The organism is Burkholderia sp. YIM B11467, assembly GCF_052952715.1.
The window spans coordinates 167,640-216,398 of the sequence record NZ_JBQVSQ010000003.1 but is presented as its reverse complement, the minus strand read 5'-3'; the positions used below and the strand labels follow the sequence as shown (position 1 = coordinate 216,398).

At 66.5% G+C, this 48,759-nt stretch carries 44 protein-coding genes and 1 other RNA gene (1 of these 45 cut by a window edge); 30 read left to right on the top strand and 15 right to left on the bottom strand.

Annotated features, from left to right (window positions below; translation table 11 throughout):
- Positions 1–47 precede the first annotated feature (47 nt).
- From ACTRWB_RS12975 to ACTRWB_RS12965, 3 genes are all read right to left on the bottom strand, one after another.
- Entirely contained in the window at positions 48–560 is a 513-nt protein-coding gene (locus tag ACTRWB_RS12975; protein WP_343494964.1) for a disulfide bond formation protein B, read from the bottom strand.
- 138 nt (positions 561–698) lie between these two features.
- Complete coding sequence (locus tag ACTRWB_RS12970; protein ID WP_193097864.1) at positions 699–2,075, bottom strand: amidase; 1,377 nt, start codon at positions 2,073–2,075, stop codon at positions 699–701.
- Between the two features lie 7 nt (positions 2,076–2,082).
- The gene (locus ACTRWB_RS12965) at positions 2,083–2,763 is read right to left on the bottom strand and encodes a GntR family transcriptional regulator (RefSeq protein ID WP_446902133.1); all 681 of its coding nucleotides are present in this window, start codon (positions 2,761–2,763) and stop codon (positions 2,083–2,085) included.
- Between the two features lie 280 nt (positions 2,764–3,043).
- On the opposite strand from ACTRWB_RS12965, the gene ACTRWB_RS12960 reads away from it, so the two are divergent.
- Entirely contained in the window at positions 3,044–4,219 is a 1,176-nt protein-coding gene (locus tag ACTRWB_RS12960; RefSeq protein WP_048249651.1) for a gamma-glutamyl-gamma-aminobutyrate hydrolase family protein, read from the top strand.
- A 115-nt stretch (positions 4,220–4,334) separates the two neighbouring features.
- On the top strand, positions 4,335–5,030 hold the full coding sequence (locus ACTRWB_RS12955; protein WP_412022266.1) for a DUF2968 domain-containing protein: 696 nt from the start codon (positions 4,335–4,337) through the stop codon (positions 5,028–5,030).
- A 75-nt stretch (positions 5,031–5,105) separates the two neighbouring features.
- Here ACTRWB_RS12955 and ACTRWB_RS12950 read toward each other — a convergent pair whose 3' ends face one another.
- Positions 5,106–6,119 carry a hypothetical protein gene (locus ACTRWB_RS12950; RefSeq protein ID WP_446902132.1) on the bottom strand — a complete coding sequence of 338 codons (1,014 nt, stop codon included), beginning with the start codon at positions 6,117–6,119 and terminating at the stop codon, positions 5,106–5,108.
- A 285-nt stretch (positions 6,120–6,404) separates the two neighbouring features.
- Between ACTRWB_RS12950 and tcuC the strand changes: the two genes are divergently transcribed.
- Entirely contained in the window at positions 6,405–7,700 is a 1,296-nt protein-coding gene (gene tcuC / locus ACTRWB_RS12945; protein WP_048249731.1) for an MFS transporter, read from the top strand.
- Positions 7,701–7,783: 83 nt separating this feature from the next.
- Here tcuC and ACTRWB_RS12940 read toward each other — a convergent pair whose 3' ends face one another.
- Positions 7,784–9,622 carry a tetratricopeptide repeat protein gene (locus tag ACTRWB_RS12940; RefSeq protein WP_446902131.1) on the bottom strand — a complete coding sequence of 613 codons (1,839 nt, stop codon included), beginning with the start codon at positions 9,620–9,622 and terminating at the stop codon, positions 7,784–7,786.
- 130 nt (positions 9,623–9,752) lie between these two features.
- On the opposite strand from ACTRWB_RS12940, the gene ACTRWB_RS12935 reads away from it, so the two are divergent.
- Entirely contained in the window at positions 9,753–11,399 is a 1,647-nt protein-coding gene (locus ACTRWB_RS12935; protein ID WP_446902130.1) for an FAD-dependent monooxygenase, read from the top strand.
- A gap of 8 nt (positions 11,400–11,407) precedes the next feature.
- Here ACTRWB_RS12935 and ACTRWB_RS12930 read toward each other — a convergent pair whose 3' ends face one another.
- Genes ACTRWB_RS12930 through ACTRWB_RS12915 form a run of 4 tightly spaced genes read right to left on the bottom strand, consistent with a single transcriptional unit; the run spans position 11,408 to position 16,710 of the window.
- Positions 11,408–11,659 carry a formate dehydrogenase subunit delta gene (locus tag ACTRWB_RS12930; protein ID WP_048249644.1) on the bottom strand — a complete coding sequence of 84 codons (252 nt, stop codon included), beginning with the start codon at positions 11,657–11,659 and terminating at the stop codon, positions 11,408–11,410.
- Positions 11,660–11,666: 7 nt separating this feature from the next.
- Positions 11,667–14,618 carry a formate dehydrogenase subunit alpha gene (fdhF, locus tag ACTRWB_RS12925; protein ID WP_446902129.1) on the bottom strand — a complete coding sequence of 984 codons (2,952 nt, stop codon included), beginning with the start codon at positions 14,616–14,618 and terminating at the stop codon, positions 11,667–11,669.
- 17 nt (positions 14,619–14,635) lie between these two features.
- Positions 14,636–16,213, bottom strand: a complete 1,578-nt coding sequence (locus ACTRWB_RS12920) for a formate dehydrogenase beta subunit (RefSeq protein ID WP_446902128.1) — start codon at positions 16,211–16,213, stop codon at positions 14,636–14,638.
- Positions 16,210–16,710, bottom strand: a complete 501-nt coding sequence (locus tag ACTRWB_RS12915) for an NAD(P)H-dependent oxidoreductase subunit E (RefSeq protein WP_446902127.1) — start codon at positions 16,708–16,710, stop codon at positions 16,210–16,212. The genes ACTRWB_RS12920 and ACTRWB_RS12915 overlap by 4 nt, the downstream gene beginning before the upstream one ends.
- 131 nt (positions 16,711–16,841) lie before the next feature.
- Between ACTRWB_RS12915 and ACTRWB_RS12910 the strand changes: the two genes are divergently transcribed.
- The 3 genes from ACTRWB_RS12910 to ACTRWB_RS12900 all read left to right on the top strand — a co-directional run bounded on the left by ACTRWB_RS12910 (position 16,842) and on the right by ACTRWB_RS12900 (position 19,044).
- Positions 16,842–17,948 carry a substrate-binding domain-containing protein gene (locus ACTRWB_RS12910; RefSeq protein ID WP_446902126.1) on the top strand — a complete coding sequence of 369 codons (1,107 nt, stop codon included), beginning with the start codon at positions 16,842–16,844 and terminating at the stop codon, positions 17,946–17,948.
- Positions 17,949–18,049: 101 nt separating this feature from the next.
- Positions 18,050–18,319, top strand: coding sequence for a hypothetical protein (locus ACTRWB_RS12905; RefSeq protein ID WP_193099450.1), 270 nt, complete (start codon positions 18,050–18,052; stop codon positions 18,317–18,319).
- Positions 18,320–18,690: 371 nt separating this feature from the next.
- A complete protein-coding gene (locus tag ACTRWB_RS12900) occupies positions 18,691–19,044 on the top strand; it encodes a DUF4148 domain-containing protein (protein ID WP_446902125.1) in 354 nt (117 codons plus the stop codon).
- Positions 19,045–19,316: 272 nt separating this feature from the next.
- Here the strand turns inward: ACTRWB_RS12900 and ssrA are convergent.
- The 4 genes from ssrA to ompA all read right to left on the bottom strand — a co-directional run bounded on the left by ssrA (position 19,317) and on the right by ompA (position 21,958).
- Positions 19,317–19,686, bottom strand: a transfer-messenger RNA (tmRNA) gene (gene ssrA / locus ACTRWB_RS12895).
- A gap of 17 nt (positions 19,687–19,703) precedes the next feature.
- Positions 19,704–20,420, bottom strand: coding sequence for a phosphoglycolate phosphatase (gene gph / locus ACTRWB_RS12890; protein ID WP_446902124.1), 717 nt, complete (start codon positions 20,418–20,420; stop codon positions 19,704–19,706).
- Positions 20,421–20,433: 13 nt separating this feature from the next.
- A complete protein-coding gene (gene ubiG / locus ACTRWB_RS12885) occupies positions 20,434–21,132 on the bottom strand; it encodes a bifunctional 2-polyprenyl-6-hydroxyphenol methylase/3-demethylubiquinol 3-O-methyltransferase UbiG (protein ID WP_006486844.1) in 699 nt (232 codons plus the stop codon).
- A 154-nt stretch (positions 21,133–21,286) separates the two neighbouring features.
- Complete coding sequence (ompA, locus tag ACTRWB_RS12880; RefSeq protein ID WP_412022258.1) at positions 21,287–21,958, bottom strand: outer membrane protein OmpA; 672 nt, start codon at positions 21,956–21,958, stop codon at positions 21,287–21,289.
- Positions 21,959–22,492: 534 nt separating this feature from the next.
- Here ompA and gyrA point away from each other — a divergent pair.
- From gyrA to cysM, 16 genes are all read left to right on the top strand, one after another.
- Entirely contained in the window at positions 22,493–25,096 is a 2,604-nt protein-coding gene (gene gyrA / locus ACTRWB_RS12875) for a DNA gyrase subunit A (protein ID WP_129514003.1), read from the top strand.
- Between the two features lie 83 nt (positions 25,097–25,179).
- Positions 25,180–25,779 (top strand): DUF2059 domain-containing protein, encoded by a 600-nt coding sequence (locus ACTRWB_RS12870; RefSeq protein WP_048249730.1) that lies wholly within the window; start codon positions 25,180–25,182, stop codon positions 25,777–25,779.
- A gap of 156 nt (positions 25,780–25,935) precedes the next feature.
- On the top strand, positions 25,936–27,018 hold the full coding sequence (gene serC, locus ACTRWB_RS12865; RefSeq protein ID WP_048249631.1) for a 3-phosphoserine/phosphohydroxythreonine transaminase: 1,083 nt from the start codon (positions 25,936–25,938) through the stop codon (positions 27,016–27,018).
- A gap of 33 nt (positions 27,019–27,051) precedes the next feature.
- On the top strand, positions 27,052–28,134 hold the full coding sequence (gene pheA, locus ACTRWB_RS12860; RefSeq protein WP_446902123.1) for a prephenate dehydratase: 1,083 nt from the start codon (positions 27,052–27,054) through the stop codon (positions 28,132–28,134).
- A gap of 186 nt (positions 28,135–28,320) precedes the next feature.
- Positions 28,321–29,247 (top strand): prephenate dehydrogenase, encoded by a 927-nt coding sequence (locus ACTRWB_RS12855; protein WP_446902122.1) that lies wholly within the window; start codon positions 28,321–28,323, stop codon positions 29,245–29,247.
- 13 nt (positions 29,248–29,260) lie between these two features.
- Positions 29,261–30,565, top strand: coding sequence for a 3-phosphoshikimate 1-carboxyvinyltransferase (aroA, locus tag ACTRWB_RS12850; RefSeq protein WP_446902121.1), 1,305 nt, complete (start codon positions 29,261–29,263; stop codon positions 30,563–30,565).
- A gap of 13 nt (positions 30,566–30,578) precedes the next feature.
- A complete protein-coding gene (gene cmk, locus ACTRWB_RS12845) occupies positions 30,579–31,265 on the top strand; it encodes a (d)CMP kinase (protein ID WP_446902120.1) in 687 nt (228 codons plus the stop codon).
- A 142-nt stretch (positions 31,266–31,407) separates the two neighbouring features.
- Positions 31,408–33,120 carry a 30S ribosomal protein S1 gene (gene rpsA / locus ACTRWB_RS12840; RefSeq protein WP_048249727.1) on the top strand — a complete coding sequence of 571 codons (1,713 nt, stop codon included), beginning with the start codon at positions 31,408–31,410 and terminating at the stop codon, positions 33,118–33,120.
- Positions 33,121–33,142: 22 nt separating this feature from the next.
- Positions 33,143–33,466: an integration host factor subunit beta gene (locus tag ACTRWB_RS12835; RefSeq protein ID WP_006486894.1), complete on the top strand. Its 324-nt coding sequence runs from the start codon at positions 33,143–33,145 to the stop codon at positions 33,464–33,466.
- A gap of 210 nt (positions 33,467–33,676) precedes the next feature.
- Positions 33,677–33,970 carry a lipopolysaccharide assembly protein LapA domain-containing protein gene (locus ACTRWB_RS12830; protein WP_048249627.1) on the top strand — a complete coding sequence of 98 codons (294 nt, stop codon included), beginning with the start codon at positions 33,677–33,679 and terminating at the stop codon, positions 33,968–33,970.
- A gap of 53 nt (positions 33,971–34,023) precedes the next feature.
- Positions 34,024–35,196 carry a lipopolysaccharide assembly protein LapB gene (gene lapB, locus ACTRWB_RS12825; RefSeq protein WP_193097877.1) on the top strand — a complete coding sequence of 391 codons (1,173 nt, stop codon included), beginning with the start codon at positions 34,024–34,026 and terminating at the stop codon, positions 35,194–35,196.
- Positions 35,197–35,286: 90 nt separating this feature from the next.
- On the top strand, positions 35,287–36,687 hold the full coding sequence (locus ACTRWB_RS12820) for a UDP-glucose dehydrogenase family protein (RefSeq protein WP_193097878.1): 1,401 nt from the start codon (positions 35,287–35,289) through the stop codon (positions 36,685–36,687).
- 7 nt (positions 36,688–36,694) lie between these two features.
- A complete protein-coding gene (rfaE1, locus tag ACTRWB_RS12815; protein ID WP_051363294.1) occupies positions 36,695–37,645 on the top strand; it encodes a D-glycero-beta-D-manno-heptose-7-phosphate kinase in 951 nt (316 codons plus the stop codon).
- 63 nt (positions 37,646–37,708) lie between these two features.
- Positions 37,709–38,701: an ADP-glyceromanno-heptose 6-epimerase gene (gene rfaD, locus ACTRWB_RS12810; protein WP_193097879.1), complete on the top strand. Its 993-nt coding sequence runs from the start codon at positions 37,709–37,711 to the stop codon at positions 38,699–38,701.
- Positions 38,702–38,775: 74 nt separating this feature from the next.
- The gene (locus ACTRWB_RS12805; protein WP_446902119.1) at positions 38,776–39,120 is read left to right on the top strand and encodes a ComEA family DNA-binding protein; all 345 of its coding nucleotides are present in this window, start codon (positions 38,776–38,778) and stop codon (positions 39,118–39,120) included.
- Between the two features lie 214 nt (positions 39,121–39,334).
- A complete protein-coding gene (gene cysM, locus ACTRWB_RS12800) occupies positions 39,335–40,237 on the top strand; it encodes a cysteine synthase CysM (protein WP_048249622.1) in 903 nt (300 codons plus the stop codon).
- Positions 40,238–40,313: 76 nt separating this feature from the next.
- Here the strand turns inward: cysM and mltB are convergent, their stop codons facing one another.
- Positions 40,314–41,531, bottom strand: a complete 1,218-nt coding sequence (gene mltB, locus ACTRWB_RS12795) for a lytic murein transglycosylase B (RefSeq protein WP_446902118.1) — start codon at positions 41,529–41,531, stop codon at positions 40,314–40,316.
- 168 nt (positions 41,532–41,699) lie between these two features.
- Here mltB and ACTRWB_RS12790 point away from each other — a divergent pair, with 168 nt between their 5' ends.
- Positions 41,700–42,623: a histone deacetylase family protein gene (locus ACTRWB_RS12790; protein ID WP_011351344.1), complete on the top strand. Its 924-nt coding sequence runs from the start codon at positions 41,700–41,702 to the stop codon at positions 42,621–42,623.
- A 23-nt stretch (positions 42,624–42,646) separates the two neighbouring features.
- Here the strand turns inward: ACTRWB_RS12790 and ACTRWB_RS12785 are convergent, their stop codons facing one another.
- Complete coding sequence (locus ACTRWB_RS12785) at positions 42,647–43,567, bottom strand: alpha/beta hydrolase (RefSeq protein ID WP_446902117.1); 921 nt, start codon at positions 43,565–43,567, stop codon at positions 42,647–42,649.
- 218 nt (positions 43,568–43,785) lie between these two features.
- Between ACTRWB_RS12785 and ACTRWB_RS12780 the strand changes: the two genes are divergently transcribed.
- From ACTRWB_RS12780 to ACTRWB_RS12755, 6 genes are all read left to right on the top strand, one after another.
- Positions 43,786–44,820: a methionine ABC transporter ATP-binding protein gene (locus ACTRWB_RS12780; RefSeq protein WP_048249619.1), complete on the top strand. Its 1,035-nt coding sequence runs from the start codon at positions 43,786–43,788 to the stop codon at positions 44,818–44,820.
- Positions 44,810–45,463 carry a methionine ABC transporter permease gene (locus ACTRWB_RS12775; protein WP_006486982.1) on the top strand — a complete coding sequence of 218 codons (654 nt, stop codon included), beginning with the start codon at positions 44,810–44,812 and terminating at the stop codon, positions 45,461–45,463. Before ACTRWB_RS12780 ends, ACTRWB_RS12775 begins: the two co-directional genes overlap by 11 nt.
- A 29-nt stretch (positions 45,464–45,492) precedes the next feature.
- Positions 45,493–46,287, top strand: coding sequence for a MetQ/NlpA family ABC transporter substrate-binding protein (locus ACTRWB_RS12770; protein ID WP_419686616.1), 795 nt, complete (start codon positions 45,493–45,495; stop codon positions 46,285–46,287).
- Positions 46,288–46,515: 228 nt separating this feature from the next.
- On the top strand, positions 46,516–47,265 hold the full coding sequence (locus ACTRWB_RS12765) for an electron transfer flavoprotein subunit beta/FixA family protein (RefSeq protein ID WP_446902116.1): 750 nt from the start codon (positions 46,516–46,518) through the stop codon (positions 47,263–47,265).
- A gap of 16 nt (positions 47,266–47,281) precedes the next feature.
- On the top strand, positions 47,282–48,217 hold the full coding sequence (locus ACTRWB_RS12760; RefSeq protein WP_175999408.1) for an electron transfer flavoprotein subunit alpha/FixB family protein: 936 nt from the start codon (positions 47,282–47,284) through the stop codon (positions 48,215–48,217).
- Positions 48,218–48,316: 99 nt separating this feature from the next.
- Positions 48,317–48,759, top strand: the 5' end (the start) of a protein-coding gene (locus tag ACTRWB_RS12755; protein WP_446902115.1) for an acyl-CoA dehydrogenase. 1,348 nt of this gene lie beyond the right edge of the window; 443 of the gene's 1,791 nt are visible here — the first part of the coding sequence; its start codon is at positions 48,317–48,319; its stop codon lies beyond the right edge, outside the window.

Below are 48,759 nucleotides of genomic sequence, written 5' to 3'. Positions count from 1 at the left end.
GGTCGATCGGGCCGCGCACGCCTGAGGCCGCGATAGCGGCGGGCCGGTCAGGCCGCGAGCTTGCGGCGATGGCGCCAGAGGCTCGCGACGACGGCAAGCAGGATCACGGCGAAGCCGATCAGCGCCCAGCCGGGCAGCAGGATGCCGAAGATCGGCGGGTAGACGGTCTCGCACAGCCCGGCGACCTTGAACATGCCGGGGAACCACTGCGCGGGCGGCAGGCTGTCGACGATCGGCTGCAGCGTGTCGAAGCCGCAGCTGAAGCCCGGATTCATCTGGATCGACAGGTGCCGCGCGGCTGTGCCGACGCCGCCGGCCGCGGCGACCGCGATCAGCAGCTCGAGCACCCAGATGACGCGCCAGTTGCGTATCCCGGCGGCCAGGAACGCGAAGATCCCGATCGCGGCGAAGAAATAACGCTGGATGATGCACAGCGGGCACGGATCTTCGTTCTTCACGTACTGCAGGTACAGCGCACCGGCCAGCAGGGCGATGCACACCCATCCGAGCAGCATCAGCAGGCGGCGTTCGCGGCGTAGCGCAAGCGTGTAGTCGTTCATGTCGGCGGGGTTCCTCGTGGGTCGGTCCGGAAAACAATCGCGCGATTTTAGCGCGAACGGTCTGGCACGAAACTGACAGCGCGCGTGCGGCACCCTGCCGCACCGCGCGGACTGCCCGCCGGCGCTCGGTCTGCGCGGTCAGCGGATCGTGTTCAGCACCGCCTCGACCGCCTGGCCGATCGCGAGCAGCGCGTCGTCGCGATGCGGCGCCGCCGCGAGCATCAGGCCGACCGGCGCCGCGTCGCGCGGATGGCACGGCAGCGACAGCGCGCATGCATCGAGGAAGTTGAACGCGCTCGGGTTGCGCAGGATCAGCGCATTGGTGCGCGTGAACGCGGCGTCGTCCGCTTCGAGTTCGGCGATGCGCGGCGGCACGACCGGCACCGTCGGCGCGACGAGCGCATCGAAGCGCGACCAGACCGTGTGCGCGGCTTCGTCGAGCATCGCGGCGCGCGCGGCGAGCAGGTCGAGATAGTCGGCTGCGCTAGCGGGTTCGCCCTTCAGGATCCGCGTGAGCACGCGCGGGTCGTACTGGTCGCGATGCTGCGCGAGCAGTGGGCGATGCCACGCGTACGCCTCGATCGGCGAGAAGCCGAAGCGGTTGATGTCCGGCAGCCGGTCGAGCGCGGGGAAACGCACTTCCGTGACGATCGCGCCGGCGGCTTCGAGATGCTTCAGTGCGGTGTCGAGCGCGGCCGCGACGTCGGCATCGACGCCGTCCGTCACGTGGTTCGTCAGCACGCCGAGCCGCACGCCTTCGAGCGGCCGTGCGGCCGGCACGTGCGGTTCGAGGCCCGCGAGCATCCGGTCGACCAGCGCGCAGCAGGCGACCGTCAGGCCGATCGGGCCGAACGAGTCGAGCGTGGTCGACAGCGGCACGCCGCCTTGCGTCGGGATCCGGCTCGCGGTCGGTTTGAAGCCCGTCAGTCCGCACAGCGCGGCCGGAATGCGGATCGAGCCACCCGTGTCGGTGCCGAGCGCGACGGCGGCCATCCCGTCGGCAACCGACGCGGCCGCGCCGGACGACGAGCCGCCGGAAATCCGCGCATCGCCCGGCACGTCGCGGTGGTACGGCGAGCGCGGATTGCCATAGTGCGGATTCAGCCCGAGCCCCGAGAACGCGAACTCGCTCATGTTCGTGCGGCCGACCAGCACCGCGCCCGCGCGCTTGAGCCGCGCAACGGCGACCGCATCGGTGCGCGCGGCCGGCGCGCCGTCGAGCACGCGCGAACCCGCGCGTGTCACCTGGCCCGCGACGTCGAACAGATCCTTGACCGACACGGGAATGCCCGCGAGCGGCGACAGCACGGTGCCCGCGGCGCGCAGCCGGTCGTGTGCGTCGGCGGCCGCGCGCGCGTTGTCGGCATCGACCTGGGTGAAGACGGCGGCGCCCTGGCCGGACGGATCGGCGATCCGGTCGAGCGCGGTGTCGACGAGCGCGCGGCTCGTGGTCCGGCCGGCGGCGAGGTCGGCGGCGAGCCGGGCGAGCGGGGGGAAGGGCGTGAACGTGGTCATGGGTGGCTCAGGGGCGAAGATGTTGAAGAAGCGTGGAGCGGAACGAATCGATATGGCCTTCGACGGCCGCGCGCGCGCCGGCGGCGTCGCGCGCGGCGAGCCGTTCGAACAGCTCGCGATGCTCGTGCTGGACGTCGGCGAGATGGTGCGGTTCGGACAGCGTGACGAACCAGAAGCGCAGCGAGCGCTCGTGCAGCGCGCGGAGGATCTCGGCAAGGACCGCATTGCGCGCGGCCGCGGCAATCGCCTGATGAAACGCACGGTCGAGCTCCATCATGCCCTCGACGTCGTGCGTATCGACGCAGGCCTGTCCGTCGTCGAGCAGCGTGGCCATGCGCGCGAGATCGTCGGGCGTCGCATGGCGTGCGGCGAGTTCGGCGCAGTGCGCTTCGTTGATGCGCCGCACGTCGATCACCGCGACGATGTCGTCGAGCGACAGCGGCTGCACCATCAATCCCTTGCGCGGCATCACGGACAACAGCCCTTCGAGCACGAGCCGATGGACGGCCTGGTGCACCGGCGTGCGGCCGATTCCCGTGCGCGCGACGAGGTCGGCTTCGTTGAGCGCGGCGCCCGGCTTCAGGCGCATCGTGATGATGTCGCGCTGGATCAGCGCATAGGCGCGGTCGGCGAGACTCGCCGCCGGCGCGGCGGGCCGGTCACGGATGACGTCGGTCAGCGCATTCATGCGGGTTGCGGCGCGGCGGCCGGATGGGGCGCGATCATGGCGCGGGCGATCGGGAAGCGTGGACGATGGCTGGATATTATTGTGATATATCACTGGTGTCCAGTGCGGGCGATGGGACATTGGTGTCGTCCGCACGCGAACCGGGACGCTCCCCGGTGCGGTTTGCCACTGGCTTGCAACAATATCGACAGGATGTTGCAGGTTTACCGCGCGATCGTGCACTGAAGCATAATGAATCCTCGTCTATCCATACGCGTGAGCGACGTACCAGACCATCGTCATGAGCGAAAACACGCCTTCCCCGGCCGGTCTGCCCGGCAACTCTTCCGTTTCTTCCGATTCCCTCCGTTCCGATCCGGCGAAAGCGCCCGATGCGCCGGCAGCACAGGCCGCCGCGCAGAACGTTGCTGTAGACGGCGCATCGCCGGTCACGGCCGCGTCCGAGCCGGGCGCCCCGGGTTCGACGAACGCTGCCGGCGCCGTGCCGCCGAAGCCGGGTGCGCCGCCGCCCGGCTTCGGCGCGCCGCCCGATTTCGATACGCCGCGGCCGCCGCCCGCGAGCGCGCAGAATGCGCCGCCGGCGTACCTGAAGCAGAGCGACACGCCGTGGTCGGTGTTCGGCCGGATCGTGGCCGCGCGTGCGCGCCGGTGGTTCGACCGCGCGGGCCAGCGCATCACGCAGCGCACGCTGCGCATCGGCGTGTCGGCGCGGATCTTCCATCCGGAACCGGGCGCGAAGGGGCTGCGAGGCAAGACGCTGCAGTATCTCGAGGAATCGATCGCACACTGGGTGATGTCGCGCGACGTGCTCGTGTTCATGATTCCGACCGTCGGCCACCAGGGCATGATTCACCCGAGCAACATCCGCCTGCGCGACTACGCGAAGCATCTCGACGGCCTGCTGCTGCAAGGCGGCGCCGACGTGTCGCCGCAAACCTACGCGGCGTCGGACGCGCGCCCCGAATGGCCGGGCGATCGTGTGCGCGACATGTACGAACTCGAGCTGCTGCACGAGTTCGTCGAGTCCGGCAAACCCGTCCTCGGCGTGTGTCGCGGTTGCCAGCTGATCAACGTCGCGTTCGGCGGCTCGCTGTATCAGGACATCGCGACCGACGTGCCGACCGCGAACGTGCACGTGAGCGAGCATTACGACCAGCATCGTCACGCGATCCGCTTCCCCGATTCGTCGACGCTCGCGAACATGTTTCCCGGGCGCAGCGAAGCGATCGTCAACTCGATCCACCATCAGGCGATCCGCGATCTCGGCCGCGATCTGAACATCGAGGCCGTGTCGGCCGGCGACGGGATCATCGAGGGCATCCGCCATCGCCGTTCGCCGTTCGTCGTCGGTGTGCAATGGCACCCCGAGTTCCATCGTGCGGGCGGCTCGGAGCTGCTCGACTGCACGCCGCTGCTCGATGCGTTCCTGCGCGCGGCACGCGAAACCCGCCTGTAGAAAGCCGGATTTTTTACATCGCACGACGGCCGGCCGCATCCCGATAAATTCGAGATGCGGCCTTTTGGTTTTGAACGATAATCGCGAGTCCCGATTCGTTCGCCGGAGTCTGACGTTGGCTTTCCGAAACTTTTCCCCTGCACGATGCGCAACGTGGATCGTTGCACTGGCCGCCTGCACGCAAGCAGGTGCGGCCTGGTCCGCCGACGCGACCGCGCCGGTCGCCGGTACGCGTCCGGCGGTGACGAGCCTGAGCGGCGATGCGTCGCGAGCGGCGGCCGCAGCGACCCCGGACGCCACCGTGCAAGGCAATGTCGCCGAGTTGACGCAGATGCTGCACGACGGCCGGATCGTCGAGATGCGCACGACGTACAACGGCAGCTACGGTGCGAGCCTGATGTTCGATCCGCGCGAGATGACGTACTACGTCGCGCTGTTCCAGGACAAGAATTTGTGGCGCGTGATCCGGTCGCAGGAGAAGAACCGCGCGGAGATGGTGTACGCGAACTTCGTCCAGCAAACCGTGCAGCTCGCCGATATCGAAATCCGCCGTACCGAGCTGCAGGCGCAGAAGGCGTTTCTCGAACGCGTGATCGCGCTGCAGGCGAATCGTGCGCAGCAGTTGCAGGCCGACCTGAGCGTCGCGCGCAGCCAGCAGGCCGAAGTCGCGCAGCGGCAACGGTCGGCCCAGGAGCAGACGCAGGCGCTGCAGGTCGAGAAGCGGGCCGCGCAGCTGCAGTTGCGCGATCTGCAGGAGCAGGTGCGGCAACTCGAGAAGCAGACCGAAACGGGGCTGCCCGCGCACAAGTAACGATTCGTCAGACGGACGCACCGACGAACGAAACCCGGCGAAGCGAACTTCGCCGGGTTTTTTATTGGACGGCCGTCAGCGCGCGAACGCGTCCGGCGCGTCGGTCATGCGGCGGTGGGACAGTTGCGACGTCCAGTCGAAACCGGCGGCGGGCGCGTGCGCCGCGCGGGCAGGCTGGGCGGCGCCCAGCGCGCTTGCCATTGCGATCAGCGTGAGCGGATCGTCGAGCAGGTCTGTTGTGTGTGGTGGCGGGGCGAGCCGATCGCGTGTGCGGGTGTGGGCTGCGGTGCTCTGGATCGGCGGACGTGCGGCCAGGTGCGACACGGTCGCGGTCCGGGCCGGTGCTGACGTCGGGCGCTCGCCGTTTGTCCGATGCGGCAACGCAGCCGCGGTGCGCTGCGCGTCGGACGTTGGCTTTGGATAAAGCGCCGGCGGACGAGGCGCGGCACGGTGCGTGGCCGACGGTGCCTCGGCTATTTTCGCGACCGGGGGCGCTACCGTGCGCTGCGGCGTTGCATTCGTCGACGGACCCGGATGAACCGCGGCGACCCGCACGGTGCCGGTCGATGACGTGGCGTGATCCGGCGCAACGGCGGCCGTATGAATCGCGTTCGCAGGCCCGACACCCGTGGGCGATTCATACGCGGCAATCAGCCAGCCGATGATGCCGAGCGCGCCGATACTCCAGCAGATTGCGTACATCGCACGCCGGTCGCGAGCGCCGTCGGCGTTACGTCGGGAGCGCGGGCCGGCCGACGCGGTTTCCCGCGCAACCGTCGACCCGGCTGAAATCGGCGCGGCCGTCACCACCGGCAGCGGCTGCCAGCGGCATGCGCGGTGCGGCCTGTCGACGTCGATGCAGGATGTCGTCAGTGTCGCGAGGCAGTGCTTGTCGGGCCGCGCACCGGGCGCGCCGCGAAAGGTCCATTCGCGGCCGAACGACGGTACGCGGTCGAGCGGGGCGGCGCGAGGGCGGGCGAGCGCGCCTTCGACGGGGACGAGGGGCGATGGGGTCATGAGGGCGGTATGTCGTGCGACACGGGTGACCGTGCCGGGGCGGCGCGGCAATGTCGTCGCAAATCGTGACATTGTGGTCAGCCGGCGCGGGCCGGTCGATCAGATCAATCTGATTTTTGCTTGCGTTTTCGGCCGACTCGTACGAGTCGAATGCCGCGACGGCAACCGCGGGGGCGGCACAAGGCAAATGTCGGCTTCGCGTGGCATCATTCGCGAACCATGCCGGTGCGCGCGTCGTTGTGCGGCGTGCCGCCGGCGGGCAGCGATGCCCGTGCGCACCGGTCAGGCCCGGCGCGCAAGGGCATCGTCGGATCCATGCGGCGCGGATTCGCGCCATCCGAGCTGAGCGAGAAAAACATGTCCACAGCGTCACACGCCATCGCGCAGGAATCGAAATTCCGCACCGTGTTCCGGGTCGTCAGCGGCAACTTCCTGGAAATGTACGACTTCATGGTCTACGGGTATTACGCGTCGGCCATCGCGAAAACCTACTTCCCGAGCGGCAACGCATTCGCGTCGCTGATGCTGTCGCTGTCGGTGTTCGGCGCGGGCTTCCTGATGCGACCGGTCGGCGCGATCGTGCTCGGCGCGTACATCGACCATCACGGCCGCCGCAAGGGGCTGATCCTGACGCTCGGGCTGATGGCGCTCGGCACGCTCACGGTGGCCGCGGTGCCCGGTTACGCGACGATCGGCGTACTTGCGCCGGCGCTCGTGCTGCTCGGCCGGCTGCTGCAGGGTTTTTCGGCGGGCGTCGAACTCGGCGGCGTGTCGGTCTACCTGTCGGAGATCGCGACGAAGGGCCACAAGGGGTTCTATACATCGTGGCAGTCGGGCAGCCAGCAGGTGGCCGTGGTGTTCGCCGCGTTCGTCGGCGTGCTGCTGAACCGCGCGCTGCCGGCCGAGGAGATGACCGCGTGGGGCTGGCGCATTCCGTTCCTGATCGGCTGTCTGATCGTGCCGTTCCTGTTCCTGATTCGCCGTTCGCTGAAGGAGACCGACGAGTTCCTCGCGAAGCGTCATCGTCCGACGATGGGCGAGATCATGCGCTCGATGCTCGACAACTGGGGCATCGTGGTCGCCGGCATGGGAATGGTGATCATGACGACGGTGTCGTTCTACTTGATCACCGCCTATACGCCGACCTTCGGCAAGGAAGTGCTGCACCTGTCGTCGCTCGACGCGCTCGTCGTGACCGTCTGCGTGGGGATTTCCAACCTCGTGTGGCTGCCGCTGTCCGGCGCGTTGTCCGACCGCATCGGCCGCCGCCCGGTATTGATCACATTCACGGTGCTCACGCTCCTGACGGCTTACCCGGTCGTGCTGTGGCTCGTCGGCGATCCGTCGTTCCTGCGGCTGCTCGCGGTCGAGCTGTGGCTGTCGTTCCTGTACGGGTCGTACAACGGCGCGATGGTCGTGGCGCTGACCGAGGTGATGCCGTCCGACGTGCGCACGGCAGGCTTCTCGCTCGCGTACAGCCTGGCAACGACGATCGGCGGCTTCACGCCGGCGATCTCGACGCTGCTGATTCACGAGACGGGCAACAAGGCCGCGCCGGGGCTGTGGCTGAGCGTCGCCGCGATTTGCGGGCTGATCGCGACGCTCGTGCTGTATCGCACGCCCGAGGCGCGCAATCAGTACAAGGCGGCCTGACGGGCACCCGCACATCGCGCGGCGCCGGCCGCATGCATCACATTAAAAAGGGAGCGCGCCGCGCTCCCTTTTTTCGTCTGCGTTCAGGCTTCGCGCAGTGCGCCGGCGACCGCGGCCGCCACGTCGAGCCATTGTCCCGGCGCGGGCTGGCGGGCGATTTTCGCGTGCGGATACCACGGGCAGTCGTCGCCGGTGAACCAGCGCCAGTCGGGCGCGAATGGCAGCATGACCCACAGCGGCTTGCCGAGCGCGCCTGCAAGGTGCGCGACCGCCGTATCGATCGTGACGACGCCGTCGAGCCGCTCGATCAGCGCGGCCGTGTCGGCAAAGTCGTTCAGCCGTCCGTCGAGGCGATGCACGCGCGGATGCGCGTCGATGCGCGCGCGTTCGTCGTCGTCGAGCGCGGGCTGCAGCACGATCCAGTCGATGTCCGGCAGCGCGAGCAGCGGCGCGAGCGCGTCGAACGGCATCGAGCGGTTTTCCTGCGCCTGCCGGCGCCCCGACCACGCGAGGCCGAACTTGCGCTTCGATTGCCCGCCGAGCGAGCCGCGAAAGCGCCGGCGGGCGCCTTCGGGGGCGTCGAGGTAACGCGAGCCGCCGACGATGTCGTCCGGTTGAAGCCCGAGCAGGAACGGCAGGCTCATCAGCGTGCAGGCGACATCCGCGTCAGGCGGCTTCGCGGCACCCTGTGCGACGAGCGTCACGCGCCAGCGCGACGCGACCGGCGCCAGCAGCGGGACGAGTTCCGGCTGGACTTCGAGCACGACGCGCGCGCAGCGTGCGCGGGCAAGCGGCACGAAGCGGACGAACTGCAGCGTGTCGCCGAAGCCTTGTTCCGCGCGGATCAGCAGCGTGCGCGACGCGATCGGCTCGCCTTGCCAGCGCGGCACCGTGCCGAGCGGTGTCGCGCCGGGCGTCTCGTGGCGCGCCTCGTACGCGGGCAGGCCGCGCGTGAAGTCGCCGAGCGTCAGCAGCGTGACCGCGCGGTGCAGCCGTGCGAGCGTGAGATCGGGCGCGACGCGCAATGCCTGGTCGAATGCGCGCAGCGCCATCTCGTGCGCGCAGAGCGCGTGATGCGCGTTGCCGAGGTTCAGCCAGGCCAGGCTGAACGACGGATCGAGGCCGACGGCACGCTCGTAGTAGGGCAGCGCGTCGCGGTGGCGCGCCTGCGCGCACAGTGCGTTCGCGAGCCCGAACAGCGCGAGCGGAAACGGCGGATGCAGCGCGAGCGCGGCTTCGAACGCGGCGGCCGCTTCGACGTGCCGGCCGACCGCATCGAACGTGTTGCCGAGATTGAAATGCGCGGCAACGAAGCGCGGTTGCGCGGCGATCGCGGCCTGGAAGTGCGCGATCGCGTCGTCGGCGCGGCCCATCGCGCTCAATGCCATCGCGAGGTTGTTGTGCGCGCCTGCATGCCCGGGCCGCAGTTCGAGCGCGCGACGAAAAGCGGCGAGCGCGTCGTCGTGGCGGCCGAGCGCATTCAGCGCGTTGCCGAGATTGTTGTGGATCGATGCGTCATCGGGCGTGAGCCTGAGTGCGCGGCCGAATGCATCGATCGCATCGTCGTGGCGCTGCAGCGCCGCATACGCGTTGCCGAGGTTGTAGTGCGCGAGCGGAAATTCGGGCGCGAGCGTGAGCGCGTTGCGAAAGCGGTCGATTGCTTCGTCGAGCCGGCCGAGCGCTTTCAGCGCGTTGCCGAGGTTGAGCTGCAGTGCGGCATCGCCCGGACGCAGCGCGACGGCGCGGCCGACGAGATCGGCCGCCTCGGCGTGCTGGCCCTGCTGGTGCCGAAGCACGCCGAACAGGTGCAGCGCGTCGGCGTCGGCGGGGTTGACGTCGAGCGCGGCGCGATAGCCGTGCTCGGCGTCGACAAGCCGGCCCGCGCGGTGTGCGGCGTATGCTCGGTCGAATGCGGATTCCATGACGCGAAAGCTGGCGGAAAACGCGTATTTTCCCACACAGCGCACCGGTGCCGCGTATCGGCCGGTCGGCATATGGCCCCGTCACGCGGAGCGGCGTAGACTTGCAGGGTCGTGTGTCATCGAGGTTCTCATGACTGACACCCTGCCTGATATCCCGCCCGTGCTGATCGTCGGCGCGGGGCCGACCGGTCTTGCCGCGGCGATGAGCCTCGCGCGGGCCCGTGTGCCGGTGCGCATCATCGATCGGCTCGCGGCGCTTGCGCCGTATTCGCGCGCGATCGGCATCCAGGCACGCACGCTCGAACTGCTGGAGCAGCATCGCGCGGTCGAACCGTTTCTCGCGCTCGGCCATCGCGCGCATGCGGCCACGCTGCATGCCGACGGCCGCGTGATCGCGCGGCTCGATTTCGATCCGCTGCAAACGCGTTATCCGTATCTGCTGTTTCTCGACCAGAGCGTCACCGAGCGCCTGCTCGCCGAGCACCTGGCCCAACTCGGTGTGACGGTCGAGCGCGGCACGACGCTGACCGCCTGCGCCGTCGGCGGCACATCGCTCGACGTGTCGCTCCGTGGCGCCGACGGTCGCGACGAGTCGTTCGCGCCGTCGTACCTGATCGCCGCCGACGGTGCGCACAGCACGGTCAGGCATCTGCTCGGCGTGGGCTTTGCCGGGCAAGCGTTCGAACAGACCTTCCTGCTCGCCGATTTCGCGGCGATACCCGACTGGCCGGACGAAGAGATCCACCTGTTCACCACGCCCGAAGGTATTGCGGGCCTGTTTCCGATGGGCGGCGGCCGTTATCGGCTCGTGGCCGACCGGCCGCCCGGCAGCGACGCGTCGCCCGATGCGCCGGCTCCGTCGCTCGCGGAGTGCGACGCGATCGTGCGTGCCCGTGCCGGCGCGTCGATCTCGCCGAGCGATCTCGTGTGGTCGTCCTATTTTCATCTGCACAGCAGGATGGTCGATCGGCTGCGGCACGGCCGCGTGTTCTTCGCGGGCGACGCCGCACACGTCCACAGCCCGGCCGGCGCGCAGGGCATGAACACCGGCATTCAGGAAGCGTTCAATCTCGGCTGGAAGCTCGCGCGCGTGCTCGGCGCGGGTACGTCCGAGCGGCTGCTCGACACGTATCACGCGGAGCGCCATCCGATCGAGCGCGACGTATTGCGGCAGACCAGTCTTGTCACGCAGATCGTCGAAGCCGATCGCGGCGCGATGAAGCTGCTGCGCGACCATGTCGTGCCGCTGCTGGCATCATTCGGGCCGATGCGCGACGCGGTGCGGCGCTCGGTCAGCGAGCTCGGCGTGCAGTACCGGAAGAGTCCGCTTACCTTGGAGCGCGTGCTCGACGGCGGCCCGCGTGCCGGCGAGCGGGCACCCGACGCGCTCGTGCACGTGATCGACGGCCCGCTCGGTCAGGCGCCCGGAACGGCGCGGTTATACGACCTGCACGATCCGGCGAGCTTCACGCTGCTGCTGCTCGAGGAGCCGGTGAGTGCCGATACCGGTGAGGCACCGCCGATGGCGGCCGATGCGCAGGCGCTCGTGCAGGGGCTCGAGCGGATCATGCCGGATGCGGTGCGCGCGTGGCGCGTCACCGATGCCGAAGGCGACGGCACGGCGGGGCTTGCGCAGGTGTACGGCCGCTCGCGGCCGTCGTTCTACTTGTTGCGACCTGACGGCTACGTCGCCGCGCGCGGGCGGACGGCGATCGACGCGAACGCGCTGTTGCACCACTGCGAAAACTGGTTCGCGGGCATGTCGCCGCCCGCGTAGCGGCGCGGTCAGGCGCTCGCCGCGACGGGCACGAGCGATGCGCGGTGCGCGGCGATCGCGTCGCGTACGATCGGCGCCGCGCGTTGTGCGGCTTCGTTCGACGGATCGTCGAGTGCGGCGAGAAACGCGCGGCGCATCCGCGGCTCCCAGAAGCGCCGGATATGTTCGGCGATGCCGGTCAGCGCTTCGTCGCGATCGGGCATCGATTCGAAGAATGCGCCGATCTGGTTGGCCATGTCGATCAGGTGTCCGTTGTCCATCGCATCCTCACTTGCCGGTCGTCACGGCGGCGGGCGCCGCCGCGCGGCGCTCGAGCAGGTCGACCTGTTCCGCGCTGAAGCGCGCGTATGCACGCTGCCAGTCGGACGGCTGGGCAACCGGCATCACCTGCACGGCCGTCACCTTGTATTCGGGGCAGTTCGTCGCCCAGTCGGAGCTGTCCGTCGTGATCACGTTCGCGCCCGATTCGGGGAAATGGAACGTGGTGTACACGACGCCCGGCTGCATGCGTTCCGTCACGAGCGCGCGCAGCACCGTGTGCCCGGCACGCGACTCGATGCCGACCCAGTCGCCGGCGCGGATCCCGCGATCCTGCGCGTCGTGCGGATGGATCTCGAGGCGGTCCTCTTCGTGCCACCGGACGTTTTCGGTCCGGCGCGTCTGCGCGCCGACGTTGTATTGCGACAGGATGCGGCCCGTCGTCAGGATCAGCGGATAGCGCTGCGTGACCTTTTCCGGCGTCGGAATGAACTTGGTGATCACGAACCGGCCCTTGCCGCGCACGAACGCGTCCGTATGCATGGTCGGCGTGCCTTCCGGCGCGTGCTCGTTGCACGGCCACTGGATGCTGCCGAGTGCGTCGAGCTTTGCGTACGACACGCCCGAGAAGGTCGGCGTGAGCCGCGCGATCTCGTCCATGATTTCCGACGGATGCGTGTAGTGCATGTCGTAGCCGAGCGCCTGCGACAGCAGCAGCGTCACTTCCCAGTCCGCGTAGCCCGCGAGCGGCGGCATCACCTTGCGCACGCGCGAGATGCGGCGCTCCGCGTTCGTGAACGTGCCGTCCTTCTCGAGGAAGGTCGAGCCGGGCAGGAGCACGTGCGCATATTTCGCGGTTTCGTTCAGGAAGATGTCCTGCACGACGATGCATTCCATCGCCGACAGCGCGGCCGCGACGTGCTGCGTGTTCGGGTCCGACTGGACGATGTCCTCACCCTGGCAGTAGAGCCCCTTGAAGCTGCCGTCGAGCGCCGCGTCGAACATGTTCGGGATGCGCAGCCCCGGTTCCGGCTGCAGCGTGGCCGACCACGCCTGTTCGAACTGCGTGCGCACGATCGTGTCGCTGATGTGCCGGTAACCGGGCAGTTCGTGCGGGAACGAGCCCATGTCGCACGAGCCCTGCACGTTGTTCTGGCCGCGCAGCGGATTGACGCCGACACCTTCGCGGCCGATGTTGCCGGTCGCCATCGCGAGGTTCGCGATGCCCATCACCGTCGTCGAACCTTGCGCGTGTTCGGTGACGCCCAGGCCGTAGTAGATCGCGGCATTGCCGCCCGTCGCATAGAGGCGCGCGGCGGCGCGTACCTGCTCGGCCGGCACGCCCGTCACGTCCGCGGTCGCCTCGGGCGAATTGTCGGCGTGCGATACGAAGTCGCGCCATTGCTCGAAGGCGCGCGCCTCGCAGCGCTCGGCGACGAATGCATCGGCGACGAGCCCTTCGGTGACGATCACGTGCGCCAGCGCGTTGACGATCGCGACGTTGGTGCCGGGGCGCAACTGCAGGTGGTGCGTGGCCTTGATGTGAGGGCCGTCGACGACGTCGATGCGACGCGGGTCGATCACGATCAGCTTCGCGCCTTCGCGTACGCGCCGCTTCATCCGCGAGCCGAACACCGGGTGGCCGTCGGTCGGGTTCGCACCCATCACGACGATCACGTCGGCCTGGCCGACCGACGCGAACGTCTGCGTGCCGGCCGATTCGCCGAGCGTCGTCTTGAGGCCATAGCCGGTCGGCGAATGGCACACGCGCGCGCAGGTATCGACGTTGTTGTTGCCGAACGCGGCGCGCACCAGCTTCTGCACGAGGTAGGTTTCCTCGTTCGTGCAGCGCGACGACGTGATGCCGCCGATCGAGTCGCGGCCGTACTTCTGCTGCAGCTTGCGGAACTGCGTCGCCGCGTAGGTGAGCGCTTCCTCCCAGCTCACTTCGCGCCACGGGTCGGTGATCTTTTCCCGGATCATCGGCTTCGTGATGCGGTCCTTGTGCGTCGCGTAGCCCCATGCGAAGCGCCCCTTCACACACGCGTGCCCTTCGTTCGCGAGGCCGTTCTTGTGCGGCGTCATCCGCACGACCTGCGTGCCCTTCATCTCGGCCTTGAACGAGCAGCCGACGCCGCAGTACGCGCAGGTCGTGACGACCGAGTGTTCGGCCTGCCCGAGCTGCACGACGGATTTTTCCTGCAGCGTGGCCGTCGGGCATGCGGCGACGCAGGCGCCGCACGACACGCATTCCGACGCCATGAACGATTCGCTTTCGCCCGCGGCGACGCGCGATTCGAAGCCGCGCGCGGCGATCGTCAGCGCGAACGTGCCCTGCGTTTCCTCGCAGGCGCGTACGCAGCGGTTGCAGACGATGCACTTCGACGGGTCGTACGTGAAGTACGGGTTCGATTCGTCCTTGCGGTCGTCCAGGTGATTCGCGCCGTCGAAGCCGTAGCGCACTTCGCGCAGCCCGACGACGCCCGCCATGTCCTGCAACTCGCAGTCGCCGTTGGCAGGGCAGGTGAGGCAGTCGAGCGGATGGTCGGAGATGTACAGTTCCATCACGTTGCGGCGCAGCGACTGCAGCCGGTCCGACTGAGTGCGCACCTTCATGCCCGCTTCGGCGGGTGTCGTGCACGACGCCGGATAACCGCGCCGGCCTTCGATCTCGACGAGGCACAGCCGGCACGAGCCGAACGGCTCGAGCGAATCGGTCGCGCAGAGCTTCGGAACGTTGACGCCGGCTTCGATGGCCGCGCGCATCACCGACGTGCCGGCCGGCACCGTCACCGGCTGGCCGTCGATTTCGAGCGTGACGTCGGTGTCCGCATACCGTTGCGGCGTGCCGTAGTCGGTATCGTCGAACGGGTCGCGGGCGCGCGTCTGGGCGGCGCTCTTGCACGCGCATTGGCCTGAGCCGCAGCCGCCTTGGCGGACGTTGTTCGTGTCGAGTGACATGCAGGGCTCCTTCTGGGTCAGGCCGCAGCCTTGACCGGGCCCGACGCGGCATTCTTGCCGGCAGCGAGCCCGAAATCTTCGGGGAAATGGTCGAGCGCGGACAGCACCGGGTAGGGCGTCATGCCGCCCATCGCGCACAGCGAACCGGCCAGCATCGTGTCGCACAGGTCGCGCAGCAGCGTGACCTGCCGCTCCGATGTATCGCCGTCGCGGATGCGCGCGATCGTCTCGACGCCGCGCGTCGAGCCGATCCGGCACGGCGTGCACTTGCCGCACGATTCGATCGCACAGAATTTCATCGCGTATTCGGCAAGCTCGGCGAGGTTCGACGTGTCGTCGTGCAGCACGATGCCGCCGTGACCGACCACCGCGCCGATCGCCGTGTACGCTTCGTAGTCGAGCGGCACGTCCCACTGGTGATCGGGCAGGTAGGTGCCGAGCGGACCGCCGACCTGTGCGGCGCGCGCGGGCCGGCCGCTTGCGGTGCCGCCGCCGAAGTCGAACAGCAACTCGCGCAGCGTGACGCCGAACGCGAGCTCGACGAGGCCGCCGTGACGGATGTTGCCCGCGAGCTGGAACGGCAGCGTGCCGCGCGAGCGGCCCATCCCGTAGTCGCGATAGAACGCGGCGCCGCGCGCGAAGATCACCGGTGCCGTCGCGAGTGTGATCACGTTGTTGATGACGGTCGGCTGGCCGAACAGGCCGGCGAGCGCGGGCAGCGGCGGCTTCGCGCGCACGACGCCGCGCTTGCCCTCGAGCGATTCGAGCAGCGCCGTTTCCTCGCCGCACACGTACGAGCCCGCGCCTTTCGCGACGTGCAGCTCGAACGCGTGCGCGGAGCCGAGCACGTGTTCGCCGAGCCAGCCGGCTTCGCGCGCGCGGACGATCGCGGCTTCGAGCGTGGCGATCGCGTGCGGGTATTCGCTGCGCACGTAGATGTAGCCGACCGTCGCGCCCGTCGCGATGCCCGCGATGATCATCCCTTCGATCAGGCAGTACGGATCGCATTCCATCATCAGGCGGTCGGAGAACGTGCCCGAGTCACCTTCGTCCGCGTTGCAGACGACGTACTTCTGCGCGGCGCGCGCGTGCCGCACCGTGCGCCACTTGATGCCGGCCGGGAATGCCGCGCCGCCGCGGCCGCGCAGCCCCGATTCGATCAGCGTCTCGCACGCGGCATCGCCGTCGAGCGCGAGCGCGTTCTTCAGGCCGGCGAGGCCTTCGTGTTGCAGGTAGTCGTCGATCGACAGCGGGTCGGTCAGGCCGATGCGCGCGAACGTGAGGCGCTGCTGGCGTGCGAGATAGGGCAGCGCGTCGACGAGGCCGACGCCGCTCGGATGCGCGCCGCCTTCGAGCCAGTTCGCGTCGAACAGGGACGGCACGTCGGCGGCCGACAGGTTCGCATAACCGACGCGGCCGGCGGCCGTGCCGACCTCGACGAGCGGCTCGAGCCACAGCAGCCCGCGCGAGCCGTTTCGGACCAGCTCGATGGCGACGCCGCGCCGTTCGGCTTCCGCGGCGATCGCGGCCGCGAGTGCGTCGGCGCCGAGTGCCAGCGCGGACGAATCGCGCGGAACGTAGATGCGGATCGTCATGCGGCCTCCGGTGTGTGAGCGACCGCATCGGCAAGCAGCGCGTCGAATTTTTCCGGCGTGACCTTGGCGTGAAGCACGCCGTTCACCGTCAGCGACGGCGACTGCGCACACAGTCCGAGGCAGTAGACCGATTCGAGCGCGACGGCGTCCGGCCCGTGTGCATCCGCGGCATCGCCGTGCGCCGCGTCGAACCGGCAGCCCGTGCGGGCTTCAGCATGCGCGGCCAGCGCTTCGCAGCCCATGCTGCGGCACGCCTCGGCGCGGCACATCTGGATCGTGACGCGCGCAGGCGGCGCGGTGCGGAAGTGGTGGTAGTAAGTCAGTACGCCGTGCACTTCCGCGCGCGACAGATTGAGTGCCCTGGCGAGCGGTGCGACGCAGCCCGGCGGCACGTAGCCCGCGTCGTCCTGGATCGCGTGCAGGATCGCGACCAGCGACCGGCCGGCGCGCGCATGGCGCTCGACGAGCGCGTCGGGCGCATGGGGATTCGGGGACATCGGTTATGCTCCTCCAAAGTCTCATATGCGCTCGGAATTCATATAATGCACATTGCGGCTTCGTTCTGATTGATTTCGACCAACGATAAGCGGAAGATTTCGCGGTCGCAATAGGAAATCGGAGTGCATAATTGATTCGAATCGAATGCGACGCGTATCTGACCGTACGCGACACGAACGGTCGCACTGCCAGCCTGTCGGACGTCGCGCCATTGCTGGAGCTCGTGGCCGACACGGGCAGCATTGCGCAGGCCGCCCAGGCGAAAGGGCTGTCCTACCGGCACGCGTGGGGCATGTTGCGCGCGCTGGAAGCGTGCATTGGCGGGGAGTTGATCGAAACCGCGCGGGGCAAGGGGTCGACGCTGTCGGCGCTCGGCCAGGCCGTCGTCGATGCGCAGCGCCTCGCGCGCAGCCGGCTCGACGGGAACCTGCGGATGCTGGCGGCCGAAGTGGCCAGCGACCTGAGTCGGCGGCTCGCGCAGCGCGACGGCGCCGTCCGCATTCACGCGTCGCATGGCTATGCCGTCGCGACGCTCGTATCCGCGCTCGTCGATGCGCAGGCGGCCGTCGACATCAAGTATCGCGAGAGTGTCGAGGCCGTGCAGGCGCTTGCACGCGGCGAATGCGACCTGGCCGGTTTCCATCTGCCGCGCGGGGCGTTTCGCGCGCAGTGCGCGCAGATCTACCGGCCGTGGCTCGACGACACGCGCCACGTGCTGATTCACCTGACGCGCCGCCAGCAGGGGCTGTTCGTGCCGCGCGGCAACCCGAAGCAGGTCCGCGGGCTCGCGGATCTCGCGCGCAATGACATCCGCTTCGTCAACCGGCAACCCGGCTCAGGCACGCGCATGCTGCTGGATCTCGCGCTGCGCGCGATCGGCATCGATCCCGAGCGCATCGACGGTTACGCGTCGGCCGAACTCACGCATTCGGCGATCGCCGCATTTGTCGCGAGCGGGATGGCCGATCTCGGCTTCGGCGTCGAGCCGGCCGCCCATCATTTCGGGCTCGACTTCATCCCGGTCGTCGACGAGGACTATTACTTCGCGTGCGAACGCGTGCGGCTCGATGCGCGGCCGCTCGCCGGCGTGCTGGCGCTGATGCGCGATGCTCGCTTCGTCGAGCGCGTCGCGCATCTCGACGGTTACGATCCGGCCGCGTGCGGGACGCTGACGAGCATCGCGACGGGGCTGGCCGGCGACGACGGCACGAGCGCGCCGGACGGCAATTCCCGGTAACGGGGACGCGATCGGACCGCGCTGCAGCAGCGGGGGATTTGCGCTACGCTTGCCGCTTGATCAACGTTCCAACAAGCACGCCGTTCAGGCGTCATCCCGCCATGAAATTTTCCGTTCCCCTCGCCGCGGCAGCGTTGACCGCGGGGCTGCTGGTCATTGCTTCACCGTTTGCGCTCGCGCAGAATTCCCCGGGGGTGCCCGGCGGCATCCTGAACGACCAGTTTCGCCTGAACGAGCATCCGCAAATGCCGTTCGCGGCGTCGGCGCCGTCGCAGAAATACCAGGGCAGCAAGAAGTCGGCGTTGCGTCGCAAAGGTGACCTGGGCGACCCGAACGGCTGCAACCTGAAGTGCCCGATGGATAGCCAGTAACGCGCGGACAGGCGCGTCCGTACCGTGGTCGTGGGGCCCCAGTTCGACTGGCAGGCACGCAACCCACGCACCGGGTTGGCCGCCTGAACTGCGACTGCACGAATCCCGTACGATTCCGTTCGAGCCCCGCGAAGCGTCGCCGCTTCGCGGGGCTCGTGCTTTTCGGCGAAGCTCAATGTGACGCGATGCCGGGCGAAGCTGGGGATCGCACATCTCGGCCCGGTGGGTAATCTAGGGTTAACCCTGAAATCAGGAAGGATGTCTTCCAGAAACCTGCCTTATTCTTAAGCATTCACCTACATAAACTTCGGGTTGTCAGCGATGAACAAGGTGTTCACCGCGAACACAGACAAATCTGGAGGTAGGTCATCATGAAGTCGCTCGTTCAAGCTGTTGTCGTTGCCGCCGCTCTCGTTGCCCCGGTCGTGTCGTTTGCGCAGTCGGGCTCGACGATCACCCGCGCGCAGGTCCGCGCCGAACTGGTCCAGCTCCAGCAGGCCGGATACAACTCCGCCCGCGGCGAAGATCCGCACTATCCGGAAGCGATCCAGGCTGCAACGGCGCGTGTTGCGGAGCAGCAGCGCAGTGCGCTGGCGCAAGCGCAAGGTGCCGATGCCAGCGGGTACGGTGCGCAGGCACAGGGCGCATCGGCATCGGGTTTGCGTGCAATGGGCGTGCGCCCGGCCACCGCTGAAGAAATGAAGTCGCTGTACCGCGGCAGCTAAGCCACGTGTTGCCCGGTGTGCATGAGCGCCGGGGGCGAATGATGCGTCGCCCCTCAGGCTGCGGCACCCGGGTTGGCCGTTGCCCGGCGCGACCGATGATTGCGCGGGCGCGGCACAGCATCCGTCACCTCCTGCCGTCGGAACATCGACGGCATTCCGCCCGGCCCGCCTGTGGCTGGGCGCTTTTTCGGACGGCGAGGGGGCGTTTTTGTCGGCAACAAAAAACCCCGCAGACTTGCGTCATACGGGGTTCGTGCGACAAGCGCAGAATTTGGTGGAGGCGGCGGGAATCGAACCCGCGTCCAGAAGCGCTCTACGACTAGTTCTACATGTTTAGTTCAGTCATTTGATTTAACCGCAGCGACGCGGACGAACACGCTGCACTTCGGCGATTCGCTAGATTTTCGACCCTGGCGTCGCGACGCCGACAGGGCTTAACTGACGTAAATGACCTCTGGCGGTATTGCTACCGGTCTTGCGACACTAGCCCGTCAGTGAACTAGGCAGAGGACGGCGGCCCTTAGGCTGCCAGTGCGAACGTATCGTCGTTTGCAGTTACGATTTTCCCATTGATTAACGAGGTGACGGGTCCTCGACATGCCCTAGCCGCTTCACAACCCCTGTCGAAACCAGGTCGCCCCCGCGGATAAGATCAAACATTATAGCCCAACATCGCGTAGCAGATCGCGCAGTTCCTGCGTCGTGTCGACGAGATGCTGGGCCTGCCAGTCGGATGGCGCGGCGCCGTCGCCGCAGTAGCCGTACGCGGCCGCGACCGTCGCCATGCCGGCAGCGCTGCCGGCCTGAATGTCGCGCAGGTCGTCGCCGACGTAGACGATGCGTGCAGGCGCGAGCGTCAGCTGGTCGGCTGCATGCAGCAACGGGGCCGGGTGGGGTTTCGGGTGCGGCGTTGTGTCGCCCCCGACGACGCACGCGGCGCGCGGCGTGAGACCGAGCAGATCGACGAGCGGTGCCGTGAGCCGCATCGCCTTGTTCGTGACGATGCCCCAGCGCACGCCGCGCGCATCGAGTTCGTCGAGCACGTCGCCGATGCCGGGGAACAGCGCCGTGTGCACGCACAGATCCGTCGCGTAGTTGGTCAGGAACTCGTCGCGCATCGCTTCGTAGCCGGGCGCTTGCGGATCGATGCCGAATGCGCCGCCGAGCAGGCCGCGCGCGCCGGCCGAGGCCAGCGGTCGAAGCACGTCGAGCGACGTTTCGGGCAGGCCACGGACGCGCTGCATCTTGTTGACGGCGGCCGCGAGATCGGGCGCCGTGTCGGCGAGCGTGCCGTCCAGGTCGAACAGCACGGCATCGCAGTGCAGCAGGCGCGGTTCGTCGAGTGCGGCCCGCGCGGTCGAAAGGGGAGTCGTCATGCCGGTCGGAGGGTCACGCGCCGCGGCGGCACGCGACGAGGTAGTTGATGTCGGTGTCGTTCGACAGCGCGAAGCGCTTGCCGATCGGGTGATACGTGATGCCCTTGATCTCCACGATGTGCAGATCCGTCGCACGCACGAAGCCGGCCAGTTCCGACGGGCGGATGAAGCGCGCGTAGTCGTGCGTGCCCTTCGGCAGCATTTGCGCGATGTACTCCGCGCCGATCACGGCGAACAGGTAGGACTTCAGGTTGCGGTTCAGCGTCGAGAAGAACACCCAGCCACCGGGCTTCACGAGCGTCGCGCACGCGGCGACGACATCGCCGGGCGACGGCACGTGCTCGAGCATCTCCATGCACGTGACGACATCGTAGGTGCCCGGTTCGCGGGCAGCGATCGCTTCGGCGGCGATGGCCTCGTAGTCGACCGAGATGCCGCTTTCGAGGCTGTGCAGGTCGGCCACGCCGAGCGCTTCGGTCGACAGGTCGATGCCTTTCACCTGTGCGCCGAGTCCGGCCATCGATTCGGACAGGATACCGCCGCCGCAGCCGATGTCGAGTGCGCGCTTGCCGGCCAGGTGCGCATGCGCGTCGATCCAGCCGAGCCGGACCGGGTTCAGGTCGTGCAGCGGCTTGAATTCGGCATTCGGATCCCACCACCGATGGGCGAGGTCGCTGAATTTCTGGAGTTCGTGGGGATCGGCGTTGGTCATGTCGGCAAACGGGCTACGGAAGGAGGGCGGTGCTTCGGTTCGTCAGCCCCGAGTATATAAGAAGCGGACGAGCGGAGAGGCGGCGAGCACCCGGACGGGCATCAACGAAAAAGCCCCGCCGGAGCGGGGCTTTGAAACGGTCGAAAACCGCGGCTTAGTTTGCCGGAACGGTCGTCGTCGTCGTTTGCTGCGTACCAACCACTTCGACTTCCACGCGGCGGTCCGGTGCGAGGCAGGCGATCAGCTGCTTGCGGTTCTTCTGGTTGCAGCCAGTCGTAACCGGGTTGCGCTTGCCCTTGCCTTCCGTGTAGATCTTGTTGGCCGGCACACCCTTGCTGACCAGGTACGACTTCACGGCTTGTGCACGGCGCAGCGACAGACGGTCGTTGTACTTGTCCGAACCGATGCGGTCCGTGTAGCCCGTTGCGACGACCACTTCCGTGTTCATGCCTTCGATCTTCGAAGCCAGTTCGTCCAGCTTCTGCTTGCCCAGCGGCTTGAGCGTTGCCTTGTCGAAGTCGAACAGTGCGTCAGCTTGATACGTGATCTTCTGGCTCGTGATGGCCGGCGGAGCGACCGGAGCGACCGGCGGCTGCGGTGCCTGGGCGACCAGTGCGCCATCGCACTTCGCGTTGGCGGTGGCCGGCGTCCAGAATGCATCGCGCCAGCAGAGCTCGTTCGTGCCGTTCATCCACACCCATTCGCCCGTGCCGTTCACCCAGTTGTCATTGACGGCTTGACGCGACGCCGGCACCGACTGTGCCGAAGCGGATGCAGCCATAACTGCGGTAGCTGCAATGAACGCGAGCTTTGAAAGTTTATTCATATTTCTCCTCTCGAAATTGAGATTACCGCAGGTTTACTGCGAGCCTGTTGACGGTGACAAGTCATACATTGCTCGAAGTATAACATTGGTGCGGCACAAAAATGCGGCACCGCTCTGTGTAGACTTTAGACTTCGAGCAGCGTCTAACCCTCAGTGCGTTGGCATTTTGCCATATCGTTCCCTTCCTACGAAAAAAAATCCTCCCCACCCTAAGATCGCCTCAACGTTTGTGGTGCATGCGCAACACCGGCCTGCCGTAACTTTCAGGGATTGTCAAGAGTGTGTCCGAGAAATTGCGCGGATGAACGTATCTGTTTACTCGTGCGCGTGAAACAGGCGTGACGAAATCGCCTGCGACGTCGAGTCGCAGGCGATTTCGGTCGGCTCGCCGCCGCCGCAATTTTCGCTATTTATATATAGAGGGGGAGGCGAATTGGCGGCTGATGGGCGCATGTTAGAATCTCGCGTTGCGTTGCGCATGCAGCGCCCACGCGAAAGGCGTTCGCCGTCTTCGCTCCGAAACGATACGGATACATGGATCAATTCGCCAAAGAGACCCTGCCCACCTCCCTAGAGGAGGAAATGCGCCGTTCGTATCTCGATTACGCGATGAGCGTGATCGTCGGACGTGCCCTTCCGGATGTCCGCGATGGCCTGAAGCCCGTGCACCGGCGCGTGTTGTTCGCGATGCACGAACTGAACAACGACTGGAACCGCGCGTACAAGAAATCGGCGCGTATCGTCGGTGACGTGATCGGTAAGTACCACCCTCACGGCGATACCGCGGTGTACGACACGATCGTGCGGATGGCGCAGGACTTCTCGCTGCGCTACATGCTGATCGACGGGCAAGGCAACTTCGGCTCGATCGACGGCGACAACGCCGCGGCGATGCGTTACACCGAAATTCGCATGGCGAAGATCGGTCACGAACTGCTCGCCGACATCGACAAGGAAACGGTCGATTTCGAGCCGAACTACGACGGCAACGAAACGCAGCCGTCGGTCCTGCCGTCGCGCATCCCGAACCTGCTGATCAACGGCTCGTCGGGCATTGCGGTCGGCATGGCGACCAACATCCCGCCGCACAACCTGAACGAAGTCGTCGACGCGTGTCAGCACCTGCTGGGCAACCCGGAAGCGACGATCGACGAGCTGATCGAGATCATCCCGGCGCCGGACTTCCCGACGGCCGGCATCATCTACGGCGTCGCCGGCGTGCGCGACGGCTACCGCACCGGGCGCGGCCGCGTCGTGATGCGCGCGGCCACGCACTTCGAGGAGATCGACCGCGGCCAGCGGATGGCGATCATCGTCGACGAGCTGCCGTACCAGGTGAACAAACGCTCGCTGCTCGAGCGGATCGCCGAGCTCGTCAACGAGAAGAAGCTCGAAGGCATCTCCGACATCCGGGACGAGTCCGACAAGAGCGGCATGCGTGTCGTGATCGAACTCAAGCGCGGCGAAGTGCCGGAAGTGGTGCTGAACAACCTGTACAAGGCGACCCAGCTCCAGGACACGTTCGGCATGAACATGGTCGCGCTCGTCGACGGCCAGCCGAAGCTGCTGAACCTGAAGGAAATCCTGCAGTGCTTCCTGTCGCATCGACGCGAAGTGCTGACGCGCCGCACGATCTACGAACTGCGCAAGGCCCGCGAACGCGGCCACGTGCTCGAGGGTCTCGCGGTCGCGCTCGCGAACATCGACGAGTTCATCGCGATCATCAAGGCCGCGCCGACGCCGCCGATCGCGAAGCAGGAGTTGATGGCGAAGCCGTGGGATTCGTCGCTCGTGCGCGACATGCTGACGCGCGCCGAAGCCGAGAATGCATCGGCGGGCGGCCGCTCCGCGTATCGTCCGGAAGGCCTGAACCCCGCGTTCGGGATGCAGAACGACGGGCTGTACCGTCTGTCCGAGACGCAGGCCCAGGAAATCCTGCAGATGCGTCTGCAGCGCCTGACCGGTCTCGAGCAGGACAAGATCATCGGCGAATACCGCGAAGTGATGGCACAGATCGCCGACCTGCTGGACATCCTCGCGCGCCCCGAGCGGATCACGACGATGATCGGCGAGGAGCTGACCTCGGTGAAGGCCGAATTCGGCGATGCGCGCCGCTCGAAGATCGAGCTGAACGCGACCGAACTGAACACCGAGGATCTGATCACGCCGCAGGACATGGTCGTCACGATGTCGCATGCGGGCTACGTGAAGTCGCAGCCGCTGTCCGAGTACCGCGCGCAGAAGCGCGGCGGTCGCGGCAAGCAGGCGACGCAGATGAAGGAAGACGACTGGATCGAGACGCTGTTCATCGCGAACACGCACGACTACATCCTGTGCTTCTCGAACCGCGGCCGCGTGTACTGGGTCAAGGTCTATGAAGTGCCGCAGGGCTCGCGCAACTCGCGTGGCCGCCCGATCGTCAACATGTTCCCGCTGCAGGATGGCGAGAAGATCAACGTGGTGCTGCCGGTCAAGGAATTCTCGGCCGACAAGTTCATCTTCATGGCGACGTCGCTCGGCACCGTGAAGAAGACGCCGCTCGAGGCATTCAGCCGTCCGATGAAGAAGGGCATCATCGCGGTCGGTCTCGACGACGGCGACTTCCTGATCGGCGCGTCGATCACCGATGGCGCACACGACGTGATGCTGTTCTCCGACGCCGGCAAGGCCGTGCGCTTCGACGAGAACGACGTGCGTCCGATGGGGCGCGAGGCGCGCGGCGTGCGCGGCATGCAGCTCGAGGACGGGCAGCAGGTCATCGCGATGCTGGTTGCCGGCAGCGAGGAGCAGACCGTGCTCACCGCGACCGAGAACGGCTTCGGCAAGCGTACGCCGATCACCGAATACACGCGTCACGGCCGCGGCACGAAGGGTATGATCGCGATCCAGACGTCCGAGCGCAACGGCAAGGTCGTGGCTGCAACGCTCGTCGACGCCGAGGATCAGATCATGCTGATCACGACGGCCGGCGTGTTGATTCGCACCCGCGTATCCGAGATCCGCGAGATGGGGCGTGCCACGCAAGGTGTTACACTCATCAGTCTCGATGAGGGTACCAAGCTCTCTGGCCTGCAGCAGATCGCGGAGGCCGAAGAGGGCGATGGCGAGGCCGACGAGGCGTCGGACGGCGAAGCCTGAAGAACGGATGAGACTCTGGCCGCCGCGGGCGCAAAGCGCCGCGGCCGGCGAGCAACCATTCATATTTCCAAAAGGGAGTGATGATGCAAAAGCAATTCAAGCAACTGGTTCTGCTGGCTGCACTGGTGCCGACGTTCGCGATGGCGCAAGCGCTGTCGAATTCCGCACCGGCGCCCGCCGCGGCAGCTGCGCCGATCGACGCCGACAAGAAGGCTGCGATCAAGGATCTGCTCGACGCGATCGACGCGCCGAAGCTCGTGTCGGCAATCGGCAACAGCGCCGAAATGCAGGCCAAGCAACTCGTGCCGGCGATCCTGTCGGACGCGCTGTCGGAAAACAAGACGATGAACGACAAGCAGAAGCAAGCTGCCGTTCCGACGCTGCAGAAGAATGCAGTGCCGAAGCTGGTTGACGGCGCAGGCAAGGTGTTCGGTACGCAGCAATTCCAGAACGACGCGATGTCGGCTCAGTACGACGCGTATGCGAAGTACTACAGCACGTCGGAGATCAAGGATCTGACGACGTTCTACAAGAGCCCGACGGGCCGCAAGTTCATCCAGGTTCAGGATCAGGTCGGTCGCGACGTGGTCAACGGCCTGATGCAGAAGTACATGCCGCAAGCGATCCAGGCGACGCGCACGCAGGCTGACAAGGAAGTTGCAGCAGTCAAGCCGGGCAAGTAAGCCGTCCGGGCACGCACCCGGCCATTCGGCCGGGTTTGGCGGGAGCCTGACGACAGTGCGATAATGGCCGTTTGCGCGCGAGCGCAAGCGGCCATTTCCATTCTGGCGCGGTTCTGCCGGCGGCAAGCCGGTCGCGTCCCTCCCGAGGTTTTCACGATGCGCGTCTTTAATTTCTCCGCCGGCCCCGCGGCGATGCCCGAGGAAGTGTTGCGGCAGGCCGCCGACGAAATGCTCGACTGGCACGGCAGCGGCATGAGCGTGATGGAGATGAGCCATCGCGGCAAGGAGTTCATGTCGATCCACGAGGCCGCGCTGACCGACCTGCGCGACCTGCTCGGCGTGCCGGCAAGCCACCGGATCCTGTTCCTGCAGGGCGGCGGTATCGCGGAAAACGCGATCGTGCCGATGAACCTGCTCGGGTCGCGCAAGACCGCCGACTTCGTCGTGACGGGCTCGTGGTCGCAGAAATCGTTCGGCGAGGCGAAGAAATACGGTACACCGCATCTCGCCGCGACCGGCAAGACGGAAGACGGCTTCACGCGTGCGCCCGCGCGCGCCGAATGGCAGCTGTCGGACGATCCGGCCTACGTGCATCTGTGCACCAACGAGACGATCGACGGCGTCGAGACGTTCGAGATCCCCGATCTCGGCGACGTGCCGCTGGTCGCGGACGTCTCGTCGCACATCCTGTCGCGCCCGATGGACGTCGCGAAATACGGCGTGCTGTTCGGCGGCGCGCAGAAGAACATCGGGATGGCCGGCGTGACGGTCGTGATCGTGCGCGAGGATCTTCTCGATCGCGCGCAGTCGATCTGCCCGTCCGCGTTCGAATGGAAGACCATCGCCGCGAACAACTCGCTGTACAACACGCCGCCCACCTACGCGATCTACATCGCGGGCCTCGTGTTCCAGTGGCTGAAGCGGCAGGGCGGCCTCGAAGCGATCGAGGCCCGCAATATCGAGAAGGCGAAGCTGCTCTACGACACGATCGATGCGAGCGGCTTCTATCTGAACAAGGTCGAGCCGGCAGCACGTTCACGGATGAACGTGCCGTTTTTCCTGGCCGACGAAACGCGCAATGAAGACTTCCTTGCCGGCGCAAAGGCGCGCGGGCTGCTGCAGCTGAAGGGCCACAAGTCCGTCGGTGGCATGCGGGCGTCGATCTACAACGCGGTGCCGCTCGAGGGCGTGAAAGCGCTCGTCGAGTACATGAAGGACTTCGAGCAGCGCGGCGCCTGACGGCGACGCTGCTCAAACAGCACGGCAAAACGCATGGACGACGAACTGAATTCCCGCCTGAAACCGCTGCGCGATCGCATCGACGCGATCGACGCGCAGCTGATCGCGCTCCTGAACCAGCGCGCCGCGGTGGCGCTGGAGGTGGGCGAGGTCAAGAAGCATTTCAACGCGCCGGTGTTCCGGCCGGAGCGCGAGCTGCAGGTGATCGCGCGGCTGCAGGACATGAGCGCCGGGCCGCTCGCGAGCGAGCACATCAGCGCGATCTGGCGCGAGATCATGGCCGCGAGTCGCGCGCTCGAGCAGACGATCCACGTCGCGTTCCTCGGGCCGGTCGGCACGTACAGCGAGCAGGCGATGCTCGAGTATTTCGGCCAGTCGATCGAAGGGCTGCCGTGCCCGTCGATCGACGAGGTGTTCCGCTCGGTCGAGGCCGGCGCATCCGCGTTCGGCATCGCGCCGGTCGAGAATTCGACCGAAGGGGCCGTGTCGCGCACGCTCGACCTGCTGCTGCAGACGCAACTGCTGATCAGCGGCGAACTCGCGCTGCCCATCCATCACAACCTGCTCACGCAAAGCGGCACGCTCGACGGCGTGAAGCGCGTCTGCGCGCATGCGCAGGCACTTGCGCAATGCCAGCAGTGGCTCGCGGCGAATGCGCCGCAGCTCGAGCGGCAGGCCGTGGCGAGCAACGCGGAGGCTGCGCGTCTCGCGGCGGCCGATCCGAGCGTCGCGGCGATCGCGGGCGACCGCGCGGCCGCGCACTACGGCTTGCAGATCGCGTTCTCGCTGATCCAGGACGATCCGCACAACCGCACGCGTTTCGTGATCATCGGCAAGCAGCCGGCCGGGCAAAGCGGTCACGACCAGACGTCGCTGATCGTGTCGGTGAAGAACGAGCCGGGCGCCGTATTCAAGCTGCTCGAACCGCTTGCGCGGCACGGCGTGTCGATGACGCGCTTCGAGTCGCGTCCGGCGCGCGTCGGCACGTGGGAGTACTACTTCTACATCGACATCGAAGGGCACCGGGACGATGCGGCGGTCGCGGCCGCGCTCGCGGAGCTCGGCCAGAAGGCCGCGTTCCTGAAGATACTCGGCTCGTATCCGAGCGCACGCTGATGCGTGACGGCCCGTCGCCTGCATGCGCAGGCGTCGCGGTCGGGCGGGCAGGGCAGGCCGGTCGGCGCTGCCGAAGGCGGGTTCGGGCAGCACCCGGTGCAGGTTGCGCCGGGCGCGGGCCCGTTGCCCGGAATCTGGAATTCCGTGTGCGGGGCGTCGTTCCGCGCGCGTAACTTGGCTCTTGTCGTGTCAGGCTTTGCATTCAACAAACTGGTCATTTTCGGCGTCGGCCTGATCGGCGGATCGCTGGCTCGCGCGCTGCGCGAGCGCGCGCCGGGCGGCGCGGGCGAGATCGTCGGCGTGGGCCGCTCACGCTCATCGGTCGAGCGCGCGCTGTCGCTCGCCGTGATCGACCGCGCGGCGGCGCTCGACGACGACGCGCAGTTGCGCGACGCGCTTGCCGGCGCCGATCTCGTGCTGCTGGCCGCGCCTGTCGCCCAGACGGGGCCGCTGCTCGCGCGCATCGCGCCGTGGCTCGCCGATGCGACGATCGTCACCGATGCGGGCAGCACCAAGTCCGATGTCGTCGCGGCCGCGCGCGAAGCGCTCGGCGCGCGGATCGCGCAGTTCGTGCCGGGGCACCCGATCGCCGGTCGCGAGTCGAGCGGCGTCGAAGCCGCGTTGCCCGACCTGTACGTCGGCCGCAACGTCGTGCTGTGCCCGCTGCCGGAGAACGCGCCCGAATCGGTCGCGCGAATCGACGCGATGTGGCGCGCGACCGGCGCCGACGTGCGCACGATGAGCACCGAACAGCACGATCGCGTGTTTGCGTCGATCAGCCATCTGCCGCACGTGCTGTCGTTTGCGCTCGTCGAGCAGATCCTCGGCGAGGCGGACGCGGAACTGAAATTCTCGTACGCGGCGGGCGGCTTCCGCGATTTCACGCGCATCGCCGCGTCGAGCCCGGAGATGTGGCGCGACGTGTGCGTCGCGAACCGCGCGGCGCTGCTCGACGAACTCGACGGCTACACGCGCGTGCTCACGCGGCTGCGCGCGGCGATCGAAGCCGGCGACGGCGCGGCGCTCGAAGCCGTGTTCACGCGCTCGCGCGCCGCGCGCAAGGCATGGCAGGAGCGCGGCGGCAAGCCCGCTGCCGAACCGGACAAGAAATAACAGGACGATTCCCATGGACTATCTCGATCTCGGCCCGTACTCCAGCGCATCGGGCACCGTGCGCCTGCCCGGCTCGAAGAGCATTTCGAACCGCGTGCTGCTGCTCGCGGCGCTTGCCGAAGGCGAAACGACGATCACGAATCTGCTCGACTCCGACGACACGCGCGTGATGCTCGATGCACTCGGCAAGCTCGGCGTGAAGCTCGCGCGCGACGGCGACACCTGCGTCGTCACGGGCACGCGCGGTGCGTTCACCGCGAAGACGGCCGACCTGTTCCTCGGCAACGCGGGCACGGCCGTGCGGCCGCTGACCGCCGCGCTCGCGGTGAATGGCGGCGAGTATCGTGTGCACGGCGTGCCGCGCATGCACGAGCGGCCGATCGGCGATCTCGTCGACGGCCTGCGGCAGATCGGCGCGCAGATCGACTACGAGCTGAACGACGGCTACCCGCCGCTGCTGATCAAGCCCGCGACGATCTCGGTCGACGCGCCGATCCGCGTGCGCGGCGACGTGTCGAGCCAGTTCCTCACCGCGCTGCTGATGACGCTTCCGCTCGTGAAGGCGAAGGACGGCAAGATCGTCGTCGAAGTCGACGGCGAACTGATCTCGAAGCCGTACATCGACATCACGATCCGGCTGATGGAGCGCTTCGGCGTGACCGTCGAGCGCGACGGCTGGCAACGCTTCGTCGTGCCGGCCGGCGTCCGCTACCGCTCGCCGGGGCGGATCATGGTCGAGGGCGACGCGTCGTCGGCCTCGTACTTCCTCGCGGCCGGTGCGCTTGGCGGCGGCCCGCTGCGCGTCGAGGGCGTGGGGCGCGCGAGCATCCAGGGCGACGTCGGTTTCGCGAATGCGCTGATGCAGATGGGCGCGAACGTGACGATGGGCGACGACTGGATCGACGTGCGCGGCATTGGCCACGACCACGGCAAGCTCGAGCCGATCGACATGGATTTCAACCTGATCCCCGATGCGGCGATGACCATCGCGGTCGCGGCGCTGTTCGCGAACGGGACGAGCACGCTGCGCAACATCGCGAGCTGGCGCGTGAAGGAGACCGACCGCATCGCCGCGATGGCGACCGAACTGCGCAAGGTCGGCGCGATCGTCGAGGAAGGCCCCGACTATCTCGTCGTCACGCCGCCGGAAAAGCTCACGCCGAACGCGGCGATCGACACGTACGACGATCACCGGATGGCGATGTGCTTCTCGCTCGTCAGCCTGGGCGGCGTGCCCGTGCGGATCAACGATCCGAAGTGCGTCGGCAAGACGTTCCCCGACTATTTCGACCGCTTCGCCGCGCTCGCCAAAGCCTGACCCGACTGTTCCGATGAAATCGACCCGACCCTTTCACCCGACTCCCGTCATCACGATCGACGGCCCGACCGCTTCCGGCAAGGGCACGGTCGCGGCGCTCGTCGCCGCGCACCTCGGCTTCCACCTGCTCGACAGCGGTGCGCTGTACCGCCTCGCGGCGCTCGCCAGCGTGCGCTACGGCATCGCGGCGGAGGACATCGACGCGCTCGTGAAGCTGATCGACGATCTCCACATCACGTTCCGCGAAGGCTGCGCGCAGCTCGACGGCGTCGATGTGTCGAACGACATCCGCGCCGAGGCGGTCGGCAACCGCGCATCGGCCATTGCCGTGCACGGGCCGGTGCGTGCCGCGCTGGTCGCGCGCCAGCGCGCGTTCCGCAAGACGCCGGGCCTCGTTGCCGACGGGCGCGACATGGGGACGGTGATCTTCCCGGACGCCGTGCTGAAGGTGTTCCTGACGGCCAGCGCCGAGGCCCGCGCGACCAGACGGCATAAGCAATTGATGCAAAAAGGTTTTTCTGCTAATATAGATGACTTGCTCCGGGATCTTCGTGAACGTGATGCGCGCGACAGCAATCGCGCGGCCGCGCCGCTGAAGCCTGCAGCAGATGCCAGGCTGCTCGATACGTCGGCACTTTCGGTTGATGAAGCAGTCGACCAGGTGCTGCAGTGGTACCGGGCGCTCGGCCAGCCCGCCTGAAACGGCGGGCAGCGGTAGGTGCTCCGCGCCGTAAGCGCGGAGCGTGTTTCGAACCCTTAACCCCGTGTGGACCTCGATCTGGCCCTTTCAGCCTGCCATTCCGGCCGGCGTGGCACAGCGATCCATGCACTATCAGATTTTTATGTCCGACCTGCAAACCTCCACCCCGAATACCGAATCCTTTGCGGCTCTGTTCGAAGAGTCGCTGACCCGCCAAGACATGCGCGCCGGCGAAGTGATTTCCGCCGAAGTCGTGCGCGTCGACCACAACTTCGTGGTCGTCAATGCAGGCCTCAAGTCCGAGGCTTACATTCCGATCGAGGAATTCCTGAACGATCAGGGCGAGGTTGAGGTGCAGTCGGGCGATTTCGTGTCCGTCGCGATCGACGCACTCGAAAACGGCTACGGCGACACGATCCTGTCGCGCGACAAGGCGAAGCGCCTTGCATCGTGGCTGTCGCTGGAAAAGGCTCTCGACAACAACGAACTCGTCACCGGCACGATCACCGGCAAGGTGAAGGGCGGCATGACCGTGATGGTCAACGGCATCCGCGCGTTCCTGCCGGGTTCGCTGGTCGACACGCGTCCGGTCAAGGACACGACGCCGTACGAAGGCAAGACGCTCGAGTTCCGCGTGATCAAGCTCGATCGCAAGCGTAACAACGTCGTGCTGTCGCGTCGTGCAGTGATCGAAGCAACCCAGGGCGAAGAGCGCGCGAAGCTGCTCGAGACGCTGAAGGAAGGCGCGATCGTCAACGGCGTGGTCAAGAACATCACCGACTACGGCGCGTTCGTCGACCTCGGCGGCATCGACGGCCTGCTGCACATCACCGACATCGCATGGCGTCGTGTGCGTCACCCGAGCGAAGTCCTGTCGGTTGGCCAGGAAGTCACCGCGAAGATCCTCAAGTTCGACCAAGAGAAGAACCGCGTCTCGCTGGGCATCAAGCAACTGGGCGACGATCCGTGGGAAGGCATCTCGCGCCGTTACCCGTCGGGCACGCGCCTGTTCGGCAAGGTCACGAACATCACCGACTACGGCGCATTCGTCGAAGTGGAATCGGGCATCGAAGGCCTCGTCCACGTATCGGAAATGGACTGGACCAACAAGAACGTTGCGCCGTCGAAGGTTGTCCAGCTGGGCGACGAAGTCGAAGTCATGGTCCTCGAGATCGACGAAGACCGTCGTCGTATCAGCCTCGGCATGAAGCAGTGCAAGCCGAATCCGTGGGATGACTTCAGCCGCAACTTCAAGAAGGGCGACAAGATCACGGGCGCAATCAAGTCGATCACCGACTTCGGCGTGTTCATCGGTCTGCCGGGCGGCATCGACGGCCTGGTCCACCTGTCGGACCTGTCGTGGAGCGAAACCGGCGAAGAAGCCGTTCGCAAGTACAAGAAGGGCGACGAAGTCGAAGCCATCGTGCTCGGTATCGACGTCGAGAAGGAGCGTATTTCGCTCGGCATCAAGCAGCTCGAAGGCGACCCGTTCAGCAACTACGTTGCAATGAACGACAAGGGCTCGATCGTCGACGGCGTCGTGAAGACGGTCGATGCGAAGGGTGCGGTCGTGACGCTGACGGGCGACGTCGAAGGCTACCTGCGTGCGTCGGAAATCGCGCAGGATCGTGTCGAAGACGCACGCAACGTGCTGAAGGAAGGCGACAAGGTCAACGCGATGGTGATCAACATCGATCGCAAGTCGCGCGGCATCAACCTGTCGATCAAGGCGAAGGATTCGGCTGAGCAACAGGAAGCGATCCGCGGCCTGCAAGCCGACACCAGCTCGGCTGCGACCGGTACGACCAACCTCGGCGCGCTGCTGAAGGCGAAGCTCGACGGCCAGAACCAGTAAGCCTCACGAGGTCTGCTGAAGTATGACCAAATCCGAGTTGGTCGCGCAGCTGGCATCGCGATTTCCGCAACTTGTCCTCAAGGATGCGGATTTCGCGGTGAAAACGATGCTCGATGCGATGTCTGACGCTCTGGCGAAAGGGCACCGCATCGAAATTCGGGGTTTCGGCAGCTTCGGTCTCAACCGTCGCCCGGCACGCGTCGGACGCAACCCGAAGTCGGGGGAGAAAGTGCAGGTGCCCGAGAAGTTCGTGCCGCACTTCAAGCCTGGCAAGGAATTGCGCGAACGCGTCGACGGCCGCGCCGGTGAACCGCTGAAGGCTGACGATCCGGACGACGAGCGTTGAGCGTCGTTCGGTTTGACCGGAACCCGTCCGGCGAAGGCTGAAAAGAAAAGCGCCCCTTGCGGGCGCTTTTTTCATTTCCGGCGACCGCGGCGCAACGGGCGTGCACAGGATGTGCGCAGCCGCGGAAACGCTTCCTTTACAATACGGGTCGATTCGGTGCGGCGAAGGGGAGTCGCGCGCCGCGGCAAACCTCAACAAAGAGAGGGCTTCATGAAGTTTATCGTCTGGCTGATCCGGGTATTGGTGTTCGTGCTGCTGCTGGTGCTTGCGCTGGCCAATACGCAAACCGCGACGCTGAATTTCGTTGCCGGCTACGCATGGCAAGCGCCGCTGATCCTGATCGGCCTGGCATTCTTCGCCGTGGGGCTGCTGGCCGGCCTGCTGTCCGCGCTGCCTTCGATCTTCCGCCTGCGTCTCGAGAACGGGCGCCTGAAGCGCGATCTGCGCGCGGCGCGTGAAACGCCGACCGTCGTCGACCAGCCGCCGATGCCGCCCGTCATTTAACACGGACGCCGCGCGACAATCGCGCGGTTTTCGTCTCTGCTTCGATATCTCGCATGGATCTGGATTTCTGGTGGTTGCTCGCGATTCCGGTCGCATTTGCGCTCGGTTGGGCGGCGTCACGCTATGACCTGAAGAATCTCCTGTCGGAGAGCGCCAACTTGCCGCGATCGTATTTTCGCGGCCTGAACTTTCTGTTGAACGAACAACCCGACAAGGCGATCGACGCATTTATCGAGGTTGCCAAGCTCGATCCCGAGACGGTCGAGCTGCACTTCGCGCTCGGTAACCTGTTTCGCCGTCGCGGCGAAACCGACCGTGCGATTCGCGTGCACCAGAACCTGCTGAGCCGCACGGACCTGCCGGTCAACGAGCGCGACCACGCGCTGTACGAGCTCGGCCAGGATTTCCTCAAGGCCGGCCTGCTCGATCGCGCCGAGGAGGCGTTCCACAAGCTCGCGGACGGCGACTACGCGCTCGGCGCACAGCGGGCGCTGCTGACGATCTATGAGATCGAGAAGGACTGGAACAAGTCGATCGATACCGCGAAGCGTATCGAGTCGATGAGCGACAAACCGCTCGGCGCCGAAATCGCGCAGTTTCACTGCGAGCTCGCGCAGGACGCGCTGCAGCGCAAGAACGCAGCCGCGGCGGCCGAACAGCTGCAGCTCGCATTGACCGTGAACCCGCAGAACGTTCGCGCGACGATCCTGTCCGGCGATGCCGCGCAGGCGGACGGCAACCACGCGGCCGCGATCGAGCACTGGAAGCGCGTCGAGGCGCAGAACCCGGCGTATCTGCCGCTCGTCGCCGACAAGCTGATGAAGGCCTATGTCGCGCTCGGCAAGAACGTCGAAGGCGCCGAGCTGCTGATGGGGTATGTCGACCGCTATCCGTCGAACGACCTGCTCGACGTCGCGTATCAACACATCGCGGGGTTGCGCGGCCAGGACGCGGCACACACGCTCGCACGCACGCAGATGGAGAAATCGCCGAACCTGTCGGGGATGCTGCACCTGCTCGATGCGCAGATCGCGGCGGCCGACGAGCCGCGTCGTAAGGAACTTGAAATGATGCGTGCGCTGATCAAGCAGCGCACGAAAAATCTGCCACGGTATACGTGCCAGAATTGCGGTTTCCGGGCACGGCTCTTCTACTGGCAGTGCCCCGGATGCAGCGGCTGGGAAACCTATGCGCCGCGCCGCGTCGAACCTGCGATGCCGGGCTGATCCCGGCACGCGGAGCCAACGCGCTGCGGTTGCCGCCGGGCTCGTCCCGGCGGCCAAGTTAGTCAATTACCGGGAAGTACCGGAACATCTATGAAAATCACCATCATCGGCACCGGCTACGTCGGTCTAGTCACGGGCGCATGCCTCGCGGAGATCGGTCACGACGTCTTCTGTCTCGACGTCGATCCGCGCAAGATCGACATCCTGAACAACGGCGGGATGCCGATTCACGAACCGGGGCTGCTGGACATCATCGCGCGTAACCGCGCGGCGGGGCGGTTGCGTTTCTCGACCGACATCGAGGCGAGCGTCGCGCACGGCGAGATCCAGTTCATTGCGGTCGGCACGCCGCCCGACGAAGACGGCTCGGCCGACCTGCAATACGTGCTCGAGGCCGCCCGCAACATCGGTCGCCACATGACGAGCTTCAAGGTGATCGTCGACAAGTCGACGGTGCCGGTCGGCACCGCGCAGCGCGTGCGCGGCGTGGTCGACGAAGCGCTTGCCGCTCGCGGGCTCGCGGGCAGCGTCGCGCATCGCTTCTCGGTCGTGTCGAACCCGGAATTCCTGAAGGAAGGCGCGGCGGTCGAGGACTTCATGCGTCCGGACCGGATCATCATCGGCGTCGACGACGACGAGACGGGCACGATCGCGCGCGAGAAGATCAAGAAGCTTTACGCGCCGTTCAACCGCAACCACGAACGCACGATCTACATGGACGTGCGTTCGGCCGAATTCGCGAAATATGCGGCGAATGCGATGCTTGCGACGCGTATCTCGTTCATGAACGAGATGTCGAATCTCGCCGACAAGGTCGGTGCCGACATCGAGGCCGTGCGCCGCGGGATCGGCTCCGATCCGCGCATTGGCTACCATTTCCTGTACGCAGGTGTCGGCTATGGCGGCTCGTGCTTCCCGAAGGACGTCCAGGCGCTGATCCGCACGGCGGGCGAGAACGGCCAGCCGCTGCGCATCCTGGAAGCCGTCGAGGCGGCCAACCATGCGCAGAAGGACGTGCTGATCGGCAAGATCGAGCAGCGCTTCGGCGCCGATCTCACCGGTCGCGAGTTCGCGGTCTGGGGCCTGGCGTTCAAGCCGAACACCGACGACATGCGCGAGGCGCCGAGCCGCCGCCTGATCGCCGCGCTGCTCGAGCGCGGCGCGACCGTGCGCGCGTACGATCCGGTCGCGGTCGACGAGGCGCGGCGCGTGTTCGCGCTGGATTTCGACGGCAATCCGGACGCGCTGGCGCGGCTGCATCTCGTCGATACGCAGGACGTCGCCGTGACGGGCGCGGACGCGCTCGTGATCGTGACCGAATGGAAGGAATTCCGGAGCCCCGATTTCACGCGCCTGAAGGCCGAACTGAAGGCGCCGGTGATCTTCGACGGGCGCAACCTGTACGAGCCGGACGCGATGGCCGAACTGGGCATCGACTACTACGCGATCGGACGGCCGTATGTCGATCCCCAGTCGTCTTCCCGTGGCTGACCCTACGATGAATACTCTTCGCGAAGTCGTTCCGGTGCCGCGCGCGCAGCTCGCGCGCTCGCGCGTGCTTGTCGTCGGCGACGTGATGCTCGATCGTTACTGGTTCGGCAACGTCGATCGCATTTCGCCGGAAGCGCCCGTGCCGGTCGTGCATGTGCAGCGTCAGGAAGAGCGGCTCGGCGGTGCGGCGAACGTCGCGCGCAATGCCGTGACGCTCGGTGGCCAGGCCGGGTTGCTGTGCGTCGTCGGTTGCGACGAACCCGGCGAGCGGATCGTCGAGCTGCTCGGCAGCAGTGGCGTGACGCCTCATCTCGAGCGCGACCCGGCGCTGCCGACCACGATCAAGCTGCGCGTGCTCGCGCGCCAGCAACAACTGCTGCGCGTCGACTTCGAGGCGATGCCGACGCATGAAGTGCTGCTCGCGGGGCTCGCGCGCTTCGACGCGCTGCTGCCGCAGCACGACGTCGTGCTGATGTCGGATTACGCGAAAGGCGGCCTGACGCACGTCACGACGATGATCGAGAAGGCGCGTGCGGCCGGCAAGTCCGTTCTGGTCGACCCGAAGGGCGACGACTGGGCACGCTATCGCGGCGCGTCGCTGATCACGCCGAATCGCGCGGAATTGCGCGAAGTGGTCGGGCAGTGGAAGTCGGAAGACGATCTGCGTGCGCGGGTTGCGAAGCTGCGTGCGGAACTCGACATCGACGCGCTGCTGCTCACGCGCTCGGAAGAGGGAATGACGCTTTTTTCCGCCACCGGCGAACTGCATGCACCGGCGCTCGCGCGCGAGGTGTTCGACGTGTCGGGCGCGGGCGATACCGTGATCGCGACGGTCGCGACGATGCTCGGCGCGGGCGTGCCGCTGGTCGATGCCGTCGTGCTTGCGAATCGCGCGGCAGGCATCGTGGTCGGCAAGCTCGGCACGGCCACGGTGGATTACGACGAACTGTTTCACTGAGCGCATTCGGCGGCGCGACGAGCGCGTCGCACGAGTGGCTCGCATTTTTCAGGCAGGACGATCATGACCCTCATCGTCACCGGCGCAGCCGGTTTTATCGGCGCGAACATCGTCAAGGCGCTCAACGAGCGCGGCGAGACGCGCATCATCGCGGTCGACAACCTGACGCGCGCGGACAAGTTCCGCAATCTCGTCGATTGCGAGATCGACGACTATCTCGACAAGACGGAATTCGTCGAACGCTTCGCGCGCGGCGATTTCGGCAAGGTACGCGCGGTGTTCCACGAAGGCGCCTGTTCGGACACGATGGAAACCGACGGCCGCTACATGATGGACAACAACTTCCGCTACAGCCGCGCGGTGCTCGACGCATGCCTCGCACAGGGCGCGCAGTTCCTGTACGCATCGTCGGCCGCGATCTACGGCGGCTCGACGCGTTTCGTCGAGGAGCGCGAGGTCGAGGCGCCGCTGAACGTCTACGGCTATTCGAAGTTCCTGTTCGACCAGGTGATTCGCCGCGTGCTGCCCACCGCGAAGAGCCAGATCGCCGGCTTCCGCTATTTCAACGTGTACGGCCCGCGCGAGACGCACAAGGGGCGCATGGCGTCGGTTGCGTTCCACAACTTCAACCAGTTCCGCGCGGAAGGCAAGGTGAAGCTGTTCGGCGAGTACAACGGTTATGCGCCGGGCGAGCAGACGCGCGATTTCGTGTCGGTCGAGGACGTGACGAAGGTGAACCTGTTCTTCTTCGATCATCCGGAGAAATCGGGCATCTTCAACCTCGGCACGGGTCGTGCGCAGCCGTTCAACGATATCGCGTCGACGGTCGTGAACACGCTGCGCGCGCTCGACAACCTGCCGCCGCTGACGCTCGCGCAGCAGGTCGAGCAGGGGCTGGTCGAATACGTGCCGTTCCCCGATGCGCTGCGCGGCAAGTACCAGTGCTTCACGCAGGCCGACCAGACGAAGCTGCGCGCGGCCGGCTACGACACGCCGTTCCTGACCGTGCAGGAAGGCGTCGACCGCTACGTCCGTTGGCTGTCCGGCCAGGTTTAAGCGGACGCGTTGCATCGATAGACTGGGTCTCACGGTCGGCAGCCGCCGGCCGTTTTTCATCGGAGATCCAGCACATGATCAGGAAATGGTTTGCCGCAGCGGCCATGTTCGGCGCGATCGCGTCGGCCTGGGCGGCCGTCGACGTCAACACGGCGAACGAGGATGCGCTCGTCGGCATCAAGGGCATCGGCCCGGCGCGGGCGAAGGCGATTCTCGACGAACGCGGCGCACGCGGTCCGTTCAGGAATGCGGACGATCTCGCGTCACGCGTGAAAGGCATGGGCGGCCATACCGTCGAGCGACTTCAGCAGCAAGGGCTGACGATAGGCGCGGCCGGCTCAGGCGCGGCCCCGTCGGCCGCGGCCAAGCCGGCAGCAGCAAAGCCTGCTGCCGCGCCTGCCCGCACCGCGCAGAAGTAACGCGCAGCGCGCGACAGACACAGAGCTCCTTCAGTCGCCGTCGTTGAGACGGCTTCCCGCGGCATGCCGCGGGTTTTTTGCGTGCGTACTGCATGCGCGGCGCTCACGCATCGCGCAGCACGCGTATTCCATCGTCTCAAAGGGGTTGCCGGCGCGAGCGACGGTGCTGGTTTACAATCGATCGATTGATCGGCCTCGCACTCACGGTATCTCCATGGCTTACAAAACTATCGAAGACACGATCGGCAATACGCCGCTCGTGCAACTGGTCCGCTTGCCGGACGACGAGATTCGCGCGCGCAACAACGTGGTGCTCGCGAAGCTCGAAGGCAACAATCCGGCCGGTTCCGTGAAGGATCGCCCGGCGCTGTCGATGATCAGCAAGGCTGAGGCGCGCGGGCGCATCAAGCCGGGCGATACGCTGATCGAGGCGACGAGCGGCAACACGGGCATCGCGCTGGCGATGGCCGCGGCGATCCGCGGCTACAAGATGGTGCTGATCATGCCGGAGGATCTGTCGGTCGAGCGCCGCCAGAGCATGGCCGCTTATGGCGCCGAAATCGTCCTGACGCCGGTGAAGGGCGGAATGGAACTGGCGCGCGATCTCGCGGACCAGATGCAGCGCGAAGGCAAGGGCGTGATCCTCGACCAGTTCGCGAACCCCGACAATCCCATTGCGCACTACGAAGCGACGGGCCCGGAGATCTGGCGCGATACCGAAGGGCGCATCACGCACTTCGTGTCGGCCATGGGCACGACGGGCACGATCATGGGCACGTCGCGTTACCTGAAGGAACAGAACCCGGCGATCGAGATCGTCGGTGCGCAGCCGGAAGACGGCTCGCGCATTCCGGGCATTCGCAAGTGGCCGGAAGCGTACATGCCGACGATCTTCGATCGCAGCCGTGTCGACCGCGTCGAGAGCGTGAGCCAGGCCGCGTCGGAAACGATGGCGCGCCGGCTGGCGGCTGTCGAAGGCATCTTCGCGGGCATTTCGTCGGGCGGCGCGTGCGAAGTCGCGATGCGCATCGCGCGTCAGGTCGAGAATGCGACGATCGTGTTCATCATCTGCGATCGCGGCGACCGCTACCTGTCGACGGGCGTGTTCCCCGCGTGAGCACGGGTTTGCATGCGTCGCGCATGCAATAAAAAAACGCCGCACGAGCGGCGTTTTTTCTTTGGGCGGGCGGTGCTTACTGCGACTGCGCGTCGGCGTCGGCCGGGCTCAGCGCGCCGCTGGCTTCCATCTGCGCCTTCACGGCTTCGCCGAGCTGGTACACGGTGAGTGCGTAGAAGAAGCTGCGGTTGTAGCGCGTCAGCACGTAGAAATTCTTGAGACCGAGCATGTATTCCGTCGCGCGCCCCGGCGACGGCAGGTCGACCACGGTCACGGGCGTGCCGGCTTCGGTGGTGATGTTGACCGTCGGCTCGTTCAGCGTCATGCCCGCGCGCAGCAGTTGCGACAACGCCCAGTGCGGTTCGGGCTGGCCGTCGGCGGCGGCTTGTGCGATGCCCAGGCTGCCCGTATCGGGCGTGATCTGCCAGACCACCGGACGATCGGTTTCCCAGCCGTGCTGCTTCAGGTAGTTCGCGACGCTGCCGATCGCGTCGACCGGGCTGCTGCGCAGATCGACATGGCCCGTGCCGTCGAAGTCGACCGCATATTCGCGGATGCTGCTCGGCAGGAACTGCGGAATCCCGATTGCGCCCGTATACGAACCGAGCACGGTGGTCGGATCGAGCTGGTTGTCGCGAGTCCAGACCAGGAAATCCTCGAGGTTCTTGCGGAACGTCGCCTGGCGGCTGTCGCGATTCGGCGTGTCCGGGTAGTCGAACGTGAGCGTCGTCAGCGCGTCGAGCACGCGGAAGTTGCCCATGTAGCGGCCGTAGATCGTCTCGACGCCGATGATGCCGACGATCACCTCGGGCGGCACGCCGAATTCCGCGGAGGCGCGCTGCAGCGTTGCCTGGTTCGCCTTCCAGAACTTCACGCCCGCGTTGATGCGGATCGGCTCGATGAAGCGCGAGCGATAAACGCGCCAGTTCTTGACCGTCGGCGACGCGGCGGGCTTCACGAGCTTGACGGCCGTCGCCGAATAGCTGATCCGCGAGAACAGCGCATGCAGGCTCGTGGAGTCGAAGCCGTTGCGGCTGACCATCTCGTCGATGAACGCGTCGACCTTCGCGTTGTTCGCGTAACGCTGCGGAACGATTTCCTCTTCGAAGGTCTGGCCCGGCGGCGACGGCTGCTGGGGCTGCGCCTGCGCGACGAGCTTGCCGGCGGACTTCGCGGGTTGCGTCTGCGCGCCGGCGGGCGTGGCGCCGAGGGCCGCGACGACGGCGGCGGCAACGAGCGGGCCGCGAACACCGAACAGCGCGGAGAGAAGGGCGGCAGGCTTGCTGGAATTCATGTCGAAGCGGGCGGACAGGGCGATTGTGTTCGGCGCAGTATACCTGCGCATCCGGCGCGTCGGGGCGAAGCGGGCCCCCGTTGTGGTAAGTTAGCGGCGAATTCGCGGCAGACGATGGACATCATTGATGGAGACCTGCGGCGCACCGCGCGCTGCCGATGACAGCTTATGGCAACCGCTTTCTATACGCACCCCGACTGCATGCTGCATGAGATGGGGGAATGGCATCCGGAATGCCCGGCCCGATTGTCGGCGATCCAGGATCAACTGATTGCGAGCCGCATCGACGACCTGATCGTGCACGAAACCGCGCCGTTCGCGAGCGAAGTGGCGCTGGGCCGCGTGCATACGCAGGCGCACATCGACTACATCCGGAGCATGACGCCGGTCGACGGCTATGTCGAGATCGATCCCGATACGCTGATGAACCGCGATACGTGGCGCGCGGCGCTGCGTGCGGCCGGCGCCGCGATCGCGGCGACCGACGCGGTGATCGAAGGCCGCTACGCGAATGCATTCTGCGGCGTCCGGCCGCCCGGCCACCATGCGGAGCCCGCGCGTGCGATGGGTTTCTGCTTCTTCAACAACGTCGCGATCGCCGCGCGGCATGCGCTCGACGTGCACGGTCTCGAGCGCGTCGCGATCATCGATTTCGACGTGCACCACGGCAATGGCACCGAGGCTGCGTTCGCGAACGACGAGCGCGTGCTGATGTGCAGCTTCTTCCAGCATCCGCTGTACCCGTTCTCGGGCGTCGATCACCAGGCGCCGAACATGGTCAACCTGCCGATGCCCGCGCGCAGCAACGGGATGGCGATCCGCGAAGCCGTCGACATGTTCTGGCTGCCGCGCCTGGACGCGTTCAAGCCGCAGATGCTGTTCGTGTCGGCCGGCTTCGATGCGCATCGCGAGGACGACATCGGCAACCTCGGCCTCGTCGAGGCCGACTTCGAATGGCTGACCGCGCAGATCGTCGACGTCGCGCGCCGTCATGCGCAGGGCCGCATCGTGAGCTGCCTCGAAGGCGGCTACAACCTGTCTGCGCTCGGGCGCAGCGTCGTCGCGCACCTGCGCGTGCTGGCTGGCATCTGACCGGCCGGCCGGGCCGCGCGCGCTCAGCGCGCCGGCACGCGCGCGTGAATCCACGCGATCAGCGCGTCGATCACGCGGTCGCGTTCGAGATCGTTCATCGTTTCGTGGAAGCCGCCTTCGTATAGCGTCAGCGTGCGATCGGGCGAGCCGACGCGTGCGCCGAACGCGCGGCTGCCGTCGGGTTCGGTCAGCTTGTCCTCGGTGCCGTGATAGACGAGTACCGGTACTCGCAGCGCGCCGCGGCCGCTTTCGATGCGCGCCATCGCGTCGAGTATCTCCGCGCCGGTGCGCGCGGGCACCGCGCCGTGATGCACGAGCGGATCGGCGCGATTGGCCGCGACGATGGCCGGATCGCGCGACAGCAGCGCCGCATCGATCCTGATCGCGGGGAAGGTCGGCCATGCGCGGCTGATGATACGGCTCACCGCCAGCATCCAGCGCGGCACGTCGCGCCCCGGCGCGAGCGCCGGGCTCGACAGCACGAGGCCTGTCAGCGCGTGGCCGCGGGCCGGCGCGCGTTCGATCGCGTACAGCGCCGCGACCGCGCCGCCCATGCTGTGCCCCATCAGGAACAGCGGCGAATGACCGCGCGCCGCTTCGGCGACCAGCGCATCCGCATCGTTCAGGTAGCCGTCGAAGCGCTCGATCCACGCGCGTTTGCCGGGCGACTGGCCGTGCCCGCGCAGGTCGATCGCGAGCACGTCGATGCCGGCCGCGTTCAGCCGGCCGGCGAGCGCGGCATAACGGCCCGCGTGTTCGGCGAGGCCGTGCACGAGCGCGATCGTCGCGCGCGGCGGCACCGTGCCGTCGCCGGCCGGCCAGCGGTACGACGCCAGTTCGAGCCCGTCCGCGGTGCGCAGCCGGCCCATTTTCGGCGCGGGCGGCGGCGAAGGCGCCGATCCGGCGGTGGCGGGTGCGGCGGCCGGCGTGGTGGTGGCGGTCATCTGGCGTGTCCCCTGTTCGTTGGCATGCGTGTTCCGGATCATAGTCGCGGCATTCCTGCGGCGGGCCAGCAGCGCCCCTCTAATTTCGTGTAGTTATGAAAAGATCGAAATCGATTATTAAGGGGAATGAGGGGTTTGCGGTAAAATCGACGGTTATTCCAGATCCATCGGCGGCCGACTGGCGGGCCAACTCGCCAGCCGGCCGCCGTTTTGTTTACATGATCGAATTACGCAATCTTTCGCAGCGTTTTCCCGGGCCGAGCGGCTGGGTCGAGGCGCTGCACAACGTCAACCTGACGATTCCGCAGGGCGAGGTGTTCGGCATCATCGGCCGAAGCGGCGCCGGCAAGAGCACGCTCGTGCGCACCATCAACCTGCTCACGCGGCCGACCGAAGGCAATGTCGTCGTCGGCGGGCGCGATCTCACGCTGCTGCCGGCAGGCCAGTTGCGCGAGGCGCGCCGCGAGATCGGCATGATTTTCCAGCACTTCAACCTGCTGTCGTCGCGCACGGTGTTCGACAACGTCGCGTTGCCGCTCGAGCTGGCCGGCGCAAGCCGTGCCGACATCGAGGCTGCCGTGCTGCCGCTGCTCGACCTCGTCGGGCTGTCCGCGCAGAAGGATCGTTATCCGGCGCAGATCAGCGGCGGACAGAAGCAGCGCGTCGGCATCGCACGCGCGCTTGCGAGCCAGCCGAAGGTGCTGCTGTCGGACGAAGCGACGTCCGCGCTCGATCCCGAGACCACGCGTTCGATCCTCGACCTGCTGAAGCGCATCAACCGCGAACTCGGCCTGACGATCGTGCTGATCACGCACCAGATGGAAGTGATCAAGCAGGTGTGCGATCGCGTCGCGGTGCTCGATGCGGGGCGCGTGGTCGAGGAAGGCCGCGTGATCGACGTGTTCCTGCAGCCGCATCACGAAGTGACGCGCGCGCTGATCGGCGACGTGATCGCGCAGGAGCTGCCGCCCGCGCTGAAGGCGCGTGTGGCCGAGCGGCTGAAGACGGGCAGCGGGCATCTGCTGCGGCTCGCGTTCACGGGCTCGGGTGTCGACCAGCCGATCCTGTCGGAGACGATCCGCCGGTACGAACTCGATTTCAACATCCTGCACGGCCAGATCGACGAGATCCAGGGGCAGGCATTCGGTTCGCTCGCGGTGCTCGCGGGCGGCGAGCCGGGCAAGGTCGGGCAGGCGCTCGCGTTCCTGCGCGAGCAGGGTGTGGTGGTAGAGGAGCTTTCGTATGTTGAGTGAGATGTTCGATATGTTCGTGCAGTCGTTCTGGGAGACGCTGATCATGGTCGGCATCTCCGGGGCGGTCGGCGCGCTCGTCGGGCTGCCGCTCGGCGTGCTGCTCTACCTGACCGACCGCCAGGGCGTGCTGCAGAACCTCGCGGTGAATCGCGTGCTCGGCGGCATCGTGAACGCGGTCCGTTCGACGCCGTTCATCATCCTGCTGGTCGCGGTGATTCCGTTCACGCGGCTCGTCACGGGTTCGTCGATCGGCACGGCCGCGGCGGTTGTACCGCTGACGCTCGCGGCGGCACCGTTCATCGCGCGCCTCGTCGAGACGGCGCTGCGCGAAGTCGACCGCGGGCTGATCGAGGCCGCGCAATCGATGGGCGCGACCACGTCGCAGATCGTCTTCAAGGTGCTGTTGCCCGAATCGCTGCCGGGCGTCGTGGCGGGGCTGACGATCACGTTCGTGTCGCTGGTCGGTTACTCGGCGATGGCCGGCGCAATCGGCGGCGGCGGACTCGGCGATCTCGGGATCCGCTACGGCTACCAGCGTTATCTGCCGGAAGTGATGTGGACGGTGGTCGCGATCCTGATCGTGTTCGTACAGATCGTGCAGTCGTTCGGCGACTGGCTCGTGCGCCGGCTGAGCCACAAATAAGACCAGATTGATCCGTTAGGGGAGACACGATGCAACGACGCTTCATGTTGAAGTTCGCGGCGGCACTCGGTGCGGCCGCGCTGTTCGCGGGCGCGCACGCGCAGGCCGAAACCATCAAGGTGGGCGTGACGGGTGGGCCGCACGCGCAGATCATGGAAGCGGTGAAGAAGGTCGCGGCGAAGAGCGGCCTCGAGATCCGCATCGTCGAATTCTCCGATTACGTGCAGCCGAACGCCGCGCTCGCGGCGGGCGATCTCGACGCGAACAGCTACCAGCACGATCCGTATCTGCAGGCGCAGGTGAAGGATCGCGGCTACAAGCTGATCAAGGTCGCGGATACCGTCACGTTCCCGATGGGCATCTATTCGAAGCGCGTGAAGTCGCTGGCCGAACTGAAGCCGGGCGCGCGCGTCGCGGTGCCGAACGATCCGACCAACGGCGGCCGAGCGCTGCTGTTGCTGCAAAAGCAGGGCCTCCTGAAGCTGCGCGCGGATGCCGGGCTGAAGGCGACGCCGCTCGATATCGTCGACAATCCGCGCAAGCTGAAGATCGTCGAACTCGATGCGGCGCAGATTCCGCGCTCGCTCGGCGACGTCGACGCGGCCGCGATCAATACGAACTACGCGATGGAAGCGGGGTTGAAACCGAAACAGGACGCGATCGCAATCGAGGGCCCGAACGGTCCGTACGCGAACATCCTCGCGATTCGCGAGGCGGACCGGAACAAGCCGTGGGTCGCGAAACTCGTTGCCGCCTATCATTCGGCCGACGTGAAGCAGTTCATCGAAGGCAAGTTCGGCGGCGCGGTCATAACCGCCTGGTAACGGGCGCAGCACGGGGCGCCCGGCGAGATTAGAGTCGATGATCGAAACCCCGGGCTTTGCGTCCGGGTTTTTTCTCTTTTAAAATAGAACGATCGTTCGCTATCATTGGCGCGTCGCCAAGAAGCGGTATCCTCGACAGCCACGATGGATGGGTCCGCTTGGCCGCGCAGTCACGAGGCCTCGCTATAAAATGGCCTCTGGTCGTATTCGTAACTTTGGAGCGTGTGCATGAAAATCCTGGTGCCAGTGAAAAGAGTGGTCGATTACAACGTGAAGGTCCGCGTGAAGTCGGACAACACGGGTGTCGACATCGCGAACGTGAAGATGTCGATGAACCCGTTCGACGAAATCGCCGTTGAAGAAGCCGTGCGCCTGAAGGAAGCGGGTGTCGCGACCGAAGTGATCGCCGTGTCGGTGGGCGTCACGCAGGCGCAGGAAACGCTGCGCACGGCGCTGGCGATCGGCGCGGATCGCGCGATCCTCGTCGAATCGACCGACAGCGTCGAGCCGCGGGCCGGCGCGAAGATCCTGAAGGCGCTGGTCGACAAGGAACAGCCGCAACTGGTGATCCTCGGCAAGCAGGCGATCGACGACGATTCGAACCAGACGGGCCAGATGCTGGCCGCACTGGCCGGCCTGCCGCAAGCGACGTTCGCGTCGAAGGTGACGGTTGCGGACGGCAAGGCAACGGTCGCACGCGAAGTCGACGGCGGCGCGGAAACGCTGTCGCTGACGCTGCCGGCGGTGATCACGACCGACCTGCGCCTGAACGAGCCGCGCTACGTGACGCTGCCGAACATCATGAAGGCGAAGAAGAAGCCGCTGGAAACCGTGAAGCCGGAAGACCTGGGCGTGGACGTCGCGCCGCGTCTGAAGACGCTGAAGGTGGTCGAGCCGCCGAAGCGCGCGGCCGGCGTGAAGGTGCCAGACGTGAAGACGCTGGTCGAGAAGCTGAAGACCGAAGCCAAGGTGCTGTAAGAGGGAGCGCAAGGAAATGACGATTCTGGTGATTGCAGAACACGACAACGCGTCGGTCAAGGCCGCGACGTTGAACACGGTGGCGGCGGCAGCGAAGATTGGCGGCGACATTCACGTGCTGGTCGCGGGCCACAACGCGCAAGCGGCTGCGGACGCTGCGGCGAAGATCGCAGGTGTGTCGAAGGTGCTACTGGCCGACGCGCCGCAACTCGAAGCGGGCCTCGCGGAAAACGTCGAAGCGACCGCACTGAACATCGCGAAGGACTACTCGCACATCCTCGCGCCGGCGACTGCGTACGGCAAGAACATCGCGCCGCGTATTGCCGCGAAGCTGGACGTCGCGCAGATCTCGGATATCACGGCGGTCGATTCGGCCGACACGTTCGAGCGCCCGATCTACGCGGGCAACGCGATTGCGACGGTGCAGTCGAGCGACCCGATCAAGGTCATCACGGTGCGCGCAACGGGCTTCGATCCGGTGGCGGCGGAAGGCGGCAGCGCGGCGGTCGAGAAGATCGAAGCGGCGGCCGACGCAGGCAAGTCGCAGTTCGTGAGCCGTGAAGTGACGAAGCTGGACCGTCCGGAACTGACGAGCGCGAAGATCATCGTGTCGGGCGGCCGCGGTCTGGGCAGCGGCGAGAACTACACGAAGGTGCTCGAGCCGCTGGCCGACAAGCTGTCGGCAGCACTCGGCGCATCGCGTGCCGCAGTCGACGCCGGCTACGTGCCGAACGACTACCAGGTCGGCCAGACCGGCAAGATCGTCGCACCGCAGCTGTACATCGCGGTCGGCATCTCGGGTGCGATCCAGCATCTGGCCGGCATGAAGGATTCGAAGGTGATCGTCGCGATCAACAAGGATCCGGAAGCACCGATCTTCAGCGTGGCCGACTACGGCCTCGTCGGCGACCTGTTCGCGCTCGTGCCGGAGCTCGTGACCGAGCTCGGCTGACGCGGCTTGACGCTTCAGCGGTAAGCACACGAGAAAAGGGGCGCGACGAGCGCCCCTTTTTTTACGCCATCGACGGAAGAGAAACGAAGGAGGCACACCATGAGTTATGTCGCACCGGTCAAGGACATGCTGTTCGTGCTGAAGGAACTCGCGGGCATCGACGCCGTTGCGCAGTTGCCGGGTTTCGAGGATGCGGGTTACGACACGGCGCAGGCCGTGCTCGACGAGTCCGCGAAATTCTGCGGCGAGGTGCTGGCGCCGCTGAACGTCGAAGGCGACCGTAACCCGAGCAGCTGGAAGGACGGTGTCGTGACCGCGACGCCGGGCTTCGCGGAAGCGTTCCGCCAGTTCGTCGAAGGTGGCTGGCAGGGGCTGCAGCATCCGTCCGAGTACGACGGCCAGGGCCTGCCGAAGCTGATCGCGACGCCGTGCATCGAGATGCTGAACGCGTCGAACCTGTCGTTCGCACTGTGTCCGCTGCTGACCGACGGCGCGATCGAGGCGCTGCTGACGGCCGGCACCGACGAGCAGAAGCAGCGCTA

What these genes read in the sequence shown, in the direction of transcription:
- ACTRWB_RS12790 (WP_011351344.1), top strand. Translation starts at nt 41,700, where the DNA reads ATGGCAACCGCTTTCTATACGCACCCCGACTGCATGCTGCATGAGATG.
- ACTRWB_RS12900 (WP_446902125.1), top strand. Translation starts at nt 18,691, where the DNA reads ATGAAGTCGCTCGTTCAAGCTGTTGTCGTTGCCGCCGCTCTCGTTGCC.
- ubiG (WP_006486844.1), bottom strand. Translation starts at nt 21,132, where the DNA reads ATGACCAACGCCGATCCCCACGAACTCCAGAAATTCAGCGACCTCGCC.
- ACTRWB_RS12920 (WP_446902128.1), bottom strand. Translation starts at nt 16,213, where the DNA reads ATGACGATCCGCATCTACGTTCCGCGCGATTCGTCCGCGCTGGCACTC.
- pheA (WP_446902123.1), top strand. Translation starts at nt 27,052, where the DNA reads ATGGACGACGAACTGAATTCCCGCCTGAAACCGCTGCGCGATCGCATC.
- aroA (WP_446902121.1), top strand. Translation starts at nt 29,261, where the DNA reads ATGGACTATCTCGATCTCGGCCCGTACTCCAGCGCATCGGGCACCGTG.
- ACTRWB_RS12970 (WP_193097864.1), bottom strand. Translation starts at nt 2,075, where the DNA reads ATGACCACGTTCACGCCCTTCCCCCCGCTCGCCCGGCTCGCCGCCGAC.
- fdhF (WP_446902129.1), bottom strand. Translation starts at nt 14,618, where the DNA reads ATGTCACTCGACACGAACAACGTCCGCCAAGGCGGCTGCGGCTCAGGC.
- ACTRWB_RS12770 (WP_419686616.1), top strand. Translation starts at nt 45,493, where the DNA reads ATGCAACGACGCTTCATGTTGAAGTTCGCGGCGGCACTCGGTGCGGCC.
- ACTRWB_RS12760 (WP_175999408.1), top strand. Translation starts at nt 47,282, where the DNA reads ATGACGATTCTGGTGATTGCAGAACACGACAACGCGTCGGTCAAGGCC.
- tcuC (WP_048249731.1), top strand. Translation starts at nt 6,405, where the DNA reads ATGTCCACAGCGTCACACGCCATCGCGCAGGAATCGAAATTCCGCACC.
- cysM (WP_048249622.1), top strand. Translation starts at nt 39,335, where the DNA reads ATGGCTTACAAAACTATCGAAGACACGATCGGCAATACGCCGCTCGTG.
- mltB (WP_446902118.1), bottom strand. Translation starts at nt 41,531, where the DNA reads ATGAATTCCAGCAAGCCTGCCGCCCTTCTCTCCGCGCTGTTCGGTGTT.
- ACTRWB_RS12775 (WP_006486982.1), top strand. Translation starts at nt 44,810, where the DNA reads ATGTTGAGTGAGATGTTCGATATGTTCGTGCAGTCGTTCTGGGAGACG.
- ACTRWB_RS12780 (WP_048249619.1), top strand. Translation starts at nt 43,786, where the DNA reads ATGATCGAATTACGCAATCTTTCGCAGCGTTTTCCCGGGCCGAGCGGC.
- ACTRWB_RS12935 (WP_446902130.1), top strand. Translation starts at nt 9,753, where the DNA reads ATGACTGACACCCTGCCTGATATCCCGCCCGTGCTGATCGTCGGCGCG.
- ACTRWB_RS12965 (WP_446902133.1), bottom strand. Translation starts at nt 2,763, where the DNA reads ATGAATGCGCTGACCGACGTCATCCGTGACCGGCCCGCCGCGCCGGCG.
- ACTRWB_RS12765 (WP_446902116.1), top strand. Translation starts at nt 46,516, where the DNA reads ATGAAAATCCTGGTGCCAGTGAAAAGAGTGGTCGATTACAACGTGAAG.
- ACTRWB_RS12915 (WP_446902127.1), bottom strand. Translation starts at nt 16,710, where the DNA reads ATGTCCCCGAATCCCCATGCGCCCGACGCGCTCGTCGAGCGCCATGCG.
- ACTRWB_RS12835 (WP_006486894.1), top strand. Translation starts at nt 33,143, where the DNA reads ATGACCAAATCCGAGTTGGTCGCGCAGCTGGCATCGCGATTTCCGCAA.
- ACTRWB_RS12805 (WP_446902119.1), top strand. Translation starts at nt 38,776, where the DNA reads ATGATCAGGAAATGGTTTGCCGCAGCGGCCATGTTCGGCGCGATCGCG.
- gph (WP_446902124.1), bottom strand. Translation starts at nt 20,420, where the DNA reads ATGACGACTCCCCTTTCGACCGCGCGGGCCGCACTCGACGAACCGCGC.
- ompA (WP_412022258.1), bottom strand. Translation starts at nt 21,958, where the DNA reads ATGAATAAACTTTCAAAGCTCGCGTTCATTGCAGCTACCGCAGTTATG.
- rpsA (WP_048249727.1), top strand. Translation starts at nt 31,408, where the DNA reads ATGTCCGACCTGCAAACCTCCACCCCGAATACCGAATCCTTTGCGGCT.
- lapB (WP_193097877.1), top strand. Translation starts at nt 34,024, where the DNA reads ATGGATCTGGATTTCTGGTGGTTGCTCGCGATTCCGGTCGCATTTGCG.
- rfaE1 (WP_051363294.1), top strand. Translation starts at nt 36,695, where the DNA reads ATGAATACTCTTCGCGAAGTCGTTCCGGTGCCGCGCGCGCAGCTCGCG.
- ACTRWB_RS12975 (WP_343494964.1), bottom strand. Translation starts at nt 560, where the DNA reads ATGAACGACTACACGCTTGCGCTACGCCGCGAACGCCGCCTGCTGATG.
- ACTRWB_RS12820 (WP_193097878.1), top strand. Translation starts at nt 35,287, where the DNA reads ATGAAAATCACCATCATCGGCACCGGCTACGTCGGTCTAGTCACGGGC.
- serC (WP_048249631.1), top strand. Translation starts at nt 25,936, where the DNA reads ATGCGCGTCTTTAATTTCTCCGCCGGCCCCGCGGCGATGCCCGAGGAA.
- ACTRWB_RS12960 (WP_048249651.1), top strand. Translation starts at nt 3,044, where the DNA reads ATGAGCGAAAACACGCCTTCCCCGGCCGGTCTGCCCGGCAACTCTTCC.
- ACTRWB_RS12785 (WP_446902117.1), bottom strand. Translation starts at nt 43,567, where the DNA reads ATGACCGCCACCACCACGCCGGCCGCCGCACCCGCCACCGCCGGATCG.
- rfaD (WP_193097879.1), top strand. Translation starts at nt 37,709, where the DNA reads ATGACCCTCATCGTCACCGGCGCAGCCGGTTTTATCGGCGCGAACATC.
- ACTRWB_RS12940 (WP_446902131.1), bottom strand. Translation starts at nt 9,622, where the DNA reads ATGGAATCCGCATTCGACCGAGCATACGCCGCACACCGCGCGGGCCGG.
- ACTRWB_RS12830 (WP_048249627.1), top strand. Translation starts at nt 33,677, where the DNA reads ATGAAGTTTATCGTCTGGCTGATCCGGGTATTGGTGTTCGTGCTGCTG.
- ACTRWB_RS12950 (WP_446902132.1), bottom strand. Translation starts at nt 6,119, where the DNA reads ATGTCACGATTTGCGACGACATTGCCGCGCCGCCCCGGCACGGTCACC.
- ACTRWB_RS12930 (WP_048249644.1), bottom strand. Translation starts at nt 11,659, where the DNA reads ATGGACAACGGACACCTGATCGACATGGCCAACCAGATCGGCGCATTC.
- cmk (WP_446902120.1), top strand. Translation starts at nt 30,579, where the DNA reads ATGAAATCGACCCGACCCTTTCACCCGACTCCCGTCATCACGATCGAC.
- ACTRWB_RS12870 (WP_048249730.1), top strand. Translation starts at nt 25,180, where the DNA reads ATGCAAAAGCAATTCAAGCAACTGGTTCTGCTGGCTGCACTGGTGCCG.
- gyrA (WP_129514003.1), top strand. Translation starts at nt 22,493, where the DNA reads ATGGATCAATTCGCCAAAGAGACCCTGCCCACCTCCCTAGAGGAGGAA.
- ACTRWB_RS12905 (WP_193099450.1), top strand. Translation starts at nt 18,050, where the DNA reads ATGAAATTTTCCGTTCCCCTCGCCGCGGCAGCGTTGACCGCGGGGCTG.